Source organism: Pseudocitrobacter vendiensis (assembly GCF_943590815.1).
Lineage (GTDB): Bacteria > Pseudomonadota > Gammaproteobacteria > Enterobacterales > Enterobacteriaceae > Pseudocitrobacter > Pseudocitrobacter vendiensis.
Window position 1 is genome coordinate 1 of record NZ_CALSBS010000030.1, and the last position, 49,830, is coordinate 49,830.

General features: G+C 54.8%; 46 protein-coding genes. 31 read left to right on the top strand and 15 right to left on the bottom strand.

Annotated features, from left to right (window positions below; genetic code table 11):
- Positions 1 to 346 precede the first annotated feature (346 nt).
- The 4 genes from hemY to hemC are packed head-to-tail and all read right to left on the bottom strand — an operon-like array spanning position 347 to position 4,435.
- Complete coding sequence (hemY, locus tag NMC31_RS21765) at positions 347 to 1,543, bottom strand: protoheme IX biogenesis protein HemY (RefSeq protein WP_149464876.1); 1,197 nt, start codon at positions 1,541 to 1,543, stop codon at positions 347 to 349.
- 2 nt (positions 1,544 to 1,545) lie between these two features.
- The gene (hemX, locus tag NMC31_RS21770; RefSeq protein WP_253899061.1) at positions 1,546 to 2,736 is read right to left on the bottom strand and encodes a uroporphyrinogen-III C-methyltransferase; all 1,191 of its coding nucleotides are present in this window, start codon (positions 2,734 to 2,736) and stop codon (positions 1,546 to 1,548) included.
- A 20-nt stretch (positions 2,737 to 2,756) separates the two neighbouring features.
- A complete protein-coding gene (hemD, locus tag NMC31_RS21775; protein ID WP_253899062.1) occupies positions 2,757 to 3,497 on the bottom strand; it encodes a uroporphyrinogen-III synthase in 741 nt (246 codons plus the stop codon).
- Entirely contained in the window at positions 3,494 to 4,435 is a 942-nt protein-coding gene (gene hemC, locus NMC31_RS21780) for a hydroxymethylbilane synthase (RefSeq protein ID WP_149464879.1), read from the bottom strand. The genes hemD and hemC overlap by 4 nt, the downstream gene beginning before the upstream one ends.
- Positions 4,436 to 4,795: 360 nt before the next feature.
- On the opposite strand from hemC, the gene cyaA reads away from it, so the two are divergent.
- The gene (gene cyaA / locus NMC31_RS21785) at positions 4,796 to 7,342 is read left to right on the top strand and encodes a class I adenylate cyclase (RefSeq protein WP_149464880.1); all 2,547 of its coding nucleotides are present in this window, start codon (positions 4,796 to 4,798) and stop codon (positions 7,340 to 7,342) included.
- 61 nt (positions 7,343 to 7,403) lie between these two features.
- Here the strand turns inward: cyaA and cyaY are convergent, their stop codons facing one another.
- Positions 7,404 to 7,724: an iron donor protein CyaY gene (gene cyaY, locus NMC31_RS21790; protein ID WP_253899063.1), complete on the bottom strand. Its 321-nt coding sequence runs from the start codon at positions 7,722 to 7,724 to the stop codon at positions 7,404 to 7,406.
- Between the two features lie 47 nt (positions 7,725 to 7,771).
- The gene (locus NMC31_RS21795) at positions 7,772 to 9,799 is read right to left on the bottom strand and encodes a hypothetical protein (RefSeq protein ID WP_253899082.1); all 2,028 of its coding nucleotides are present in this window, start codon (positions 9,797 to 9,799) and stop codon (positions 7,772 to 7,774) included.
- Positions 9,800 to 9,985: 186 nt separating this feature from the next.
- Between NMC31_RS21795 and lptM the strand changes: the two genes are divergently transcribed.
- From lptM to corA, 8 genes are all read left to right on the top strand, one after another.
- The gene (gene lptM, locus NMC31_RS21800; RefSeq protein WP_149464882.1) at positions 9,986 to 10,189 is read left to right on the top strand and encodes an LPS translocon maturation chaperone LptM; all 204 of its coding nucleotides are present in this window, start codon (positions 9,986 to 9,988) and stop codon (positions 10,187 to 10,189) included.
- A 35-nt stretch (positions 10,190 to 10,224) separates the two neighbouring features.
- On the top strand, positions 10,225 to 11,049 hold the full coding sequence (gene dapF / locus NMC31_RS21805; RefSeq protein ID WP_015966432.1) for a diaminopimelate epimerase: 825 nt from the start codon (positions 10,225 to 10,227) through the stop codon (positions 11,047 to 11,049).
- Positions 11,046 to 11,753 carry a DUF484 domain-containing protein gene (locus NMC31_RS21810; protein ID WP_149464883.1) on the top strand — a complete coding sequence of 236 codons (708 nt, stop codon included), beginning with the start codon at positions 11,046 to 11,048 and terminating at the stop codon, positions 11,751 to 11,753. Before dapF ends, NMC31_RS21810 begins: the two co-directional genes overlap by 4 nt.
- Entirely contained in the window at positions 11,750 to 12,652 is a 903-nt protein-coding gene (gene xerC, locus NMC31_RS21815; protein ID WP_253899064.1) for a tyrosine recombinase XerC, read from the top strand. Before NMC31_RS21810 ends, xerC begins: the two co-directional genes overlap by 4 nt.
- Positions 12,652 to 13,368, top strand: coding sequence for a 5-amino-6-(5-phospho-D-ribitylamino)uracil phosphatase YigB (gene yigB, locus NMC31_RS21820; RefSeq protein ID WP_253899065.1), 717 nt, complete (start codon positions 12,652 to 12,654; stop codon positions 13,366 to 13,368). Before xerC ends, yigB begins: the two co-directional genes overlap by 1 nt.
- Positions 13,369 to 13,509: 141 nt before the next feature.
- Entirely contained in the window at positions 13,510 to 15,672 is a 2,163-nt protein-coding gene (uvrD, locus tag NMC31_RS21825) for a DNA helicase II (RefSeq protein WP_015966428.1), read from the top strand.
- Between the two features lie 148 nt (positions 15,673 to 15,820).
- Entirely contained in the window at positions 15,821 to 15,877 is a 57-nt protein-coding gene (ysgD, locus tag NMC31_RS26200) for a YsgD/CorL family protein (protein WP_350435819.1), read from the top strand.
- 153 nt (positions 15,878 to 16,030) lie between these two features.
- On the top strand, positions 16,031 to 16,981 hold the full coding sequence (gene corA, locus NMC31_RS21830; protein ID WP_015966427.1) for a magnesium/cobalt transporter CorA: 951 nt from the start codon (positions 16,031 to 16,033) through the stop codon (positions 16,979 to 16,981).
- Positions 16,982 to 17,083: 102 nt separating this feature from the next.
- Here the strand turns inward: corA and rarD are convergent, their stop codons facing one another.
- Both rarD and yigI read right to left on the bottom strand, forming a co-directional pair.
- A complete protein-coding gene (gene rarD, locus NMC31_RS21835; protein ID WP_149464886.1) occupies positions 17,084 to 17,977 on the bottom strand; it encodes an EamA family transporter RarD in 894 nt (297 codons plus the stop codon).
- Positions 17,978 to 18,027: 50 nt separating this feature from the next.
- Entirely contained in the window at positions 18,028 to 18,495 is a 468-nt protein-coding gene (gene yigI, locus NMC31_RS21840; RefSeq protein ID WP_149464887.1) for an acyl-CoA thioesterase YigI, read from the bottom strand.
- A gap of 160 nt (positions 18,496 to 18,655) precedes the next feature.
- Here yigI and pldA point away from each other — a divergent pair, with 160 nt between their 5' ends.
- The 3 genes from pldA to rhtC all read left to right on the top strand — a co-directional run bounded on the left by pldA (position 18,656) and on the right by rhtC (position 22,151).
- Entirely contained in the window at positions 18,656 to 19,522 is an 867-nt protein-coding gene (gene pldA, locus NMC31_RS21845; RefSeq protein ID WP_015966424.1) for a phospholipase A, read from the top strand.
- A 118-nt stretch (positions 19,523 to 19,640) separates the two neighbouring features.
- Positions 19,641 to 21,470, top strand: a complete 1,830-nt coding sequence (gene recQ, locus NMC31_RS21850) for an ATP-dependent DNA helicase RecQ (RefSeq protein ID WP_253899066.1) — start codon at positions 19,641 to 19,643, stop codon at positions 21,468 to 21,470.
- A gap of 60 nt (positions 21,471 to 21,530) precedes the next feature.
- Positions 21,531 to 22,151 carry a threonine export protein RhtC gene (rhtC, locus tag NMC31_RS21855; RefSeq protein WP_253899067.1) on the top strand — a complete coding sequence of 207 codons (621 nt, stop codon included), beginning with the start codon at positions 21,531 to 21,533 and terminating at the stop codon, positions 22,149 to 22,151.
- A gap of 41 nt (positions 22,152 to 22,192) precedes the next feature.
- Here the strand turns inward: rhtC and NMC31_RS21860 are convergent, their stop codons facing one another.
- Both NMC31_RS21860 and rhtB read right to left on the bottom strand, forming a co-directional pair.
- Positions 22,193 to 23,089 carry an Rpn family recombination-promoting nuclease/putative transposase gene (locus NMC31_RS21860; RefSeq protein ID WP_253899068.1) on the bottom strand — a complete coding sequence of 299 codons (897 nt, stop codon included), beginning with the start codon at positions 23,087 to 23,089 and terminating at the stop codon, positions 22,193 to 22,195.
- Between the two features lie 157 nt (positions 23,090 to 23,246).
- Positions 23,247 to 23,867 carry a homoserine/homoserine lactone efflux protein gene (gene rhtB, locus NMC31_RS21865; RefSeq protein ID WP_108476899.1) on the bottom strand — a complete coding sequence of 207 codons (621 nt, stop codon included), beginning with the start codon at positions 23,865 to 23,867 and terminating at the stop codon, positions 23,247 to 23,249.
- A gap of 110 nt (positions 23,868 to 23,977) precedes the next feature.
- Here rhtB and pldB point away from each other — a divergent pair, with 110 nt between their 5' ends.
- From pldB to bioP, 3 genes are all read left to right on the top strand, one after another.
- The gene (gene pldB / locus NMC31_RS21870; protein ID WP_253899069.1) at positions 23,978 to 24,970 is read left to right on the top strand and encodes a lysophospholipase L2; all 993 of its coding nucleotides are present in this window, start codon (positions 23,978 to 23,980) and stop codon (positions 24,968 to 24,970) included.
- Between the two features lie 41 nt (positions 24,971 to 25,011).
- A complete protein-coding gene (yigL, locus tag NMC31_RS21875; protein ID WP_253899070.1) occupies positions 25,012 to 25,812 on the top strand; it encodes a sugar/pyridoxal phosphate phosphatase YigL in 801 nt (266 codons plus the stop codon).
- Positions 25,813 to 25,897: 85 nt separating this feature from the next.
- Positions 25,898 to 26,797, top strand: a complete 900-nt coding sequence (gene bioP, locus NMC31_RS21880; protein WP_149464894.1) for a biotin transporter — start codon at positions 25,898 to 25,900, stop codon at positions 26,795 to 26,797.
- Here bioP and metR read toward each other — a convergent pair.
- Entirely contained in the window at positions 26,685 to 27,638 is a 954-nt protein-coding gene (gene metR, locus NMC31_RS21885) for an HTH-type transcriptional regulator MetR (protein ID WP_253899071.1), read from the bottom strand. The genes bioP and metR overlap by 113 nt on opposite strands.
- Before the next feature lie 117 nt (positions 27,639 to 27,755).
- On the opposite strand from metR, the gene metE reads away from it, so the two are divergent.
- Positions 27,756 to 30,017: a 5-methyltetrahydropteroyltriglutamate--homocysteine S-methyltransferase gene (metE, locus tag NMC31_RS21890; protein ID WP_253899072.1), complete on the top strand. Its 2,262-nt coding sequence runs from the start codon at positions 27,756 to 27,758 to the stop codon at positions 30,015 to 30,017.
- A 43-nt stretch (positions 30,018 to 30,060) separates the two neighbouring features.
- Here the strand turns inward: metE and NMC31_RS21895 are convergent, their stop codons facing one another.
- Entirely contained in the window at positions 30,061 to 30,867 is an 807-nt protein-coding gene (locus NMC31_RS21895) for a dienelactone hydrolase family protein (protein WP_253899073.1), read from the bottom strand.
- Positions 30,868 to 31,118: 251 nt separating this feature from the next.
- Here NMC31_RS21895 and udp point away from each other — a divergent pair, with 251 nt between their 5' ends.
- The 9 genes from udp to tatD all read left to right on the top strand — a co-directional run bounded on the left by udp (position 31,119) and on the right by tatD (position 39,007).
- Entirely contained in the window at positions 31,119 to 31,880 is a 762-nt protein-coding gene (gene udp, locus NMC31_RS21900; protein WP_015966413.1) for a uridine phosphorylase, read from the top strand.
- 137 nt (positions 31,881 to 32,017) lie between these two features.
- Positions 32,018 to 33,427: a DNA recombination protein RmuC gene (rmuC, locus tag NMC31_RS21905; RefSeq protein ID WP_253899074.1), complete on the top strand. Its 1,410-nt coding sequence runs from the start codon at positions 32,018 to 32,020 to the stop codon at positions 33,425 to 33,427.
- Between the two features lie 95 nt (positions 33,428 to 33,522).
- Complete coding sequence (ubiE, locus tag NMC31_RS21910; protein WP_015966411.1) at positions 33,523 to 34,278, top strand: bifunctional demethylmenaquinone methyltransferase/2-methoxy-6-polyprenyl-1,4-benzoquinol methylase UbiE; 756 nt, start codon at positions 33,523 to 33,525, stop codon at positions 34,276 to 34,278.
- 12 nt (positions 34,279 to 34,290) lie between these two features.
- The gene (gene ubiJ, locus NMC31_RS21915; RefSeq protein ID WP_253899075.1) at positions 34,291 to 34,896 is read left to right on the top strand and encodes a ubiquinone biosynthesis protein UbiJ; all 606 of its coding nucleotides are present in this window, start codon (positions 34,291 to 34,293) and stop codon (positions 34,894 to 34,896) included.
- Complete coding sequence (gene ubiB / locus NMC31_RS21920) at positions 34,893 to 36,533, top strand: ubiquinone biosynthesis regulatory protein kinase UbiB (RefSeq protein WP_149464900.1); 1,641 nt, start codon at positions 34,893 to 34,895, stop codon at positions 36,531 to 36,533. The genes ubiJ and ubiB overlap by 4 nt, the downstream gene beginning before the upstream one ends.
- Positions 36,534 to 36,611: 78 nt before the next feature.
- Complete coding sequence (gene tatA, locus NMC31_RS21925; protein ID WP_149464901.1) at positions 36,612 to 36,866, top strand: Sec-independent protein translocase subunit TatA; 255 nt, start codon at positions 36,612 to 36,614, stop codon at positions 36,864 to 36,866.
- A 3-nt stretch (positions 36,867 to 36,869) separates the two neighbouring features.
- On the top strand, positions 36,870 to 37,406 hold the full coding sequence (gene tatB / locus NMC31_RS21930) for a Sec-independent protein translocase protein TatB (RefSeq protein ID WP_253899076.1): 537 nt from the start codon (positions 36,870 to 36,872) through the stop codon (positions 37,404 to 37,406).
- Between the two features lie 2 nt (positions 37,407 to 37,408).
- Positions 37,409 to 38,185 carry a Sec-independent protein translocase subunit TatC gene (gene tatC, locus NMC31_RS21935; RefSeq protein WP_108476886.1) on the top strand — a complete coding sequence of 259 codons (777 nt, stop codon included), beginning with the start codon at positions 37,409 to 37,411 and terminating at the stop codon, positions 38,183 to 38,185.
- Between the two features lie 39 nt (positions 38,186 to 38,224).
- Positions 38,225 to 39,007, top strand: coding sequence for a 3'-5' ssDNA/RNA exonuclease TatD (gene tatD, locus NMC31_RS21940; protein ID WP_253899077.1), 783 nt, complete (start codon positions 38,225 to 38,227; stop codon positions 39,005 to 39,007).
- Here tatD and rfaH read toward each other — a convergent pair.
- Positions 39,004 to 39,501, bottom strand: a complete 498-nt coding sequence (rfaH, locus tag NMC31_RS21945; RefSeq protein WP_149464903.1) for a transcription/translation regulatory transformer protein RfaH — start codon at positions 39,499 to 39,501, stop codon at positions 39,004 to 39,006. The two genes, tatD and rfaH, sit on opposite strands and share 4 nt — an antisense overlap.
- Before the next feature lie 175 nt (positions 39,502 to 39,676).
- Here rfaH and ubiD point away from each other — a divergent pair, with 175 nt between their 5' ends.
- Both ubiD and fre read left to right on the top strand, forming a co-directional pair.
- On the top strand, positions 39,677 to 41,161 hold the full coding sequence (gene ubiD, locus NMC31_RS21950) for a 4-hydroxy-3-polyprenylbenzoate decarboxylase (RefSeq protein WP_015966403.1): 1,485 nt from the start codon (positions 39,677 to 39,679) through the stop codon (positions 41,159 to 41,161).
- A gap of 94 nt (positions 41,162 to 41,255) precedes the next feature.
- Positions 41,256 to 41,957: an NAD(P)H-flavin reductase gene (fre, locus tag NMC31_RS21955; RefSeq protein ID WP_253899078.1), complete on the top strand. Its 702-nt coding sequence runs from the start codon at positions 41,256 to 41,258 to the stop codon at positions 41,955 to 41,957.
- A gap of 83 nt (positions 41,958 to 42,040) precedes the next feature.
- On the opposite strand, the gene fadA is transcribed toward fre, so the two are convergent.
- Together fadA and fadB are read right to left on the bottom strand one after the other, a co-directional pair.
- Positions 42,041 to 43,204, bottom strand: a complete 1,164-nt coding sequence (fadA, locus tag NMC31_RS21960; protein ID WP_231825696.1) for an acetyl-CoA C-acyltransferase FadA — start codon at positions 43,202 to 43,204, stop codon at positions 42,041 to 42,043.
- 9 nt (positions 43,205 to 43,213) lie between these two features.
- The gene (gene fadB, locus NMC31_RS21965; RefSeq protein WP_253899079.1) at positions 43,214 to 45,403 is read right to left on the bottom strand and encodes a fatty acid oxidation complex subunit alpha FadB; all 2,190 of its coding nucleotides are present in this window, start codon (positions 45,401 to 45,403) and stop codon (positions 43,214 to 43,216) included.
- A 190-nt stretch (positions 45,404 to 45,593) separates the two neighbouring features.
- Between fadB and pepQ the strand changes: the two genes are divergently transcribed.
- From pepQ to hemG, 4 genes are read left to right on the top strand one after another with little or no spacing between them, the layout of a single operon-like run.
- The gene (gene pepQ, locus NMC31_RS21970) at positions 45,594 to 46,925 is read left to right on the top strand and encodes a Xaa-Pro dipeptidase (protein WP_253899080.1); all 1,332 of its coding nucleotides are present in this window, start codon (positions 45,594 to 45,596) and stop codon (positions 46,923 to 46,925) included.
- Positions 46,925 to 47,539, top strand: coding sequence for an IMPACT family protein (locus NMC31_RS21975; protein WP_149464907.1), 615 nt, complete (start codon positions 46,925 to 46,927; stop codon positions 47,537 to 47,539). The genes pepQ and NMC31_RS21975 overlap by 1 nt, the downstream gene beginning before the upstream one ends.
- Positions 47,540 to 47,577: 38 nt before the next feature.
- Entirely contained in the window at positions 47,578 to 49,029 is a 1,452-nt protein-coding gene (trkH, locus tag NMC31_RS21980) for a Trk system potassium transporter TrkH (protein ID WP_149464908.1), read from the top strand.
- 12 nt (positions 49,030 to 49,041) lie between these two features.
- Positions 49,042 to 49,575, top strand: a complete 534-nt coding sequence (hemG, locus tag NMC31_RS21985; protein ID WP_253899081.1) for a menaquinone-dependent protoporphyrinogen IX dehydrogenase — start codon at positions 49,042 to 49,044, stop codon at positions 49,573 to 49,575.
- The last annotated feature ends 255 nt before the right edge of the window (positions 49,576 to 49,830 follow it).

The following is a 49,830-nucleotide window of genomic DNA, read 5'->3' on the forward strand; positions in this document are numbered from 1 at the left end:
AAATAGTTGGTCATTCTCGTGGTGGGTGCTTTTTGTACAGAAAAATCCCATTCCTTCATAAAGGGGATGATTTTGTGTCAAAGTGTGTGCAATAATGCGCGCCGTAGATGCTCATTCCATCTCTTATGCTCGCCTTCTGGCCTCATAAACTCAGGAATGACGCAGAGCCGTTTACGGTGCTTATCGTCCGATGACAGATGTCGCTTAGGCCTCATCAGACACCATGGACATAACGTTGAGTGAAGCACCCATTGTTGTCATAAAGACCTGTTTTAACGCCTGCTCCTGTGAGCAGGCGTTTTTTTATGGATAAAAAAAGGGGCCGGATGGCCCCCTGAAGCAGTGATTATTGCGGCGGGTTATTTTGCAACGTAAGCATCAACCCATCGCGGCGCATGGCCGCTGCTTCTTCCGGCTTCTTCAAACGGTCAAGCGTGTCGGCAAGCCAGGCATAGTCGAAGGCATCCGGGCGCTGTTTAAGCGCAGCGCGGAACGCGATGCTGGCTTCCTGCCACTCGCCGTGCTTCATCAGCGATTGACCCAGCGTGCTCCACAGCAGCGGGCGATCGCCAACGCTCTTGATCTGCTGGCGCAGCATTTTTTCCAGCTGTTCCGGGTTATTGGTGCGCAAACGCGGGATCAGCAGTACCAGACGATCGTCATACTGACGTTTCAGCCCGTCAATGATGATCTGCTGCGCGGTGTCATGATCGTCACACTCAATTAAGTGCTCCGCCATGGCCACCTGAAGCGGCACTTCGTGGCGAGTTTTACGGCTCTGATTTTTCCACCAGTTCCGCAACCCATCACTGCCCTCGTCGGCACGCGCTTTATCCATTAAGCCAATCCACGCCTGCTGCTCGAGCAATGTACGATGGGCTTCATCGCCCACGTTCGCTTTCGCCATCGACGGGATGATGTCCAGCAGCGAACTCCATGCGCCGGTGCGGATGTAAGCCTGCTCAGCGAGACGAAGGACTTCCGGATGACGCGGCGTAATTTCCAGTAACTTATCGACACCGTGGCGTGCGGCGTGATCTTCATTACGCGCCAGCTGTAAACGCACGCGAGTGATTTCAACCGGAATCAAGTCATTGCCGGCATTCTCTTCCGCACGTTGCAGATGCTGGTTAGCACGCGCTTCATCACCGCGCTGTTGTGCGGCCTCGGCGGCCAGCAGATAGTTAACCACCGGCTGTTCCGCGTGATCGGCGTTTTTCGCCATCAGCTTCTCAACCTGCTGATAATCGCCCTCCGCCAGTTTGAGCAGCGCCTGTTCCGTTTGTTTACGCGCACGGCGGCGTTTACGGCCCACGAACCAGCCGCGCGTATGCGCACCGGTGCGGAAGATGCGGCGCAGAACCCATTCGAGGGCAAACAGCACCACCATGATAAGGATCATAATGATCACTAACCCGGTGACGCTGGTTTCCACGTTGTAGTTATCCGTTTGGATCAGGACGTAACCCTGGTGCCCGGCGATCATTGGGCCGACGACGATCCCGGCGATCAACAGTGCGAAGAGTAATAAGACTTTCAACATAATTACTCTCCTTGAGGCGCGGCAGGGGCGGGCGCTGTCGTTTCAGCCGGTGCGGCCGGTGCGGCAGCAGCGGGCTGCGCCATCAGATTACGCACGCGCGTCTGCATCAGTTTTTCCAGAATCGGCTGGCTTTGCAGCGTTTCCGGCACGTTCATGGTGATGCTCTGCTGACTGAGTTTGTCTACGTCATCAAGGAAGCTTTTCGTGGTGGCATCGTCGGTATCGTAGTAGGCGCGAACCCACGTCGACACGTTATCCAGCGCCTGTTTGTAAGTCTCTTCCTGATGACGCGGTACAGCCTGCGCCGCGACTAACAGACGAGAGCGAATGTTTTCGCGCAGGTAGACGTCCTGATTCGGCGCTAACAATGGCACAGCGGTTTCATCACGACGGCGAATGGTAATAAAGCTGTCCATAAAGTTCTGCCAGCTTTTTTGCAGATTCACGCGCCATTCGTTAATTGAGCTGGAGAGCTCATCGCTGTCGGCATCCATTGGTGAGTCGTCGGTGTTGTTGTCCGCCAGACGCAGGTTATCCACCTGATTCGCCAACTGATTCACTTTCAGGATGATACCGTCGTAGTCCACCTGAGAAACGGCGCCCAGGCTGGCGATATCTTCGGTGATGGCGCGACGGGCGCTAATCAGGCTCGGGTCGTTCATATCGGCCAGGCTGGCGTCGGCGCTTTTTAGCAGCGCGGCGGCGGTGGTGACATCCTGATCGCTCCACAGCTTGCGGCCTGCCAGCTTCACGAGGAAGTCGGACTGTGCCAGCAGCCAGGTTTTCGCATCGGTCCCGGAGATGGCCGCTACTTTTTGCTGCACTTCATCCAGTTGCTTCGCCAGCGTATCGCGCTGGTTTTGCGCCTCGGCAAGCTGTGCGGCCTGCTGTTTCAGCAGGGTGTCGAATTGCGTTTTTTGGTCGTCCTGCGCTTTTTGCAGCGCGACGAGTTGATTCGCCAGCGTGTCGTTGGCGGTGGTTTGATTTACGGCCTGCTGTTTTCCCCAGCCATACAGCCCCACGCCCGCCGCCAGCGCTATCGCGATCGCCACGGCGCTTAGCAGCAGGCTGGTTTTCGCGCCGCCGGTTTTCTTGTCGGCGTCAGTGGGTTTTTGTGCTTCTGGCTGTGGCGTGGTCACCACGGCCTCCCTGGTCTCTTCAACCACGGCGGAGTTTTCTTTTTGATCCGTCATTATGGCTTCCAGTTTTGAAGTTATTGTAGTGCGCGCAGCAGCGCATCGTTGTCAGCGCTATCGGCAACCTGAATTTCCTGCCAGCCCAGCTCCCGGGCCAGTTGTGCAAGACGCTCACTGACAACCAGCAAACGGCAGCGCAGCAGCCAGTGCTCGCGATACCATTGCGGAATGAGTGCCCAAAGTTGGTGTAGCATTTCCCCGCTGGTGACGACGAGGGTCGACACCTCACGTTTCTGCCAGCGCATGGCTTCTTCCGCGCCATCATAATGAACAGCGCTGCGTTGATAACATTCACAGAATGTGACTTCAGCGCCGCGTGCGGCCAGCGTTTCGCCTAACAGTTCACGCCCGCCATTGCCGCGTAAGATGAGCGCTTTCTTACCCGCAATATTTTGTAATTCAGGTAATTGTAGCAAGACTTCGCTGATTTCCCGATCCAAAGGATACCGCACCTGGCAGCCGCTCACCTGATGCAACGCCACCGCGGTGCTGCGCCCAATGGCGAAACAGGCCGCTTGTTGCGGCCAGTGCTGGCCCTGTTGCTGCAATTGAGACTGAGCAAAAGAGACAGCGTGTGGCGATAACGCGAAGAGCAAATCATCAGAGCGCAGGGTGTTCAGTGCGGGAGAGAGGCGCTCAAGTTCGCGACCGGGGGTGATTTCAATCAGCGGAAAGCTCCAGGCCACTCGCCCCAGTGCGCGCAAACGGCTCACTAATTCTTCTCCTTTTGGAGATGGGCGGGTGACCAGGATACTCATTCGGGCTTCTCTCCGTTGTAAACGGCGGTGAGGATGTCGCGCGCACCGTTGTTCAACAGTTCCTCAGCGAGCTCAACGCCCATGCGTTCAGCGTCTTCAGGCTTCCCGCGTCGTTCGCCGCGCACCATCTGTGAACCATCCGGCGCGCCAACCAGCGCACGTAGCCACAGTTCGCCGTCAGTCAGTTCGGCGTAGCTGCCAATTGGAACCTGACAGCCGCCTTCCAGACGTGTGTTCATGGCGCGTTCTGCCGTTACGCGGGTGGCGGTTGGCGCATCGTTAAGCGGTGCCAGCAGCGTACGCGTAACGTCATCGTCCAGGCGGCATTCGATGCCGACAGCACCCTGGCCGACAGCCGGTAATGATTGCTCAGGCGGCATCGCCTGTCGAATGCGAGCGTCAAGTTTCAGACGTTTCAGACCGGCGACGGCCAGAATAATGGCGTCGTAATCGCCGTTATCCAGTTTTCCAAGACGCGTGCCGACGTTGCCGCGCAGGGAGCGAATCTCTAAATCGGGACGATATTCTGCAATCTGGCACTGGCGACGCAGGCTGGAAGTGCCGACGATGCTGCCTGCCGGTAAATCGTCCAGTGAGGCATAGTGGTTGGAGACGAATGCATCGCGCGGATCTTCACGCTCGCAAATAGTCACCAGACCCAGGCCTTCAGGGAAGTCGACGGGAACATCTTTCATGGAGTGAACGGCGATATCGGCCCGGTTTTCCAGCAATGCCAGCTCAAGCTCCTTTACAAAAAGCCCTTTACCGCCCACTTTTGCCAGCGGGGTATCCAGGATCACATCGCCGCGGGTCACCAGCGGCACGAGTTCAACCGTAAGCCCCGGATGACAGGCCATCAGGCGATCTTTAACATAGTGTGCCTGCCAAAGTGCAAGGGGACTTTGGCGTGTGGCAATTCTCAAAACTTTGTCTAACATGCTTGTTACCGTCATTGTCGTCCACGGCCCATCCTAACATTGTTGCTTTAATGATGTTAGTTTTCACGGTGTTTGGGTAATGTCAGGGTGGCCCGTATTTTCTGGAAGTTTCCAATATAGTCCTAAACGTATTGTGGAATTTACAGATAACAAACGGTGCTACACTTGTATGTAGTGCAACTTTCTTTACGGTCAACCAGCAAGGTGTTAAATTGATCACGTTTTAAACCATTTGTTCGTCCGCACCACCATAATCATAAGGACGGGCGACAAAGGCCACGATTCTTGTTGAAATTCTAAAAACCTCCGTACTTCCCTTTACGGGCGCTACGCCAGGTTTTGAACATCAGGCGATATGTCTTGTACCTCTATATTGAGACACTGAAACAGAGACTGGATGCCATCAATCAACTGCGTGTGGATCGCGCGCTTGCTGCCATGGGACCTGCCTTCCAACAGGTTTACAGTCTGCTGCCGACATTATTACATTATCATCACCCACTGATGCCGGGTTACCTCGACGGTAACGTTCCCAAAGGCATTTGCCTCTACACGCCTGATGAAACTCAACGCCACTACCTCGACGAACTTGAACTGCATCGTGGTATGCCGCCGCAGGCCTCGCCAAAAGGCGAGCTGCCGATAACCGGCGTCTACTCAATGGGCAGCACCTCGTCCGTTGGGCAAAGCTGCTCTTCTGACCTCGATATCTGGGTGTGTCACCAGTCCTGGCTCGATAACGACGAACGTCAACTTCTGCAACGCAAATGCAGCCTGCTGGAAAGCTGGGCCGCGTCGCTTGGCGTGGAAGTCAGCTTCTTCCTGATCGACGAAAACCGCTTCCGTCATAACGAAAGCGGCAGCCTGGGCGGCGAAGACTGCGGCTCAACCCAGCACATCTTGCTGCTGGATGAATTTTATCGCACTGCCGTGCGCCTCGCGGGGAAACGTATTCTGTGGAATATGGTGCCGTGCGAAGAAGAAGAGCATTACGACGACTACGTCATGACGCTCTACGCGCAGGGTGTGCTGACGCCGAACGAGTGGCTCGACCTTGGCGGGTTGAGTTCGCTGTCGGCGGAAGAGTACTTTGGCGCCAGCCTGTGGCAGCTGTATAAGAGTATCGACTCACCGTACAAAGCGGTGCTGAAAACCCTGCTGCTGGAAGCCTACTCCTGGGAATATCCCAATACGCGTCTGTTGGCGAAAGATATCAAACAGCGCCTGCACGATGGAGAGATCGTTTCATTTGGTCTCGACTCCTACTGCATGATGCTGGAACGCGTTACCGACTACCTCAAAGCGATTGACGATGATACGCGTCTTGACCTTGTACGCCGCTGCTTCTATCTGAAAGTGTGCGAAAAGCTGAGCCGCGAACGCGCGTGCGTTGGCTGGCGTCGTGAAGTGGTCAGCCAACTGGTGAAAGAGTGGGGCTGGGACGAAGAACGTCTCGCCATGCTGGATAACCGGGCTAACTGGAAAATCGATCAGGTGCGCGAGGCGCACAACGAATTGCTCGACGCGATGATGCAGAGCTACCGTAACCTGATCCGCTTCGCGCGCCGCAACAACCTGAGCGTCTCCGCCAGCCCGCAGGATATCGGGGTGCTGACCCGTAAACTGTATGCGGCGTTTGAAGCGCTGCCGGGCAAAGTGACGCTGGTTAACCCGCAGATTTCACCGGATCTTTCCGAGCCGAACCTGACCTTCATCCACGTGCCGCCGGGCCGTGCCAACCGTACCGGTTGGTATCTCTACAACCGCGCGCCGAATATGGAAGCGATCGTCAGCCATCAGCCGCTGGAATATAACCGCTATCTTAATAAGCTGGTGGCCTGGGCCTGGTTTAACGGCTTGCTGACTTCACGCACCCGCCTGTTTATTAAGGGCAACGGTATTGTCGACCTGGCAAAATTGCAGGAGATGGTGGCGGATGTTTCCCATCACTTCCCACTGCGCCTGCCAGCGCCGACACCAAAAGCGCTCTACAGCCCGTGCGAAATTCGTCATCTGGCGATTATCGTCAACCTGGAATATGACCCGACGGCGGCTTTCCGCAATCAGGTCGTCCATTTCGACTTCCGTAAGCTCGATGTCTTCAGCTTTGGCGAAGAACAAAACTGCCTCGTCGGCAGCGTTGACCTGCTGTATCGCAACTCGTGGAATGAGGTGCGTACGCTGCACTTCAACGGCGAGCAGGCGATGATTGAAGCGCTGAAAACGATTCTTGGCAAAATGCATCAGGACGCCGCTCCGCCGGATAGCGTGGAAGTGTTCTGCTATAGCCAACATTTACGCGGCCTGATTCGTACCCGTGTCCAGCAGCTGGTTTCGGAATGTATCGACCTGCGCCTTTCCAGCACGCGCCAGGAAACCGGGCGCTTCAAAGCGCTACGCGTCTCCGGCCAAACCTGGGGCCTGTTCTTCGAACGCCTGAACGTCTCGGTGCAGAAGCTGGAAAACGCCATCGAGTTCTATGGCGCTATCTCGCACAACAAACTACATGGTTTGTCGGTGCAGGTGGAAACCAACCACGTCAAACTGCCGCAGGTGGTGGATGGCTTTGCCAGCGAAGGGATCATTCAGTTCTTCTTTGAGGATTCCGGCGAAGAGCAGGGCTTTAACATCTACATTCTGGATGAAACCAACCGCGCGGAAGTGTATCACCACTGTGAAGGCAGCAAAGAGGAGCTGGTGCGCGACGTCAGCCGCTTCTACTCGTCTTCGCACGATCGCTTTACCTACGGCTCAAGCTTTATCAACTTCAACCTGCCGCAGTTCTACCAGATTGTGAAAGTGGATGGCCGCGCGCAAGTTATTCCTTACCGCAGCCAGGCGATTGGCACTATCCCGCCGAGTAACCAGGATAACGACGCGCCGCTGTTGCAGCAGTATTTTTCGTAAGTATTGCGCGCCGTTGGTTACGGCAGGCCGGATAAGGCGTGGCCGCATCCGGCAATAAAACTCAGCGGAAACTCACCGTCTCCCCCGCCTGCTGCGTTGCCGCCTGTTCCAGTAAATCCCAGAAGGTTTCGCCGCTGCGATCGCAAATCCACTCATCGCCTTTCAGGTCAAAATGGTAGCCGCCCTGTTTGGTTGCCAGCCACACCTGGTGCAGCGGTTCCTGACGGTTGATAATGATTTTACTGCCGTTCTCAAAGCTGATGGTCAGCACACCGCCGTTGATTTCGCAGTCGATATCGCTGTCGCCATCCCAATCATCCAGACGCTCTTCAATGGTCATCCACAGGGTGTCGGCAAGGCGATGAAATTCACTGTCGTTCATTGTTGTTTCCCGTTTTTAAGTGATGGCGGCAGTATAGCGGCATGGTGTCAGGGCTTCAAAGTTTGCTCAATGTCTGGTGCCTTGCGGCACTCTTCATCCGTCTTCAGGATGATGATGTCATCATTGGATGAAAACATGTTCTGATTCAGATTACGTGTCTTTGCCGGACAGGGCGACGCGGTTCGATAAAGTTGGCTACCGATCCAGGTATAAACATAGCGATTGTCATAAGCGAAACGCTCTGTGGTCTTCAGTGGTCCATCAATGGCAAAAATTTGAATATCGTCGCGTAATCGGGAAGAGCGCATAAAGTAGCCATGGTCTTTCCCGGCGTTAATGCGTTGTTTCAGGAAAGGTGCAGAAGAGTCGAGCGTTAGGGTTTCCAGGGTGTCTTCACCAAAAGGAGACAATTTCGCAATGTACAGAGTATTTTTGTACTGCGCGATACGATCGGTGATGGGGTGAAATGCTTTTGGGTCAATATCGGGGAGTTTCTCCCATTGACTCCATTGCTGGTCTGTAGAGCGAAGCTTACGCCAGCTAACATCGTTTTCGCCGACGAGGAAAGCGCTCTCCCCATCAGAATATTGAGCAATGTTAACGGATGAGTTATAGGGGATTCCCGTTGGAATAAACGCACCATCCTCAAGAAGTCTGCCGTCTAACTCTCCACTACGGTAGTCTGCCCAATAGCCATATCCTGAATGTCCGGTTTCCCAGTTCACCCGCACGGCCCTGGTATTGGGTGTTGGGTAGCGCCAAAGCTGTGAGCCATCGAATGCGTAAACATAACGATCGTCGTGTGCATACCATTTCTTGTAATGGGGGCTATCGCTAAGGTGAGCCTCACGCTCGTCAGGAACACGATAATCCATCAGGATAAGCGGCCCGGAGGACTCGAATACCTGGAGACCATCTTCTTCTTCACCACGAACTTGTAATTTGGTCAGTAAATAGCCGTGAGTTCTTCCCGCGTTAAAGCGTTTATCTATCACCAAAGCAGGATTATCCAGCGTGATGATATCCAGCCTGTTTTCGCCAAATTCCGTTTTTTTGATGGTGTACAGCTTGTCCTGATACTGCGCGACGGTATTACTAAGAGGATGAAATTGTTCTGGATCGAGGTCGGGTAGGACTTCTTGCTGGCATTCTGGCCCTTTGCGCCATGAAACAGAGTGTTCCTGCAAATTGAACGCCGCGCAGCTATTTGCCCTATCTTTGTCCAGATTTCCCTGATTCAGCACCTTCCGGTGCAGGCCGCTTTTATCTCGCCAGGTTAATAACGAACCGGGCATCCAGCGTACGACAGTAAATGTCTCCGGGTCGGCATCAAGCTGTTCGCCGTTGATCATCATTTCCGTGTGTGTACGGGCTAATGTATCCCAGGGGCCAAATGGTACGGCAACGCAGGGGTTAAACGTGGTGTAAAACTTTCCTCGCTGATCCCAGGACTTTTGCGCCAGCACGCGAAAACTCTCGGGGTCAGCGAGGCGATGTCCATCAACATATAAGAAATTAGCGTCACGTAATATCAGCCCCAGAACGTCAGGTTTCCAGGGGAAACGGAATTTCACCTGATGCAGCGTTTTGATATCTAAACTATTTTCTCCGCCATTGTCATCGGTGCGCTTGCCTTCGAAATAGAGACTGTGTTTATCTGCGGCAAAATCACCCCATGCCTTGAACGAGGCGACATCGACGGGAGGAGTGCCGGGAGGGTTTTGCACAACTTCACCTGCGTAGAGGATATAGCGACCATCGCTATGCCAGGAATAATGAGGATACCAGGCTTGTGCGCCTTTATAGAGATAGTCGGTTGTCAGATCGGTCAGAGGAGGTTCTTTATCCCATTCGTCTAGTGCTGTCGGGTCTATTAATAAATTGGGTAAACGACGCAATCTCTTGTATTTCACGTCAGGTAGAGAAAGATTTGTTTTCTGATAAGGGCGCAGGTACACCACGCCTTTTCCCTGTTTCTGGTAAATATTATGTTCAGGCGCGGAAAGCCGACATCCCCATGCAGGCGCAAAGAACAACAAACAAGACAACAAACAAACCATATTGCGATATCGCATAAAGCCATCCTGGTGAGGTACATCATCCACAAAACCCCAAGTAAACCCTATTCCCCAACCTGAATACGTTACAATCATGACAATCCGCTGCTTTTCGGATTCCATAAAGAGATGCTAAACGCTTGCTTTTACGCCTTCTCCTGCGATGATAGAAAGCAGAAAGTCTTGAACTACAGGTACCCTGGAATGAAGAACATTTTCCGACCGCTGGCCGTGTTGGCTGTGCTGTTTAGCCTTACCGGTTGCGGCCTTAAAGGCCCGCTCTATTTCCCACCGGCTGATAAAACGGCGCCGACGCCGACCAAGCCCGTGGATAGCCAGATCCAAACGGAATCGCCGGATCGTAACGATCGCGGTGATGACGGCGGCCCGACGCAGGTTAACTATTGATATCACCGTTCTGTTCCGCGTAACTGGAGTAGATAATGCAGTTCTCTAAAATGCATGGCCTTGGCAACGATTTTATGGTCGTCGACGCGGTGACGCAGAATGTGTTTTTCTCGCCGGAATTGATTCGTCGTCTGGCGGACAGGCATCTGGGCGTCGGCTTTGACCAACTGCTGGTCGTCGAACCGCCTTACGATCCCGATCTCGATTTCCACTATCGTATCTTCAATGCCGATGGCAGCGAAGTGTCGCAATGTGGCAACGGGGCGCGCTGCTTTGCGCGCTTCGTGCGTCTGAAAGGCCTGACCAATAAACGTGACATTCGCGTCAGCACCGCCAACGGGCGTATGGTATTAAGTGTGACGGACGACGATCTGGTTCGCGTGAATATGGGCGAACCGAATTTCGAGCCTTCGCAGGTGCCGTTCCGCGCCAACAAAGCGGAAAAGACCTATATTATGCGAGCGGCCGAGCAGACAGTATTGTGCGGCGTGGTCTCGATGGGTAACCCGCACTGCGTGATTCAGGTCGATGATGTTGAAACGGCGGCGGTTGAGTCGCTGGGCCCGGTGATGGAAAGCCACGATCGCTTTCCGGAACGCGCCAACATCGGTTTTATGCAGGTGGTTAAACGCGATCACATCCGTTTACGCGTCTATGAGCGCGGCGCGGGTGAGACGCAGGCTTGCGGCAGCGGCGCTTGTGCGGCGGTGGCTGTGGGTATCCAGCAGGGGCTACTGGACGAAGAGGTTCGCGTGGAGTTACCGGGCGGACGTCTGGATATCGCCTGGAGAGGCCCGGGTCAACCGTTGTATATGACTGGCCCGGCGGCACACGTCTATGACGGATTTATTCACTTATGAAACACGTCGGGGAAGAACAGCAGGAAGCATTAAGCGCGCTCGACGATCGCGCTGTCGTGGATTATCTGTTGCAACATCCTGAATTCTTTATACGTAACGCTGCGGTCGTGGAACAGATGCGTGTTCCACACCCGGTGCGCGGTACCGTGTCGCTGGTTGAGTGGCACATGGCGCGCGCGCGTAATCATATTCATACGCTTGAAGAGAACATGTCGCTGCTGATGGAGCAGGCGACGGCTAACGAAGGGCTGTTCTACCGTTTGCTGCATCTGCAAAATCGCCTGGCGAGCGCGGAAAGTCTCGACGATTTGCTGTTGCGCTTTCACCGCTGGGCACGCGATCTGGGCCTTGCGGGTGCGTCGATTCGTCTCTTTGCCGATCGCTGGCGTCTGGGCGCACCGTCGAAATACACCCAACTGGTGCTGTCACGTCAGGCGTTTGAACCGCTGCGTATTCAGCGTCTTGGTCAGGCGCATCACTATCTGGGCACGTTGAACGGCCCTGAACTGCTGGTGGTGCTACCGGAGGCGAAAGCCGTTGGCTCGGTGGCGATGTCGATGATGGGCAGCGACGCCGATCTGGGCGTGATTCTGTTTACCAGCCGCGATGCGCATCACTATGAAGCCGGGCAGGGTACGCAACTGCTACAGGAAGTGGCGCTGATGCTGCCAGGTCTGCTGGAGCGCTGGATTGAGCGCGCATGAATGACGAACTTCTCTCTGCGGCAGTAACGCGTTTTCTGCGTTATCTGGGCGTCGAGCGCCAGCTTAGCCCGATTACGCTTCTTAATTATCAGCGTCAGCTTGATGCCATCATTGAACTGGCCCAGCAGATGGGCCTGAAGCGTTGGCAACAATGTGATGCTGCCATGGTGCGCAGCTTTGCCACCCGCAGTCGCCGAAAAGGGCTGGGGGCCGCCAGCCTGGCGTTACGCCTGTCGGCGTTGCGCAGCTTTTTTGACTGGATGGTGAGCCAGGGCGAGCTGCCCGCGAATCCGGCAAAAGGGATCTCCGCGCCAAAAACCCCGCGTCATCTGCCAAAAAATATCGACGTCGATGACGTCAATCGCCTGCTGGATATCGATATTAACGATCCACTGGCGGTACGCGACCGCGCGATGCTCGAAGTCATGTACGGCGCGGGCCTGCGTCTTTCTGAACTGGTGAACCTGGATATCAAACATCTCGACCTCGACACCGGGGAAGTATGGGTGATGGGCAAAGGCAGCAAAGAGCGCCGCCTGCCCATTGGTCGCAACGCGGTGGCGTGGATTGAGCACTGGCTCGATTTACGTGGGCTGTTTGGTAGCGACGATGACGCGCTGTTTCTTTCCAAACTGGGGAAACGTATCTCAGCGCGTAACGTCCAAAAGCGGTTTGCCGAGTGGGGCATTAAGCAGGGCCTGAACAGTCACGTGCATCCGCACAAGCTGCGCCACTCATTCGCGACCCACATGCTGGAGTCGAGCGGCGATCTGCGCGGTGTGCAGGAGCTGTTGGGGCACGCCAATCTCTCGACTACCCAAATCTATACCCATCTTGATTTTCAACACCTCGCCTCGGTGTACGATGCCGCGCATCCACGCGCTAAACGGGGGAAATAATGCGTTTTTACCGACCACTGGGCCACATCGCCGCACTGACGTTTGACCTGGATGATACCCTTTACGACAACCATCCGGTGATTGATCGCACCCAGCAGGAATCGCTGGCGTTTGTGCGCAGCTATCATCCGGCACTGTGCCATTTCGAAAACCGCGATTTACAGCAACTGCGCGACGCGCTACGTAAAGCGGAGCCGGAAATTTATCACGATGTCACCGAATGGCGTCGCCGCGCACTGGAACTGGGCATGCTCAACGCGGGCTTAACCGCGCAGGAAGCGGCGATTGGCGCTAACGCGGCGATGGCCAATTTCGCGCAATGGCGCAGCCGAATTGATGTGCCGCAGGAAACGCACGATACGCTGGCAAAGCTTGCGGAAAAATGGCCGCTGGTGGCGATCACCAATGGCAATGCCCAGCCGGAGCTGTTTGGCCTGAACGGTTATTTTAAGTTTGTGCTGCGCGCCGGGCCGGATGGCCGCTCGAAGCCATTTGCCGACATGTACCATCTGGCGGCAGAAAAGCTGGATGTGCCGCTTAACGCCATTCTGCATGTGGGCGATGACCTGACGACGGACGTCGCGGGCGCGATTCGCAGCGGGTTACAGGCATGCTGGATCAAACCGCAAGGTGCAGACCTGATGCAGGTGACTGATAGCCGTTTACTGCCGCATATCGAAATTTCCCGGTTGGCATCGCTGACCTCGCTGATATAATCCTCAATAGTTCTGTATAAAATTCCAGGGGTTTTGGCGGATGGCGCTACGCTTATCCGCCCTACGGTAACGTAGGCCCGGTAAGCGAAGCGCCACCGGGCATTTCGCAGTTTATCTATTCTTAACGCGGCGGTGCCATCAATGGACGTTTCTTACCTGCTCGACAGCCTTAATGACAAACAGCGCGAAGCCGTCGCCGCTTCGCGCACCAACATGCTGGTGCTGGCTGGGGCGGGCAGTGGTAAGACGCGCGTACTGGTTCACCGTATCGCCTGGCTGATGACCGTCGAAAACTGCTCGCCGTACTCCATTATGGCGGTAACGTTTACCAACAAAGCGGCGGCGGAGATGCGTCACCGTATCGGGCAACTGATGGGCACCACGCAGGGCGGCATGTGGGTCGGCACCTTCCACGGGCTGGCGCACCGCTTACTGCGCGCGCACCACCTGGATGCCAATCTGCCGCAGGATTTCCAAATCCTTGATAGCGAAGATCAGCTGCGCCTGTTGAAACGCCTGATCAAAGCCATGAACCTCGACGAGAAGCAGTGGCCGCCGCGTCAGGCGATGTGGTACATCAACAGCCAGAAAGACGAAGGGCTACGTCCGCACCACATCCAAAGCTACGGCAACCCGGTTGAACAAACCTGGCAGAAAGTTTATCAGGCCTATCAGGAAGCGTGCGACCGCGCGGGGCTGGTGGATTTCGCCGAGTTGCTGCTGCGCGCGCATGAACTGTGGCTTAACAAGCCGCACATTCTTCAGCACTATCGCGAGCGCTTCACCAATATCCTGGTAGACGAATTCCAGGATACCAACAACATTCAATACGCGTGGATCCGCCTGCTGGCGGGCGACACCGGTAAAGTAATGATTGTGGGCGATGACGACCAGTCAATCTACGGCTGGCGTGGCGCGCAGGTAGAAAACATCCAGCGCTTCCTCAACGATTTCCCCGGTGCAGAAACAATCCGTCTGGAGCAGAACTACCGTTCTACCAGCAATATTCTGAGCGCGGCGAACGCCCTGATCGAAAACAACAACGGGCGCTTGGGTAAAAAACTGTGGACCGACGGTGCGGACGGCGAGCCGATTTCTCTCTACTGCGCTTTCAACGAACTCGACGAAGCGCGTTTCGTGGTTAACCGTATCAAAACCTGGCAGGACAACGGCGGCGCGCTGGACCAGTGCGCCATTCTCTATCGCAGCAACGCCCAGTCGCGCGTGCTGGAAGAGGCGTTACTGCAGGCGAGCATGCCGTACCGTATTTACGGTGGTATGCGCTTCTTCGAACGTCAGGAAATCAAAGATGCGCTCTCGTATCTGCGCCTGATTGCCAACCGTAACGACGACGCGGCATTTGAGCGCGTGGTGAACACGCCGACGCGCGGTATCGGCGACCGCACGCTGGATGTGGTGCGCCAGACCTCGCGCGATCGTCAGCTTACGCTGTGGCAGTCGTGCCGCGAGCTATTACAAGAAAAAGCACTGGCAGGACGCGCGGCGAGCGCGTTGCAGCGTTTTATGGAACTGATTGATGCGCTGGCTCAGGAAACGGCGGATATGCCGCTGCACGTGCAGACAGACCGCGTGGTGAAAGACTCCGGCCTGCGTATGATGTATGAGCAGGAAAAAGGTGAGAAGGGCCAGACGCGAATCGAAAACTTAGACGAACTGGTGACGGCGACGCGCCAGTTTGCGTACAACGAAGAAGACGAAGATTTAATGCCGTTACAGGCGTTTCTGTCTCATGCCGCGCTGGAAGCGGGTGAAGGGCAGGCGGATACCTGGCAGGACGCGGTGCAGTTGATGACGCTGCACTCGGCGAAAGGTCTGGAGTTCCCGCAGGTGTTCATCGTTGGCATGGAAGAGGGCATGTTCCCGAGCCAGATGTCGCTGGAAGAAGGCGGGCGTCTGGAAGAAGAACGCCGTCTTGCCTACGTTGGCGTGACGCGTGCGATGCAGAAACTGACGCTGACCTACGCTGAAACTCGCCGCTTGTACGGTAAAGAGGTCTATCACCGTCCATCGCGCTTTATCGGCGAGCTACCGGAAAACTGCGTGGAAGAGGTACGCCTGCGCGCCACCGTCAGCCGTCCGGTAAGCCATCAACGCATGGGGACGCCGATTTCCGAAAACGACACCGGTTATAAACTCGGCCAGCGCGTGCGCCACGCTAAGTTTGGCGAAGGCACTATTGTCAATCTGGAAGGCAGCGGCGAGCACAGCCGCTTGCAGGTCGCGTTCCAGGGGCAGGGGATCAAATGGCTGGTTGCGGCATACGCGAAGCTGGAAACAGTCTAACTGTCCGAAAAGTATCGTTATTTTCTGAGAGTCTGCTAGCCTTACAGTGAATGAGGTAAATCTTACCATTTAGCATTCCGTTGCGTGTTGACGCGGTTTTTTTGCTGGCGTAACATGCGCGCACGATTACGCTAAGAGGACAAATGCCTTGGACACACCCAGTAGATGCTGGCTCACTCTCCTGTCATTCAGGAACAACTCCTAAGGCTATCCTCTTATGCTGATAGCCTTAGCGGTTGTCGGCGACTCGTGTCATTTCCCCGTCGCAATGAGTCAGGCTGTTTAATGGTCTGAAACCCAATTTGTTTCTGTGTGCCCACCGGCTGTCCGATAATTTTTTGCATTGGGAGTCCCGGTCATGCTGAGCGCATTTCAACTGGAAAAAAATCGTTTAACGCGTCTTGAAGCGGACGAAATCAGCCATCTCGCCAGTTCGGTGTGGGTTGATTTAGTCGAACCCGACGATGAAGAACGAAACCGTGTGCAAAAGGAATTGGGCCAGAACCTGGCCACGCGCCCTGAACTGGAAGACATCGAAGCATCCGCGCGTTTCTTTGAAGACGAAGACGGTTTGCACATCCACTCCTTCTTCTTCTATGAAGATGCGGACGATCACGCAGGTAACTCCACCGTGGCATTCACCATCCGCGAAGGGCGACTCTTCACCCTGCGCGAGCGCGAACTGCCGGCGTTTCGTCTCTATCGCATGCGCGCCCGTAACCAGTCGATGGTGGACGGAAACGCCTATGAGCTGCTGCTCGATCTGTTTGAAACCAAGATTGAACAGCTGGCGGATGAAATTGAAAACATCTACAGCGATCTGGAAAAACTGAGCCGCGTCATCATGGAAGGTCATCAGGGTGATGAATATGATGAGGCGCTTTCCACGCTGGCAGAACTGGAAGATATCGGCTGGAAGGTGCGTTTGTGTCTGATGGATACCCAGCGCGCGCTTAACTTCCTGGTGCGTAAAGCGCGTTTACCGGCGGTGCAACTGGAGCAGGCGCGCGAGATCCTGCGAGATATCGAATCCCTGCTGCCGCACAACGAATCACTGTTCCAGAAGGTCAACTTCCTGATGCAGGCGGCGATGGGCTTTATCAATATCGAACAGAACCGCATCATCAAGATCTTCTCGGTGGTTTCCGTGGTCTTCCTGCCACCGACGCTGGTAGCTTCCAGCTATGGGATGAACTTCGAGTTTATGCCGGAACTGAAGTGGAGCTTCGGCTACCCCGGCGCGATTATCTTTATGATGCTCGCCGGGCTGGCGCCGTATCTGTACTTTAAACGGAAGAACTGGCTGTAAGTTCGTTGCCTGATGGCGCTACGCTTATCAGGCCTACTTCCCCGTTCAAACATAGCGCCAAAACGTAGGCCGGATAAGGCGAAGCCGCCATCCGGCACACGGTTATCCCCGACGTCCCCGTCGCTGCGTATACACCGCATCCATAATAAAGATCGCCAGTGCTACCCAGATAAACGCAAATGTCACCATTTTATCGGCACCCGGCGTTTCGCCGTAGAAGGTCACCGCCAGGATAAACATCAGGGTTGGGCCGATATACTGGAAGAAACCCAGCGTCGATAAGCGTAAACGGGTGGCCGCACCGGTGAAACAGAGCAACGGAATCGTCGTCACCACGCCTGCGGCAATCAGCAGCAGATTCAGCGACCAACTGTTGCTGCCCATATGGCTGGTGGCGCTGTCGGCAATGCCAAACAGATAAATCGCCGCGACCGGCAGCAGCCACAGGGTTTCAAACAGCATGCCGGTTTGCGCATCGACAGCGATTTTTTTGCGCACCAGGCCATAGAAGGCGAAGCTGAACGCCAGACCGAGCGCAATAATCGGCAGCGAGCCAAACGTCCAGAGCTGTACCAGCACGCCGCAGGCAGCGAGGGCCACCGCCAGCCATTGCATTCGGCGGAAGCGCTCACCGAGGAACAGCATCCCCAGTAGAATATTCACCAGCGGGTTAATAAAGTAGCCCAGGCTCGCTTCCAGCATATGGTGGTTGTTCACCGACCAGATAAACAGCAGCCAGTTACCGCCAATCAGCACGGCGGAGAGCGCCAGCATGAAGATTTTCTTCGGCGTTTGCAGCAGCGCTTTCACCGTCGACCACTGACGGCTGATGCTGATCAGCGCCACCATGAAGAAGAAGGACCAGATCACGCGGTGCGTCAGAATCTCATCGGCAGGCACGTAGTAGATAAGCTTGAAGTACGCCGGAGCGATCCCCCAAATAAAATAGGCGGCGAGGGCGAGAAGCACGCCCTGCCGCGTCTGTTTGGCATCCATCGGAGTCATCCGTTACAAAAAAGTAAACTGATTTTACCCGATTTTACTGTTTATCCCACCATATATGTCGCGGTGGCGCTGGCGATGTGGACCTGCTCTTCGTTGTGTAGCTCTACGCGCGCGACGGCGACTTTATTGCCTGCACGCAGCAGGGTGCTGGTCGCGGTGAAGCGGTTACCGCGTCCCGGACGCAAATAATCGACGCGTAAATCGATGGTACCCATCCGTGAGAGACGCTGACGTAGCTCTTCTTCGTTGATGGTGTCGTGGCGCGTCAATGTGCTGCCCACACAGACCAGGCCTGCCGCGACATCCAGCGCAGACGCGATCACACCGCCGTGCAGAATGCTTTGCGCCCAGTTACCCACCATCATCGGCTGGTTATTAAAGTTGAGTTTGGCGAAGTCTTTTTCATAACGTTCCAGCTCCAGGCCAAGCGCCCGGTTGAACGGCATGTGATAAACAAAGATTTCACCGACCAGCTTCAGCGCGGCATCGGCAGTGAGTTCAGAAGACATAACAATCCTATCATTGGTTAATGAAATGTTGATTTTATGCCTATGAAATGTTGTTTTCTACATTAGGAATCGATTACTGAGCATTAAATGCTTAAGTATGTAAAATGAGTGATATTCAAACATTCACTATAAAAATCTTTTGTTCAGGAGAACATGACTGATGCAGCTCACCCGGAGTTGGTTATTGGCGGCAGTGCTGCCTGTTTCAGCGTTCGCGCAGGAAGCGACAATTAAATCGGTTCACGACACGCCTGCCGTAAAAGGCAGTATCATGGCTAACTTGCTGCAGGAACATGATAATCCCTTCACGCTCTATCCTTATGAAAGCAACTATCTGCTTTACACCTGGACCAGCGATCTCAATAAAGAAGCGATCAGTTCCTACGATTGGGCCGAGCATGCGCGTAAAGATGAAGTGAAGTTTCAGCTCAGCCTGGCCTTCCCGTTATGGCGTGGCATTCTGGGCGATAACTCGGTGCTGGGCGCGTCGTATACCCAGCGTTCCTGGTGGCAGTTGTCGAACAGCGGTGAATCGTCGCCGTTCCGCGAAACCAACTATGAACCGCAGTTGTTCCTGGGCTTTGCGACGGATTATTCATGGGAAGGCTGGACGTTGCGCGATGTTGAATTTGGTTTCAACCATGATTCAAATGGTCGCTCAGACCCAACGTCTCGTAGCTGGAACCGCTTGTATACACGCCTGATGGCGCAGAATGGCAACTGGCTGGTTGAGGTGAAACCCTGGTATGTGGTGGGAAATTCCAACGACAACCCGGATATCACCAAATACATGGGCTACTATCGTCTGAAAGTTGGTTATCAACTGGGTGACGCGGTACTGAGTGCGCAGGGGCAATATAACTGGAATACCGGTTACGGCGGTGCGGAAGTGGGCGTGAGCTATCCTATCAGCAAGCACGTTCGTCTTTATACCCAGGTGTACAGCGGCTACGGCGAATCGCTGATTGACTACAACTTCAATCAAACCCGTGTGGGTGTGGGTGTCATGCTTAACGATCTGTTTTAACACGGGCTTTCCCATGATGTTGCGAGCATGCCCGAAGGAATTCGTCTAAAACGTTGCAGTTTAGAACGCAGGCGCTGAAAATAGCGCCTGTTTTTATTTTTCAGTAATCGGAGTCAATGTGGCACAGGCGGAAGTTTTGAATCAGGAATCGCTGGCTAAACAGGTTTTGCAGGAAACCTTTGGCTACCAGCAGTTCCGCCCGGGCCAGGAAAACATCATTGATACCGTGCTGGAAGGACGCGATTGCCTGGTGGTGATGCCGACAGGCGGCGGCAAGTCGCTCTGTTATCAAATTCCGGCGCTGGTGCTGAATGGCCTGACGGTGGTGGTATCGCCGCTGATCTCGTTGATGAAAGACCAGGTCGATCAGTTAATCGCCAACGGCGTGGCGGCGGCCTGCATCAACTCAACGCAGAGTCGTGAGCAGCAGCAGGAAGTCATGGCGGGCTGTCGTACCGGGCAGATTCGCCTGCTCTATATCGCCCCGGAACGCCTGATGCTGGATAATTTCCTGGAGCATCTCGCCCACTGGAACCCGGTGATGCTGGCCGTTGATGAAGCGCACTGTATTTCACAGTGGGGCCACGATTTCCGCCCGGAATACGCCGCATTAGGCCAATTGCGTCAGCGCTTCCCGGCGCTGCCGTTTATGGCGCTCACCGCGACCGCCGACGACACGACGCGTCGCGATATCGTTCGCCTGCTGGGGCTGAATGACCCACTTATTCAAATCAGCAGCTTTGACCGCCCCAATATTCGCTACATGTTGATGGAAAAGTTTAAGCCGCTCGATCAGCTCATGCGTTACGTGCAGGAGCAACGTGGCAAGTCCGGCATTATCTACTGTAATAGCCGGGCGAAAGTAGAAGACACCGCTGCGCGTCTGCAAAGCCGTGGTATCAGTGCCGGGGCATATCACGCCGGGCTGGATAACGCCGTGCGGGCAGAGGTGCAGGAAAAATTCCAGCGTGATGACCTGCAAATCGTGGTCGCCACCGTGGCGTTCGGGATGGGCATCAACAAGCCTAACGTGCGCTTCGTCGTGCACTTCGATATTCCGCGTAATATTGAATCTTATTATCAGGAAACGGGCCGCGCCGGGCGTGATGGCCTGCCCGCGGAGGCAATGCTGTTTTACGATCCGGCAGATATGGCGTGGCTACGCCGTTGTCTGGAAGAGAAACCCGCCGGGCCGCTACAGGATATCGAACGGCATAAGCTCAACGCGATGGGCGCGTTTGCCGAAGCGCAAACCTGCCGCCGTCTGGTATTACTGAATTACTTTGGCGAAGGGCGTCAGGAGCCATGCGGTAACTGCGATATCTGTCTCGATCCGCCAAAGCAGTACGATGGGTTGAATGACGCGCAGATCGCGCTCTCAACAATTTATAGAGTGAATCAACGCTTCGGGATGGGGTACGTGGTTGAGGTGATTCGCGGCGCTAACAATCAGCGTATTCGCGAGTTTGGCCACGACAAACTCAAGGTCTACGGCATGGGGCGCGATAAAAGCCATGAGCATTGGGTGAGTGTGATCCGCCAGTTGATTCATCTGGGCTTTGCGATGCAGAACATCGCCCAGCACTCCGCCTTACAGCTCACGGACGCCGCGCGGCCCATTGTTCGTGGTGAGATGCCGCTGATGCTAGCGGTACCGCGTATTGTCGCCCTGAAACCGCGCGTGATGCAGAAAGCCGCAGTGGGCAATTATGACCGTAAACTGTTTTCCAAACTGCGCAAGCTACGTAAAGCCATCGCCGATGAAGAAAACATCCCACCTTACGTGGTCTTTAACGATGCGACGCTGATTGAAATGGCGGAGCAGATGCCGGTTTCCGCCAGCGAAATGCTCAGCGTCAACGGTGTGGGGATGCGAAAACTGGAGCGCTTTGGTAAAGAGTTTATGGCACTGATCCGCGCACATGTGGATGGCGACGATGATGAGTAGTCAACCGCGCTAAAAAGTGCCAATATGGTTACTCACTGAATTATCTCCCGCGAGTACGTTATGTTAACTCTGTTTCTGACAGTGGCGCTGGTGCACATCATTGCGTTGATGAGCCCGGGCCCGGACTTCTTTTTCGTGTCGCAGACCGCGATCAGTCGCTCCCGCAAAGAAGCGATGATGGGCGTACTCGGCATTACCTGTGGCGTGATGGTCTGGGCGGGCGTGGCGCTGCTTGGTCTGAACCTGATCATCGAAAAAATGGCGTGGCTACACACTATTATTATGGTCGGTGGTGGCTTGTACCTGTGCTGGATGGGTTACCAGATGCTGCGTGGTGCGCTGAAAAAAGAGAATCACGCCGCACCGGAACCGCAAGTCGAACTGGCGCAAAGTGGCCGCAGTTTTATGAAAGGCCTGCTGACCAACCTGGCGAACCCGAAAGCGATTATCTATTTTGGCTCTGTGTTTTCACTGTTCGTTGGCGACAGCGTGGGAGCGGATGCGCGCTGGGGCATTTTCCTGATGATTATCCTTGAAACGCTTGCCTGGTTTACTGTTGTGGCAAGCTTGTTTGCGCTGCCGGCGATGCGTCGTGGATATCAGAAAGCGGCGAAGTGGATCGATGGCTTTGCCGGTACGCTGTTCGCGGGCTTCGGCATTCATTTGATTATTTCGCGCTAACCCATTGACCCACTCCGAACATATCGGGGTGGGTAGCCGTCTTAGTGCTGAAGCTGCTTAAGGTCATCCTGCGAAAGACCGGTCATTTCCATGATGGTCTGAAAATCAAAGCCGCGTTGCAGCATAGTTTTCGCGACGTCGAGAAGGGCGAGCTGCTTACCTTCTTTACGACCTTCCCGTCTTCCATCACTCAATAATTTTTCCGCCAGAGTCATCAGTTCTTCTCCATGTTGCGGCACGCGCTGTGCCAGCCCGTACAGTAATGTTTGAACGTCTTTTTCTTCACCTGCCAGCATCATGTATTTTACCAGGGTGCGGATTTGTTGTCCGCTCATCTGCTCTAACGTCAATAGCTGCGCCAGTTTATCCAGCAACGTCGCCATGTCGCGCTGGCGGATATGCTTCTGAACCAGCGTCAGAGCCGCCATGCTGCGGTGCTGCATGATTTCCTCATCGGGGATCAGGGTGATGTCGACCAGGGGAAATGCGTGAAAATAGAGCTCGCGCGCGGTGTCCGGATCCGGAAAAGCATCGAGCCAGTTCATTGACCAGGGGTAAGGGCTGCGCTTGCCCTGATAAAACAGAATCGGGATCACCAGCGGCAGGGTTTTGTTCCCGGCTTCCAGATGACGCTGCATGGTGGCAATGGCATAGCGAAGCAAACGAAAGGCCATATTTTCATCCGGTGAACTTTGGTGCTCAATCAAAACATACACATACCCGCTTCCCTTACTGGTTTCCAGCGAATAGAGCACGTCGTTGTAATACTGGCGGAGATTCTCTTCTACAAAACTGCTAGCTTCCAGATGGAGCGTGTCGAGGCGACAGAGGTTTACCAGCGCAGGGGGCAGGTGAATTTCCATAAAGTCGCGCGCCGTTTCTGGCCGGGATAAGAATGCTTTAAAGACTGCATCATGAGGAGTGGTTGCATCCGCCATTTTTCATCATCCATGTGTGAAATCTGGCGGCATTCTGGCACTGAGATGAGCGCGGTAACAGCGCGAAAAAAAAGTTTCAGTGCAGGTTCCGAGCTTCCTCGAATGCGGGTGTTAACGTCTTTTCCCGTTCACTAAAATTTGCGGGCATGCTTCCCTTTCACGCATGCCTCGCCGACGCCAGCAGCGCGCCAACCAGCATAAACAACGAACCAAAGACTTTGTTCAGCGCCTTCATCTGGCGTGGGCCTTTGATCCAGCTCGCGATGCGTTGTGCGAGGGTGGCATAGCCAATCATCACAATAATATCGACCACAATGGTGGTGATGCCGAGCACCACATATTGCATCACCTGCGGCTGATGGGGCACGATAAACTGCGGGAACAGCGCCGCCAAAAAGACGATGCTTTTCGGGTTGGTCAGATTCACAAACACCGCACGTCGATAGAGCTTTGAGCGTGACTGCGATTGTGCGAGGGTGTTGAGGTCAATTGCCCCCGCCGCGCGCCATTGCTGGATGCCGAGCCAGATAAGATAGGCTGCGCCCGCCCATTTCAGCACTTCGAAAGCGAGCACAGAACGGGAGAACAGCGTCCCCAGGCCAACGCCAACCAGCACGATATGAATCGCGAGCCCGGTCTGTAACCCGGCGATGGAGGCGACCGCGCCGCGATAGCCGTGGCTAATGGATGTCGTCATGGTATTGATCGCGCCGGAGCCCGGCGAAAGGCTGAGAATTATGGATGTCAGAAGGTAAGCAAACCACCACTCAAAGGTCATGAGAATCTCCCTGGTTATCTGTTTTTTATGCCACAATACGCTATTGTATGAAGGTTGTGTCAGGCCTCACAAAAAAACGATTTTCAGCGGTTAGCAGGGGTGGACGCCCGATGTTTCAGCAGCAAAAGGACTGGGAAACAAGAGAAAACGCGTTTGCCGCGTTTGCGATGGGGCCGCTGACGGATTTCTGGCGTCAGCGTGAAGAAGCGGAATTTCACGGCGTGGATAACGTTGCGGTGCGCTTCGTGCGTTTTTGCTCTGCGCATCACGATCGCGTAGTGGTTATTTGCCCGGGCCGTATCGAAAGTTACGTTAAGTATGCCGAACTGGCCTACGACCTCTTCCACAGTGGGTTTGATGTCTTGATTATCGACCACCGTGGTCAGGGGCGTTCAGGCCGAATGCTGTCGGATACCCATCGCGGTCATGTGGTAAAATTCAGCGACTACGTTGACGATCTGGCGGCATTCTGGGAACAGGAGGTCGCGCCCGGTCATTGGCGTAAGCGGTTTATTCTCGCGCACTCAATGGGCGGCGCGATTGCCACGCTTTTTTTACAGCGTTATCCGCATCAGTGTGACGCACTCGCGCTTTGTGCCCCAATGTTCGGTATTATCATGCGCCTGCCTGAATGGATGGTTCGCCATATTCTCGACTGGGCTGAGGGCCATCAGCGTCTTCGGGAAGGGTATGCCATTGGCACCGGGCGCTGGCGAGCGCTGCCGTTTAGCCTTAACGTTCTGACGCACAGTCGCCAGCGTTATCGGCGTAACCTGCGTTTTTATGCCGATGAACCGCGTCTGCGCGTGGGCGGTCCCACCTATCACTGGGTTCGCGAGGGGATCATTGCCGGTGAGCACATCATTGCCGGTGCGCCCCACGATACGCTGCCGACGCTTATCATTCAGGCGGAAGAAGAGCGTGTGGTGGATAACCGCATGCATGACCGCTATTGTGAACTTCGCTCAACGGCGGGGCATCCCTGTGATGGGGGTAAACCGCTTGTCATACAGGGCGCGTATCATGAGATCCTTTTTGAAAAGGACGCCATGCGCTCGGTCGCACTCAATGCTATCGTCGATTTTTTCTATCGACATACTTAAACCGGCATTTATGCCGCCAGGCTTAAAGGTAGAATTCTCTTATGTACCAGGTTGTTGCATCTGATTTAGATGGCACGCTCCTCGCTCCCGACCACCGCTTAACGCCGTATGCGAAAGAGACACTGAAATTATTGACCCAAAAAGGGCTTCATTTTGTGTTTGCGACCGGCCGCCATCATATCGACGTAGGGCAGATCCGCGATAATCTCGGGATTCAGGCTTATATGATCACCTCTAACGGCGCGCGCGTGCATGACACTGACGGTAATCTGCTGTTTGCTCACAATCTCGATCGTGATATTGCCGCCGATCTCTTTGGTGTGATGCACAGTAGCCCCGATATCATCACCAACGTTTATCGCGACGACGAGTGGTTTATGAATCGCCATCGCCCGGAAGAGATGCGTTTCTTCAAAGAAGCGGTGTTCAACTATCAACTTTTTGAGCCTGGCCTGCTGGAGCCGGAAGGCGTCAGCAAAGTCTTCTTCACCAGTAATAGCCACGAAGTCTTACTGCCGCTGGAGCAGGCGATTAACGCGCGCTGGGGCGATCGCGTGAATGTGAGTTTCTCCACGTTGACCTGTCTGGAAGTGATGGCGGGCGGCGTCTCCAAAGGCCACGCGCTGGAAGCGGTAGCGAAGAAACTGGGCTATAGCCTGCAAGACTGCATTGCTTTTGGCGATGGTATGAACGATGCCGAAATGCTGTCGATGGCGGGTAAGGGCTGCATCATGGCCGGGGCACATCAGCGTCTGAAGGATCTGCATCCGGAACTGGAAGTGATTGGCTCTAATGCCGATGACGCGGTGCCGCACTACCTGCGTAAGCTCTATCTTGCTTAAAAAATGACGACTGAGTGTTTATTGCTCAGTCGTCAACCGTTCTCTTCGCTACAATGCGTGTTCATCTTCCTGAGAGACATTCATTGTGGCGCTACTCATTATCACCACTCTTCTGTGGGCCTTCTCTTTTAGCTTTTACGGTGAGTATCTGGCCGGGCACGTCGACAGCTATTTTGCCGTACTGGTGCGCGTTGGTCTGGCAGCACTCGTATTTCTGCCGTTTCTGCGCACCCGTGGCAACAGCCTGAAAACGGTCAGCTTGTATATGCTGGTGGGTGCGATGCAGCTTGGCGTGATGTATATGCTCAGCTTCCGCGCGTATCTCTACCTGACGGTGTCCGAACTGTTGCTGTTTACCGTGCTGACGCCGCTCTATATCACCCTGATTTATGACCTGATGAGTAAGCGCCGCCTGCGCTGGGGCTATGCGTTCAGCGCATTGCTGGCGGTGATTGGTGCGGGGATTATTCGCTACGATCAGGTGACGGACCATTTCTGGACCGGCCTGCTGCTGGTGCAGCTCTCCAATATCACCTTTGCGATTGGCATGGTGGGATACAAACGTCTGATGGAAATCCGCCCAATGCCGCAGCATAACGCTTTTGCGTGGTTCTATCTTGGCGCGTTTTTGGTGGCGATTGTGGCATGGTCGCTGCTGGGCAACGCTCAGAAGATGCCGGAGACCACGCTGCAATGGAGCATTCTGGTGTTTCTTGGCGTGGTGGCTTCCGGAATTGGCTACTTTATGTGGAACTATGGCGCAACTCAGGTAGATGCCGGAACGCTGGGCATCATGAACAATATGCACGTGCCGGCGGGGCTGCTGGTTAACCTGGCTATCTGGCATCAACAGCCGCACTGGCCGACATTCATTACAGGCGCGCTGGTGATCCTGGCGTCGCTGTGGGTGCATCGAAAGTGGGTCGCTCCGCGCTCTTCACGAACGGAAGATGATCGCACGCGTGGTTCCGCGCTGAACGAATAAACGCCTCCGTGACCGGCTGACGCTGCTCGCCATCGCGCACAGCGGCGTACAGCCGGCTCCATAAACCCTCGCCCAGCGTTTTTGTCACCACCAGACCCTGGCGTTCAAAACTCTCTACCACCCAATGCGGCAGCGCGGCAATCCCCATTCGCGCGGCAACCATCTGAATCAACAATAACGTGTTATCGACGCTTTTCAGCGACGGGCTGATACCCGCCGGTTGCAGAAAGTGACGCCAGATATCCAGGCGCGAACGCTGTACCGGATAAATCAGCAGCGTCTCGCTGGCGAGATCTTCCGGCGTAATGCGCGTTTTTGCCGCCAGTGGATGGTCAGGCGCGATAACCAGACGCACCTCATAATCAAACATCGGCGAATAGTGCAGCCCGCTGCGCGGCAGAATATCGGAGGTCATGACCAGATCCAGCTCGCCCTGCTGCAGCGCAGGTTGCGGGTCAAACGTGACACCCGATTTAAAATCCATCTCCACCTGCGGCCAGTTCTTATGGAAGTTCTCCAGTGCAGGCGTCAGCCACTGAATGCAGCTATGACACTCAATGGCAATGCGCAGACGCGTCTGCTGCGGCTCGTTGCAGGCCTGAAGCGCCTGACTGATTTGCGGCAGCACCTGGTTTGCCAACTGGAGCAGGATCTCACCCTGCGGCGTAAAGCGCAGCGGCTGGCTCTTACGTACAAATAGCCGAAAGCCAAGGCGCTGTTCCAGATCGCTGAACTGGTGGGAAAGGGCGGATTGAGTCTGATGCAGCGTGGCCGCCGCAGCGGCGAGCGACCCGCAGTTCCGCAACGCTTGTAGCGTCTTCAGATGTTTAACTTCGATCATGAAAGTCCTTCACTTCGGCATGAACAATTTGCGCTTGAGGAATATACAGTAACCGCCAATTATGGATGTGTAAACATCTGGACGGCTAAAACATGAAAATTCCATAAGAGGCATACTATGACAATTCTTAATCACACCCTCGGTTTCCCTCGCGTTGGCCTGCGTCGCGAGCTGAAAAAGGCGCAAGAAAGTTACTGGGCGGGCAACTCGACTCAGGAAGAACTGCTGTCAGTGGGGCGTGAACTGCGCACGCGTCACTGGGATCAGCAAAAACAGGCAGGCATTGACCTGCTTCCGGTGGGCGACTTCGCCTGGTACGACCATGTTCTGACGACCAGCCTGATGCTGGGTAACGTTCCGGCTCGTCATCAGAACAGCGATGGATCGGTGGATATCGACACCCTGTTCCGTATTGGCCGTGGGCGCGCCCCCACCGGCGAACCAGCGGCGGCAGCGGAAATGACCAAATGGTTTAACACTAACTATCACTATATGGTTCCTGAATTTGTTAAAGGTCAGCAGTTCAAACTGACCTGGATGCAACTGCTGGATGAGGTCGACGAAGCGCTGGCGCTGGGCCATAAAGTGAAGCCTGTGCTGCTGGGGCCGGTGACCTATCTGTGGCTGGGTAAAGTTAAAGGTGAAGTGTTTGACCGTCTGAGCCTGCTCAAAGACATTCTCCCGGTTTATCAGCAGGTGCTGAGCGAACTGGCAAAACGCGATATTGAGTGGGTACAGATTGATGAACCGGCGCTGGTGCTGGAGCTGCCGCAGGCGTGGCGGGAAGCCTATCAATCCACTTATGATGCTCTTCAGGGGCAGGTGAAATTGCTGTTGACGACTTACTTTGAGGGCGTCACACCTAATCTGGAGACCATTACTGCTCTGCCGATCCAGGGCCTGCATGTTGACCTGGTTCATGGCAAAGATGATGTTGCCGAACTGCATAAGCGCTTGCCTACCGATTGGGTGCTCTCCGCCGGGTTGATTAACGGACGTAACGTCTGGCGCGCCGATCTTACGGAAAAATATGCACAAATCCGCGAGATCGTCGGCAAACGCTCGCTGTGGGTGGCATCGTCTTGCTCATTGCTGCACAGCCCAATCGATCTGAGTGTGGAAACGCGTCTGGATGCGGAGGTGAAAAGCTGGTTTGCCTTCGCTCTGCAAAAATGTGAAGAACTGGCGCTGTTGCGCGATGCGCTCAATAGCGGTGATACGTCTGCGCTGGCAGCGTGGAGCGCCCCGATTCAGGCGCGTCGTCACTCAACCCGCGTTAATAATGCGGCGGTAGCAAAACGTCTGGCGACCATTACCCGGCAGGATAGCCAGCGTGCAAATGCTTATGACGTGCGAGCGCAAGCCCAGCGTGCGCGTTTTAACCTGCCCGCATGGCCGACCACTACGATTGGTTCCTTCCCGCAAACCACGGAAATTCGTACTCTCCGCCTGGATTTCAAAAAGGGGAACCTTGACGCGAATCACTATCGCACAGGGATCGCGGAGCAGATTAAACAGGCCATTGTGGAGCAGGAACGTTTAGGGCTTGATGTCCTGGTTCACGGCGAAGCCGAGCGTAACGACATGGTGGAATACTTTGGCGAACATCTGGACGGCTTCGTCTTTACGCAAAACGGCTGGGTACAGAGCTACGGTTCCCGCTGTGTGAAACCGCCGATTGTTATTGGTGACGTCAGCCGCCCGGCTCCGATCACCGTGGAGTGGGCAAAATATGCGCAGTCGCTGACTGACAAGCCGGTGAAAGGGATGCTGACTGGCCCGGTGACCATTCTCTGTTGGTCGTTCCCGCGTGAAGACGTGAGCCGTGAAACCATCGCCAAACAGATTGCGCTGGCGCTGCGCGATGAAGTGGCGGATCTGGAAGCAGCAGGAATCGGTATTATTCAGATTGACGAACCGGCGTTGCGCGAAGGTTTACCGCTGCGTCGTAGTGACTGGGACGCGTATCTGGAGTGGGGTGTTGAAGCCTTTCGTATCAATGCTGCTGTGGCAAAAGATGATACCCAGATCCACACTCACATGTGTTACTGCGAGTTCAACGACATCATGGATTCCATTGCCGCGCTGGATGCAGACGTGATCACTATCGAAACCTCGCGTTCCGACATGGAGTTGCTGGAGTCGTTTGAAGAGTTTGATTACCCAAACGAAATCGGGCCTGGCGTATATGACATTCATTCACCGAACGTACCGAGCGTGGAATGGATTGAAGCCTTGCTGAAGAAAGCCGAACAGCGCATCCCGGCGGAACGCCTGTGGGTCAACCCGGACTGTGGCCTGAAAACCCGCGGCTGGCCAGAGACGCGCGCGGCGCTGGCGAACATGGTGCAAGCGGCGCAGAATCTGCGTCGAGGGTAAGTTTACCAGGCCCGGTAAGCGAAAGCGCTACCGGGCAAAGCGTTTATTTTTTCGCGCCATACTGCGCAAACCACGCCAGCATTCTCTGCCAGCCATCTTTCGCAGATTCCTCATGATAGCTCGGACGATAATCCGCATTGAACGCATGCCCGGCATCGGGGTAAACAATAATATCCGCTTTGGCATTCGCAGCGCGCAACGCCTGGCGCATGGTGTCCACCGTATCAACCGGAATGCCGGTATCCTGACCACCGTATAAACCCAGTACCGGCGCATTGAGATCGACGGCGATATCGACAGGATGTTTCGGTGAATTCAGTGATTTATCGCCCAGTAATTTCCCATACCAGGCGACGGCGGCTTTTAACTGCGGGTTATGCGCGGCATACAGCCAGGCGATGCGGCCACCCCAACAGAAGCCGGTGATCATCAGGCGGCTGGCATCCCCACCATTGCGTGATGCCCAGTTGGCAACGTGGTCAAGATCGGCCAGCACCTGTGCGTCAGGGACTTTCATGACCAGATTATTAAAGAGGGTCGGGATATCGGCATAATCATTGGGATCACCCTGACGGAAATAGAGCTCCGGCGCGACGGCAAGATAGCCCTCTTTTGCCAGGCGACGGCAGATATCGCGGATATGTTCATGGACGCCAAAAATCTCCTGCACTACGATTACCACCGGAAGCGGGCCATCGCTCTGTTTTGGACGCGCGTGGTAAGCGGGCAGTAAATCGCCCTGAGACGGAATAGAGGTCTCGCCGGCAATAATCGCCTCGTCAGAAGTATGAACGGCAGTAGCGGCGTGAGGGGATGCGGCAGGTGCAAATCCAGGTTGGTTGTTGGTCATGGCATTCTCCGTACCTTTAAATGAGCTTTTAGCGCTTCTTTAATATAGACAAATCACAGTGCCTGAAGACGGGCGATTTTTGTGCAACAACGGAAGATATAACTTGTTAATGTGATGTGAATCACTTTTTGCGTGGAATCTAATGCAATATTTTTGACTCCAGGTGACGGCGGTCACGAAATGTTGCCTTCGTCTTCTGTAAAGTGGCTTTTTGCTTCTTCTGACAAACCCGATCCACAGAGGAGTTTTCTATGTCTAAGTCTGATGTTTTTCATCTCGGCCTCACCAAAAATGATTTACAAGGGGCTACGCTCGCTATCGTCCCTGGCGATCCAGAGCGTGTGGAAAAGATCGCCGCGCTGATGGAAAAGCCGGTCAAACTGGCATCTCACCGCGAATTTACCTCCTGGCGTGCTGAACTTGATGGCAAGCCGGTGATTGTATGCTCCACCGGTATCGGCGGCCCATCCACTTCTATTGCCGTTGAAGAGCTGGCCCAACTGGGTATCCGCACTTTCCTGCGCGTCGGCACTACCGGTGCGATTCAGCCGCATATCAATGTGGGCGACGTACTGGTCACCACCGCATCCGTTCGTCTGGACGGCGCGAGCCTGCACTTTGCACCGATGGAATATCCGGCAGTAGCGGATTTCGACTGCACCACCGCGCTGGTGGCGGCAGCCAAAGAGATTGGCGCGACCACCCACGTTGGCGTAACGGCCTCTTCCGACACCTTCTATCCGGGTCAGGAACGCTACGATACCTTCTCTGGCCGCGTGGTTAGCCGCTTCAAAGGCTCCATGGAAGAGTGGCAGTCGATGGGCGTGATGAACTACGAGATGGAATCCGCGACGCTGCTGACCATGTGCTCCAGCCAGGGGCTGCGCGCAGGGATGGTTGCAGGCGTGATTGTGAACCGTACTCAGCAGGAGATCCCGAACGCTGAGACGATGAAACAAACCGAAAGCCACGCGGTGAAAATCGTTGTGGAAGCGGCCCGCCGCCTGCTGTAAACCTTCTTCTCTTCTTAAAGGCCGACACGTTCGGCCTTTTTCATTTTGCGTACCTCCTCGCAGGAAAACCCTTTCAAACTGGACATTTATACAGCACAATTCTATTTTTGCCGTAAGTCGTTCATGCAGGGGGCATTGTGGATATCGCCATTCTTATTTATTTTCTGGTTGCACTGGCGGGCGTGGCGCTGGGCTGGCTGGCCGCGAGCTATCGTGTGGCGCAGCAGCGGGCGGAACAACTGGTCGAAGAACGTGATATCTACGGCGAACTGAGCGCTGCGAAGCAGCAGCTGGCGCAAAACGCGCACTGGCGCGAGGAGTGTGAGCTGCTGAATAATGAACTGCGCAGCCTGCGTGAAATCAACACCTCGCTGGAGGCCGATCTGCGTGAAGTGACCACCCGACTTGAAGCCACGCAACACCATGCTGAGGACAAAATTCGCCAGATGATCAACAGCGAGCAGCGTCTGAGCGAGCAGTTTGAAAACCTGGCGAATCGTATCTTTGAACACAGCAATCGTCGGGTTGATGAGCAAAACCGTCAAAGCCTCAACAGTTTGCTTACTCCGTTGCGCGAGCAGCTTGATGGTTTTCGTCGCCAGGTGCAGGACAGCTTTGGTCAGGAAGCAAAAGAGCGCCATACGCTTGCCCATGAAATTCGTAATCTGCAACAGCTGAATGAACAGATGACGCGTGAAGCCGTCAACCTGACGCGCGCGTTAAAAGGCGACAATAAAACTCAGGGCAACTGGGGCGAAGTGGTGCTGACGCGCGTACTGGAAGCTTCTGGCCTGCGGGAGGGTTACGAATACGAAACTCAGGTCAGTATCGAAACCGATACCCGCGCCCGCATGCAGCCGGACGTCATTGTTCGCCTGCCACAGGGAAAGGATGTCGTGGTGGATGCCAAAATGACGCTGGTGGCCTATGAGCGCTATTTCAATGCCGAAGACGATTACACCCGTGAACTGGCGCTCCAGGAGCACATCGCGGCGGTGCGTAATCATATTCGCCTGCTGGGTCGAAAAGATTATCAACAGCTTCCGGGGCTACGATCGCTGGACTACGTCCTGATGTTTATCCCTGTCGAACCCGCCTTTTTGCTGGCATTAGACCGACAGCCCGAACTGATCAATGAAGCTTTAAAAAATAACATTATGCTGGTAAGTCCTACTACTTTATTGGTAGCACTGCGTACCATTGCCAATCTCTGGCGCTATGAGCACCAGAGCCGTAATGCGCAGCAGATCGCTGAACGGGCCAGCCGTCTGTACGACAAAATGCGCCTGTTTATTGATGATATGTCCGCCATTGGGCAGAGCCTGGATAAAGCGCAGGACAACTATCGTCAGGCGATGAAGAAACTCTCTTCCGGGCGCGGGAACCTGCTGGCGCAAACGGAAGCGTTCCGTCACCTCGGTGTCGAGGTGAAACGCGAGATTAATCCGGATTTAGTCGAGCAGGCTACGGCGCAGGATGATGAGTTTCGTTTGCGGCAAGGGATTGATTCTGAGGATGACGATCCCCTGGCCGCAGGTAACGGTTAACCCCGTTTGAGGGAGTGTGACGGGGTTGAATCGTAGGGCAATTGCGCCCAATCTGTTACACTCCATGAACATTTTCTTTATAAGCAGGCTTAGAGATGGCTGAGGAATCACAAGACACGACGCACTTTGGCTTTAAGACAATCGCCAAATCCCAGAAAGAAGACATGGTCGCTCACGTTTTCCACTCTGTGGCCGCAAAATACGATGTGATGAACGACTTAATGTCGTTTGGTATTCACCGTTTATGGAAGCGTTTTACCATTGACTGTAGCGGCGTTCGTCGTGGGCAGACCGTCCTCGATTTGGCAGGCGGTACGGGTGATTTAACGGCGAAGTTCTCTCGCATGGTGGGAGAAACCGGTCGCGTCGTGCTGGCTGATATCAACGACTCTATGCTGAAAATGGGGCGCGAAAAGCTGCGCAACCACGGCGTTATTGGCAACGTGGAGTATGTACAGGCGAACGCCGAAGCGCTGCCGTTCCCGGATAACACTTTCGACTGCATCACTATCTCTTTCGGTCTGCGTAACGTTACCGACAAAGAAAAAGCGCTGCGCTCGATGTATCGCGTACTGAAACCCGGTGGTCGCCTGCTGGTGCTTGAGTTCTCAAAACCGATCATCGAACCGCTGAGCAAAGCCTATGATGCTTACTCCTTCCACATCCTGCCGCGCATTGGTGAAATGGTGGCGAATGATGCAGAAAGCTACCGCTATCTGGCGGAATCCATCCGTATGCACCCCGATCAGGAAACCCTGAAAGCGATGATGCAGGATGCCGGGATGGATAGCGTTGAGTACTTCAACCTGACGGCAGGCATTGTGGCGTTGCATCGTGGCTATAAGTTCTGACAGGAGGGCCAGATGCCTTTAAAACCCTTAGTGACTGCCGGCATCGAAACGGCGCTGAACACTTTTCTGTGGCGTGAGCGGGCGCTTAAGCCTGCCCGGCAACGTTTGGTGGGAAAAGTGCTGCGCGTTGAACTCAAAGAGTTCACGACGCCGCTGGTGCTGGTGTTTAGCGAGCGGCAGGTCGATGTGCTGGGGGCGTGGGAAGGCGAGGCCGACTGTACAGTTGCGACGCGTATCGGCGTCCTGCCGCAGCTGCGTAATCGTCAGCAACTGACGGCGCTCATCCGCAACGGTGACCTGGAAGTGCAGGGTGACATCCAGGTCGTACAAAACCTTGTCGCGCTGGCCGACCTGGCCGAGTTTGACCCGGCAGAGTTGCTGGCGCCCTATACCGGTGATATCGCCGCCGAAGGCGTCAGTAAAGTCCTGCGCGGCGGCGCGAAGTTCCTGCAGCAAGGTCTGGCTCGCCAACAGCATTACGTGGCGGAGGCCGTCACCGAAGAGTGGCGACTGGCGCCCGGCGCGCTGGAATTAGCCTGGTTCGCTGAAGAGACAATGGCCGTGGAACGCGCCGTTGAAGCGCTGATGAAGCGGCTGGAAAAACTGGAGGGGAAATGACGCCAGGAGAATTACGGCGCCTGTATTTTATCATCCACACCTTTTTGAGTTACGGGCTCGATGAGCTCATTCCCAAAATGCGCATCACCCTGCCGCTGCGAATCTGGCGTCGGATGTTGTTCTGGATGCCAAATCGCCACAAAGACCGCCCGCTGGGTGAACGCATGCGTCTGGCATTGCAGGAGTTAGGCCCGGTTTGGATCAAACTCGGCCAGATGCTCTCTACCCGCCGCGATCTCTTCCCGCCGCATATTGCCGACCAGCTCAGTATGCTTCAGGACCGCGTTGCGCCGTTTGACGGCTTACAGGCGCAAAAGCTGATGGAAAAAGCGATGGGGGATCTCCCTATCGAAAGCTGGTTTGACGATTTTGATATTAATCCGCTGGCATCCGCGTCGATTGCTCAGGTGCACACTGCGCGTCTGAAAGAGAATGGCAAAGAGGTAGTGATCAAAGTCATTCGCCCGGATATCCTGCCGGTTATCAAAGCGGATATGAAACTTATCTACCGTCTGGCGCGTTGGGTTCCTCGCCTGCTGCCGGATGGTCGTCGCCTGCGCCCGGTTGAAGTGGTGCGCGACTATGAAAAAACGCTGATTGATGAGCTGAATTTGCTGCGCGAAGCGGCGAACGCCATTCAGTTGCGGCGCAATTTCGAAGACAGTCCGATGCTCTATGTGCCGGAAGTGTACTCCGACTATTGCAGCGAAAACATGATGGTGATGGAGCGCATTTACGGTATTCCAGTGTCGGATACCGAAGCGTTACTGAAGCAAAATACCAACATGAAACTTCTGGCCGAGCGTGGCGTGCAGGTCTTCTTCACCCAGGTCTTCCGCGACAGCTTCTTCCATGCAGACATGCACCCGGGCAATATTTTTGTCAGCTATGAGCATCCGGAAGATCCCCAATATATCGGCATTGACTGCGGGATTGTTGGTTCGCTGAATAAAGAAGATAAGCGCTATCTGGCAGAGAACTTCATCGCCTTCTTTAACCGAGACTACCGCAAAGTGGCCGAGTTACACGTTGATTCTGGCTGGGTACCGCCGGATACCAACGTTGAAGATTTCGAGTTCGCGATTCGTACCGTTTGTGAACCTATCTTCGAGAAACCGCTGGCGGAAATCTCCTTCGGGCATGTGTTGCTAAACTTATTTAACACTGCGCGCCGTTTCAACATGGAAGTGCAGCCGCAGCTGGTGCTGCTGCAAAAAACGCTGCTTTACGTGGAAGGCGTGGGGCGACAGCTTTATCCGCAGCTCGATTTATGGCAAACGGCGAAGCCGTTCCTGGAATCCTGGCTGAAAGATCAGATAGGTATTCCGGCGCTGGTTCGCGCGTTGAAAGCAAAAGCGCCGTTCTGGATCGAAAAAATGCCCGAATTACCGGAACTGGTGTACGACAGTTTGCGCCAGAGCAAACATTTACAGAGCAGTTTGGATAAGCTTGCCGGCGACATCACCGTGCATCGTACCCGTCAGGGTCAGTCACGGTATCTCTTTGGTATAGGTGCTGTTTTATTATTGAGCGGTACACTACTGCTAATAAATCGCCCGGAATGGGGCTTCATGCCCGCGTGGCTCATGGGCGCGGGGCTGGTGGTATGGTTCGCTGGCTGGCGTAAAACGCGCTGAATTTTGCATCGCTATCACGAGGGCGCATACGTATAATGCGTCAATGGTTATTTCATCATCTATCACAGAGGAAGATGTATGGGTGGTATTAGTATTTGGCAGTTGCTGATTATCGTCGTTATCGTGGTTCTGCTTTTCGGGACTAAAAAGCTGAGCTCGCTGGGGTCTGATTTGGGCGCGTCCATCAAGGGCTTTAAGAAAGCCATGGGTGATGACGATGACAAGAAAGACAAGTCGACTCAGGATGCGGACTTCACTGCAAAATCAATTACTGATAAGCAGGAAGACGTGAAAAAAGACGAAGCGAAACGCCACGACAACGAGCAGGTGTAATTCGTGTTTGATATTGGTTTCAGTGAACTGCTGCTGGTATTCGTGATTGGCCTTGTCGTGTTGGGGCCAAAACGTCTGCCGGTTGCGGTTAAAACGGTTGTTGGCTGGATTCGCGCGCTGCGCTCTCTGGCGACAACGGTGCAAAACGAGCTGACCCAGGAGCTTAAACTTCAGGAATTTCAGGACAGCCTGAAAAAAGTGGAGAAAGCGAGCCTGGATACCCTATCGCCAGAGCTGAAGGCGTCGATGGATGAGCTGCGTGAAGCGGCGGAATCTATGAAGCGCTCTTACTCCATCCACGATCCTGAAAAGGCGAGTGATGAAGCCAACACTATCCATAACCCGATAGTGAAGGACAGCGAGGAACAGCGCGCCGGGGTTACCCCGTCGACGGCCGAACATCGGGCCAGTACCGACGAGCAGGTACCATCCCCCGCTGAAACCCACACGCCAGAAGCGGCGGCGGTTGGTGACTCTGAAAAAGAGAAAAAAACCGCCTCCGTTCCTGATTCATCCCCTGCATCAAGTGATAAATCGTAAACATGGGCGTAGAAGATACTCAACCGCTGGTGTCGCACCTGATTGAACTGCGTAAGCGTCTGCTTAACAGCATCATGGCGGTGTTCATCATTTTTCTGGCGTTAGTCTATTTCGCCAACGATATCTATCAACTGGTCTCTGCACCGCTCATCCGGCAGATGCCCGTTGGGGCGACGATGATTGCAACGGATGTCGCATCACCGTTCTTCACCCCCATCAAGCTGACCTTCATGGTGTCGATTATCCTGTCGGCCCCGGTGATCCTTTATCAGGTGTGGGCCTTTGTTGCGCCTGCACTGTATAAGCATGAACGCCGTCTGGTGGTGCCGCTGCTGGTTTCCAGTACGGTGCTGTTCTATACCGGTATGGCTTTTGCCTATTTCGTGGTGTTCCCTCTGGCGTTCGGTTTCCTGACGCATGCCGCGCCTGCGGGCGTACTGGTCTCGACCGATATCAAGAGCTACCTCGATTTTGTGATGTCGCTGTTCATCGCGTTCGGGGTTTCCTTCGAAGTGCCGGTAGCGATTGTGCTGCTTTGCTGGGTGGGCGTGACCACGCCGGAAGATCTGCGTAAAAAGCGCCCGTACGTACTGGTTGGTGCGTTCGTTATTGGTATGCTGTTGACGCCGCCGGATGTCTTCTCGCAAACCTTGCTGGCGATACCGATGTACTGTCTGTTTGAGGTCGGCGTGTTCTTCGCCCGCTTCTATACCGGCAAGCGAGCGACGCGTGACGAAGATGCGGAAGCCGAAGCTGAAGCCGATAAAAACGAAGAATAATATCACCGCCCGTCAGGGCGGTTTTCGTATGGAGCCGAGATGTTTGATATTGGCGTAAACCTTACCAGCTCGCAGTTTTCCCACGATCGCGATGACGTTATCGCCCGCGCTCAGGCTGCAGGCGTCAGTGGGATGCTGCTGACCGGTACCAATCGACATGAAAGCGAAGAAGCGCAACGGCTGGCACAGCGGTTTGCCGGGTGCTGGTCCACTGCGGGTGTGCATCCGCACGATAGCAGCAGCTGGAACCCGGAAGTGGAAGCGAGCATCCGTAAACTGGCGCAGCAACCGGAAGTGGTGGCGATTGGTGAATGCGGGCTGGACTTCAACCGCAATTTCTCTACCCCAGCAGAGCAGGAAGCGGCGTTTAGCGCGCAGCTGGCACTGGCGGCGGAACTGTCGATGCCGGTCTTTATGCACTGTCGGGACGCTCATGACCGTTTTCTGGCATTGCTCGACCCGTGGCTGAATAAGCTGCCGGGCGGGGTTTTGCACTGCTTCACCGGCACACGTGAAGAGATGCAGGCCTGTGTCGACCGTGGCCTGTATATCGGCATAACCGGCTGGGTTTGCGACGAGCGTCGCGGGCTGGAACTGCGCGAGCTGCTGCCCTTTATTCCGGCAGAGCGATTGATGATTGAAACGGATGCGCCTTATTTACTGCCGCGCGACCTGTCGCCAAAACCGAAATCACGACGCAACGAACCTGCCTACGTGGCGCACATCCTGACGCAAATTGCCCACTGGCGCGGCGAAGAGGCGCAGTGGCTGGAATCCGCCACTGACAATAACGTCAAGGCACTGTTTAATATTACGTTTTAGTTGCTGTCGGTTTTGCGAAAATCGGTGTTCTTCACGCTTTGCATGACCTGCTTGTTGAGCAGATTGAGCAGCAACATCGAGCGGGCTTCGCCGTCAGGTTCAGAGAAAATTGCCTGCAGACCTTCGAATGCGCCTTCAGTAATTACCACGCTGTCGCCGGGGTACGGCGTGCTGGGATCGGTAACGCCTTCCGGCTTATACACCGAAAGCTGATGAATAACACTGGAAGGAACCGTGGCCGGATGCATACCAAAACGCACAAAATGGCTGACGCCACGCGTCGCATTAATGGTAGTGGTATGAATCACTTCCGGGTCAAATTCAACAAAAAGGTAGTTGGGGAAAAGCGGTTCACTGACTGAAGTACGCTTACCGCGTACGATTTTCTCCAGGGTGATCATGGGCGTCAGGCAACTCACTGCCTGCCGTTCAAGATGTTCCTGAGCGCGCTGAAGTTGACCGCGTTTGCAGTACAGTAAATACCAGGCTTGCATAATGACTCTTTTCCACAATGTAGCGTGCAAGCATAACAAAAGTGTGATGCGATCGCGATGATAACTGATAGCGATAAGTCGAGCGTATTGGTTCACGTGATTTTAACAAAAATACAGCATCACAGCCGCATTCGCCGTATAATGAGGCGCTTACCAGGAGGCCATTAATTTCCCCATGAAATACCACGATCTACGCGACTTTCTGACATTGCTGGAGCAACAGGGCGAACTGAAACGTATTACGTTACCTGTAGATCCTCACCTGGAAATCACCGAAATTGCCGATCGCACCCTGCGTGCTGGCGGCCCGGCGTTACTGTTTGAGAACCCAACGGGTTACGACATGCCGGTGCTGTGTAACCTGTTCGGAACGCCAAAGCGCGTGGCGATGGGGATGGGGCAGGAGGATGTCAGCGCACTGCGCGAAGTGGGGAAACTGCTGGCCTTCCTGAAGGAGCCTGAACCACCGAAAGGGTTCCGTGACCTCTTCGATAAACTCCCTCATTTCAAACAAGTGCTTAACATGCCGACTAAGCGTCTGCGTGGCGCGCCCTGTCAGCAAAAAATTATCTCCGGTGATGACGTTGATTTATCGCGTATTCCGGTGATGACCTGCTGGCCGGAAGATGCGGCACCGTTAATCACCTGGGGGCTGACGGTTACGCGCGGCCCGCACAAAGAGCGGCAGAATCTGGGCATTTATCGCCAACAGGTGATCGGCAAAAACAAACTGATTATGCGCTGGTTGTCGCATCGCGGCGGCGCGCTCGATTTTCAGGAGTGGTGCGCGGCGCATCCGGGCGAGCGATTCCCGGTCTCCGTGGCGCTGGGCGCCGACCCTGCGACGATTCTCGGCGCGGTCACGCCGGTGCCGGATACGCTGTCGGAATACGCGTTCGCCGGTTTGTTGCGTGGGACTAAAACCGAAGTGGTGAAGTGCGTTTCCAACGACCTTGAAGTACCTGCCAGCGCGGAAATCGTGCTGGAAGGGTATATCGAAATCGGTGAGATGGCGCCGGAAGGACCCTATGGTGACCACACGGGTTACTACAACGAAGTGGATAACTTCCCGGTGTTTACCGTCACGCATATTACCCAGCGCGATGATGCGATTTATCACTCGACCTACACCGGACGTCCGCCTGATGAACCGGCGGTGTTGGGTGTGGCGTTAAACGAAGTCTTCGTACCGATTCTGCAAAAGCAGTTCCCGGAAATTGTCGACTTTTACCTGCCGCCTGAAGGCTGTTCTTACCGCCTGGCGGTTGTTACGATGAAAAAACAGTACGCCGGTCACGCGAAACGGGTGATGATGGGCGTATGGTCGTTTTTACGCCAGTTTATGTACACCAAGTTTGTTATCGTCTGCGATGATGATGTGAATGCGCGTGACTGGAATGATGTTATCTGGGCGATTACCACCCGTATGGACCCCGCGCGGGATACAGTACTGGTGGAAAACACGCCGATAGATTATCTGGATTTTGCCTCGCCGGTTTCCGGTCTGGGGTCAAAAATGGGGCTGGATGCCACCAATAAATGGCCAGGAGAAACCCAACGTGAATGGGGGCGTCCGATCAAAAAAGATCCGGCGGTTACGGCGCGTATTGACGCTATCTGGGATGAGCTGGCCATTTTTAGCGACAGCAAACGCGATTAGCGCGGCTGTTCTGCCTGTTCTGCCTGTTCAGGCACTGATGATTGGGGCACTATTCAGACCCTGAAATGACTATAAGATCCGACAGAGGGAGCGCATGACAATTTTAAGCTGTAAAGTGACCTCGGTAGATGCCATCACCGACACTGTATATCGCGTCCGTTTAGTACCCGAAGCCCCATTCTCGTTCCAGGCGGGTCAGTATTTAATGGTCGTGATGGATGAGCGTGATAAGCGTCCGTTCTCCATGGCCTCCACGCCGGATCAACAGGACTATATCGAACTGCATATTGGCGCATCGGAGCTGAATCTGTACGCGATGGCGGTTATGGATCGCATTCTGAAGGATTGCGAAATTGTCGTTGATATTCCTCATGGCGAAGCCTGGCTGCGCGACGATGAAGAACGTCCGCTGATTTTAATCGCGGGCGGTACGGGCTTCTCCTACGTGCGCTCCATTCTGCTGACTGCACTGAAGCGTAACCCTAACCGTGATGTCACCATCTACTGGGGCGGTCGTGAAGAGAAACATCTGTATGACCTGGCCGAGCTGGAAGCGTTAACGGTTAATCATCCGAAGCTGAATGTTATCCCGGTTGTTGAGCAGCCTGATGATGAGTGGCGTGGCCGCTCCGGTACCGTGCTGACGGCAGTATTGCAGGATTACGGTACGCTGGCGGAGCATGATATCTATATTGCAGGCCGTTTCGAGATGACGAAAATCGCCCGTGACCTGTTCTGCAATGAACGTCAGGCGCGTGAAGACCGCCTGTTTGGCGATGCGTTTGCCTTTATTTAAGCAATAAAAAACCCGCCCCTGACAGGCGGGAAGAACGGCAACTAACCTATTTATTCGTAGGCCGGATCCCGGCCTACAAGTACTTATACGCGTTCAAATACGGTCGCAATCCCCTGACCTAACCCGATACACATTGTCGCCAGGCCGAACTGGGCGTCTTTGCGTTCCATCAGGTTCAGCAGCGTGGTACTGATACGCGCACCTGAACATCCCAACGGATGACCCAGCGCGATCGCCCCACCGTTGAGGTTGATCTTCTCGTCTATCTGTTCTGTCAGCCCCAGATCTTTAATACATGGCAGGATCTGCGCGGCAAACGCTTCGTTCATTTCAAACAGGTCGATATCGCTTACCGACAGGCCCGCTTTTTTCAGCGCCAGCTTAGACGCCGGAACCGGGCCATAACCCATGATAGACGGATCGCAGCCGACAACCGCCATTGAGCGAATGCGCGCGCGCGGCGTGAAGCCCAGTTCGCGGGCACGACTTTCGCTCATGACCAGCATGGCGGAAGCGCCATCGGAAAGCGCGGAAGAGGAGCCAGCGGTAACCGTGCCGGTGACCGGGTCGAATGCCGGTTTCAGCGTTGCGAGCGCTTCAACGGTGGTTTCCGGTCGAATCACTTCATCGTAGTTAAACTGTTTCAGAACGCCGTCGGCGTCGTGGCCACCGGTCGGGACGATCTCATTTTTGAACGCGCCGGACTGGGTTGCGGCCCAGGCACGTGCGTGAGAGCGGGCGGCAAAAGCGTCCTGCATCTCACGGCTGATGCCGTGCATCCGTGCCAGCATTTCGGCGGTTAAGCCCATCATGCCCGCCGCTTTAGCGACGTTACGGCTTAAACCTGGGTGGAAGTCGACGCCGTGGCTCATCGGCACGTGGCCCATATGTTCAACACCGCCGATAAGACAGGCGTGCGCATCACCGGTCATGATCATGCGCGCGGCATCGTGCAACGCCTGCATCGATGAACCACACAGTCGGTTAACGGTATTTGCCGGAACTGAGTGCGGTACTTCCGCCAGAAGGGCGGCGTTACGGGCAATGTTAAAACCCTGCTCCAGCGTCTGCTGCACGCAGCCCCAGTAAATATCATCAAGAGACGCCGCTTCCAGCGCCGGGTTGCGCGCCAGCAGGCTACGCATCAGGTGCGCGGAGAGATCTTCCGCACGCACGTGACGAAATGCGCCGCCTTTTGAACGGCCCATCGGGGTACGAATTGCATCGACAATGACAACCTGTTCCATTGTGACTCCTTAAGCCGTTTTCAGCGTGCCAACCGGACGGGCGGGCTCCACTGCGGGATAATACGGTTCGTTATGACGCGCCTTACTGCGCAGACCTTCCGGCACGTCATACAACGGGCCGAGGTGCTGATACTGCTGCGCCATATCGAGATATTTCGCGCTACCCAGCGTATCCAGCCAGCGGAATGCGCCGCCGTGGAAGGGAGGGAAGCCCAGGCCGTAAACCAGCGCCATGTCTGCTTCTGCCGGGCTGGCAATAATGCCTTCCTCCAGGCAACGCACCACTTCGTTGACCATCGGGATCATCATGCGGGCGATAATCTCTTCGTCGCTGAAGTCGCGCTTTGGCTGGCTGACTTCTGCCAGCAGGTCGTCAACGGCGGCATCTTCTTCTTTCTTCGGTTTACCTTTGCTGTCTTCTTTATAACGCCAGAAGCCGAGACCGTTTTTCTGCCCGAAACGATTAGCCTCAAACAGCGCGTCGATAGCATCGCGATATTCTTTCTGCATGCGCTGCGGGAAGCCTGCCGCCATCACCGCCTGGGCGTGGTGTGCGGTATCAATGCCGACCACGTCCAGCAGATAGGCCGGGCCCATCGGCCAGCCGAACTGTTTCTCCATCACTTTGTCGACTTTGCGGAAATCCGCACCGTCGCGCAGCAACTGGCTGAAACCGGCGAAGTAGGGGAACAGCACGCGGTTAACGAAGAAGCCGGGGCAGTCGTTGACCACAATCGGCGTTTTGCCCATCTGGCTGGCCCAGGAGACCACTTTGGCGATGGTTTGCTCGCTGGTTTTTTTACCGCGAATAATCTCAACCAGCGGCATACGGTGCACCGGGTTGAAGAAGTGCATGCCGCAGAAGTTTTCCGGGCGTTCCAGCGCCTCGGCCAGTTCGCTAATCGGAATGGTGGAGGTATTAGAGGCCAGAACAGCATCCGGGCGCACTTTCTGCTCGGTTTCGGCCAGCACCGCTTTTTTCACCTTCGGATTTTCAACAACCGCTTCCACGACCACGTCGACACGATCGAACCCGGCGTAATCCAGCGTGGGCTGAATGGTGGAAATGACGCCTGCCAGTTTCAGACCATCAATTTTGCCGCGCTCAAGCTGCTTATTGAGCAGTTTACTGGCTTCCGTCATACCAAGCGTCAGCGATTTCTCGTTGATATCTTTCATGATCACCGGCACGCCTTTCCAGGCCGACTGATAGGCAATGCCGCCGCCCATAATGCCTGCGCCCAGAACGGCCGCGTGTTTCGGCGCATCGGTGGTTTTGGCGAGTTTTTTCGCCAGGCCTTTTACGTACTGATCGTTCAGGAAGATGCCAACCAGCGCGCGCGCTTCATTGGTGTGCGCCAGCGGAACAAAGCTTTGGTTTTCCAGCTTCAGCGCGTCATCGCGTCCCAGACGGGCAGCGGCTTCAATGGTTTTCACCGCCGTAATCGGCGCCGGGTAGTGTTTACCCGCCGTCTGCATCACCATGCCTTTGGCGATAGTGAAGCTCATGGTGGCTTCCACTTTACTGAGCTTCAGCGGTTCCAGTTTCGGACGACGCTTCGCGCGCCAGTCGAGATCGCCGTTTATCGCCTGGCGCAATACGGCCAGCGCACCGTCAATCAGTTTCTCGTGTTTAACAACGCCATCCACCAGACCGATTTTCAGCGCGTGTTCAGCACCAACATCTTTCCCGGCGGCGATAATTTCCAGCGCGCTGTCTGCGCCCAGCAGGCGTGGCATACGCACGGAGCCGCCAAAACCAGGCATGATCCCCAGTTTGGTTTCCGGCAGGCCGATGCGCAGGTCTGGCGTCGCTAAACGGTAATCGGTCGCCAGTACGCATTCGCAGCCACCGCCCAGCGCGTAGCCGTTCACGGCGGCGATGGTCGGAACCGGTAAATCTTCCAGACGATTAAAGACGCTGTTGGCGAAATGCAGCCATTCGCTGAGTTGCTCTTCCGGCACCAGGAACAGCGAGAGGAATTCGGTAATGTCTGCGCCGACGATAAACGCCGCCATTTCAGAGCGCAGTAGCAGCCCTTTCAGCTCTTTTTGTTTTTCGAGGACATCGAGCGCGTGACCGAGGCTGGCTACGGTCGCCGTATCTAATTTGTTCACCGAGCCGGGGGCATCGAACACCAGTTCGGCAATGCCATCTTCCAGCCAGTTGAGGTACAGGGTATCGCCTTTGTAGAGCATGTCAGTCTCCTGAATCCAGCAGTGTAATCTGGTCGTACCAGATGAGCCTGAGTGTGGTTTTTATGTTAATAAATTGCAAATTACTCTTTAAATATTTGCTGGGGAGATCACGACTGGTGGAGATCACGCAGGTTCGGCGAGGTGTGCTAAGATGCGAAAACTTGAGGGCAAAAATGTACAAGGACTAAAAATGGAATCACTGGCTGCACTCTACAAAAATCATATCGCCACCCTGCAGGAAAGAGCGCGTAACGCGCTGGACCGCTTCAAGCTGGATGCGCTGTTAATTCATTCCGGCGAACTGATGAATGTGTTCCTCGATGATCATGCGTATCCGTTCAAGGTCAACCCGCAGTTCAAGGCCTGGGTGCCCGTAACACAAGTGCCGAACTGCTGGCTACTGGTGGATGGCGTCAACAAACCGAAGCTGTGGTTCTACCTGCCGGTCGATTACTGGCACAACGTTGAGCCGCTGCCGACCTCTTTCTGGACAGAGGAAGTTGAGGTCATTGCGCTGCCGAAAGCAGACGGTATTGCCGGGCAACTGCCGGCGGCGCGTGGAAATATTGCCTATATCGGTCCGGTTCCGGAGCGCGCGATTGGCCTGGGTATTGCTGCCGATAAGATCAACCCGAAAGGGGTGATTGATTACCTGCACTACTATCGTTCTTATAAAACGGATTACGAACTGGCCTGTATGCGCGAAGCGCAGAAAACGGCGGTCAACGGCCATCGCGCAGCGGAAGAAGCTTTCCGCTCCGGGATGAGCGAGTTCGACATCAATCAGGCGTATCTGACGGCGACCGGCCATCGCGATACCGATGTACCGTATGGCAACATCGTGGCGCTGAACGAGCACGCCTCTGTGCTGCATTACACTAAACTGGATCACCGCGTGCCGTCTGAAGTGCGTAGCTTCCTGCTGGATGCTGGCGCGGAATATAACGGTTATGCCGCTGATCTCACCCGTACCTGGTCGGCGCACAGCGACAATGATTTCGCTCATCTGATTAAAGACGTGAACGACGAGCAGCAGGCGCTGATTGCCACCATGAAAGCGGGTGTCAGCTACGTGGATTATCACATCCAGTTTCATCAGCGCATCGCAAAAATCCTGCGTAAACATCAAATCCTCACTGACATGAGCGAAGAAGCGATGGTCGAAAACGACCTGACCGGGCCGTTTATGCCGCACGGTATTGGTCACCCGTTGGGATTACAGGTCCATGATGTCGCAGGCTTTATGCAGGATGATACCGGCACGCACCTGGCTGCGCCGTCGAAATATCCGTACCTGCGCTGCACTCGCGTGCTGCAGCCACGCATGGTGTTAACCATCGAGCCGGGCATTTACTTCATTGAATCTCTGCTGGCGCCGTGGCGTGAAGGGCAGTTCAGCAAACACTTCAACTGGCAGAAAATTGAAGCACTGAAACCGTTCGGCGGGATTCGTATCGAAGATAACGTCGTGATCCACGAAAATAACGTTGAAAACATGACGCGCGATCTGAAACTGGCGTAATGGAAAGTTGGCCGATACCGGCGTCGCCGGTCACGTTTACTGAAGAGATTAAAAAGAGCCGTTTCATCACCCTGCTGGCGCATACCGATGGGGTGGAGGCGGCGAAAGCGTTTGTTGAGTCGGTAAGGGCGGAACATCCTGATGCCCGTCACCACTGCGTCGCCTGGGTTGCCGGGCGGCCAGATGACTCACAGCAGCTTGGCTTTTCAGATGATGGTGAACCGGCGGGAACGGCAGGTAAGCCCATGCTGGCGCAGCTTATGGGAAGCGGCGTCGGTGAAATTACCGCCGTGGTGGTTCGCTACTACGGCGGCGTGCTGTTGGGTACAGGCGGCCTGGTGAAAGCCTATGGCGGCGGCGTTCAGCAGGCGCTAAATCAACTCACAACACAAATCAAAACGCCATTAACCGAATATACTCTGTTGTGTGAATACGGTCAGTTATCGGGGATTGAAACGCTGCTGGGGCAATTCTCTGGCGTCATTGTTGACAGTGATTATCAGGCATCGGTACAGCTACGTGTGGCGCTTCCGCAAGCGAAAGTGGATGCTTTTACAGCAAAACTGGCTGATTTTAGTCGTGGTTCATTGCAATTGTTAGCGATTGAAGAATAATCCCCCTCCTTACTTTTATACCAAAGGAAGCGCCAGAGATGCATTTTCGTGCCATAACCCGAATCGTCGGACTTCTGGTCATCTTGTTTTCGGGAACCATGATCCTTCCCGGCCTGGTGGCATTGATTTACCGCGATGGCGCCGGGCGGGCATTTACCCAAACCTTTTTTGTCGCGCTGGTGATTGGCTCGCTACTGTGGTGGCCGAACCGCCGCGAGAAAGGCGAACTTAAATCGCGCGAAGGGTTTTTGATTGTGGTCCTGTTCTGGACCGTATTGGGCAGCGTGGGTGCGCTTCCCTTTATCTTCTCTGAGCAGCCAAACCTCACGATAACCGATGCTTTTTTTGAATCCTTTTCCGGCCTAACGACGACAGGCGCGACGACGCTGGTGGGTCTTGATTCTCTGCCGCATGCGATTCTCTTTTATCGACAGATGCTGCAATGGTTCGGCGGTATGGGGATCATCGTGTTAGCCGTGGCGATTCTGCCTATCCTCGGCGTCGGGGGAATGCAGCTTTATCGTGCCGAGATGCCGGGGCCGCTGAAGGATAACAAGATGCGACCGCGTATTGCGGAAACGGCAAAAACACTGTGGCTCATCTATGTGTTGCTGACCGTCGCCTGTGCGCTTGCACTGTGGTTTGCGGGCATGCCGGCTTTCGACGCCATCGGTCACAGTTTCGCGACTATCGCGATTGGTGGTTTTTCGACGCATGATGCCAGCGTGGGTTACTTCGACAGCCCAACGATTAACACCATTATTGCTATCTTCTTACTGATCTCCGGGTGTAACTACGGTCTGCACTTCTCGTTACTGAGTGGGCGGAGCCTGAAGGTGTACTGGCGTGATCCGGAATTCCGGATGTTTATTGGCGTTCAGTTGACGCTGGTGTTTATCTGTACGCTGGTGCTCTATTTCCATAACGTTTACAGCTCTGCGCTGACGACAATTAACCAGGCCTTCTTCCAGGTGGTGTCGATGGCGACGACGGCGGGCTTTACGACGGACAGCATCGCTCGCTGGCCGCTCTTCCTGCCGGTGCTGTTACTCTGCTCGGCGTTTATCGGCGGTTGCGCCGGGTCGACGGGCGGGGGGCTGAAGGTGATTCGTATCCTGCTGCTGTTCAAGCAGGGGAACCGCGAACTAAAACGTCTGGTGCATCCGAATGCGGTGTATAGCATCAAGCTGGGCAACCGTGCGCTGCCGGAACGTATTCTGGAAGCAGTATGGGGCTTCTTCTCTGCGTATGCGCTTGTGTTCATTATCAGTATGTTGGCAATTATCGCGACCGGCGTGGATGACTTCTCTGCGTTTGCTTCGGTAGTGGCAACGCTGAATAACCTTGGTCCAGGGCTTGGCGTAGTGGCGGATAACTTTGCCAGTATGAACCCGGTGGCGAAGTGGATCCTGATTGCGAACATGCTGTTTGGTCGTCTGGAAGTCTTTACGCTGCTGGTGTTGTTTACCCCCACCTTCTGGCGCGAATAAGTGGAGCTTACGTTGAAAACATTAATTCTCTTCTCTACCCGTGATGGGCAGACGCGTGAAATTGCCGCGTATCTCTCTTCTGAGCTCAAAGAGCTGGGTATTGATTCCGAGCTGGTGAATCTGAATCGCACTCAGGACGTTGAGTGGGAACAGTATGACCGCGTTGTGGTGGGAGCTTCGATTCGCTATGGGCACTTCCATTCAGCGGTCGATCGTTTTGTGAAAAAGCATGCCGCGCAGATGCAGGCATTACCGAGCGCTTTCTTCTCGGTGAACCTGGTGGCGCGTAAACCCGAGAAGCGATCGCCGCAGACCAATAACTACACGCGTAAGTTTCTGTTGGCCTCACCGTGGCAGCCGGATGCCTGCGCCGTTTTTGCCGGGGCGCTGCGTTACCCGCGTTACCGCTGGTATGACCGCTTTATGATCCGTCTGATTATGAAGATGACGGGCGGCGAAACGGATACCCGTAAAGAAGTGGTTTATACGGACTGGCAGCAGGTAGCCCATTTCGCCCGCGAAATTGCGCATATTCCGCGCAAATAGCGCACGAATGTAGCGCATTGCCTGGAAAATGAGCGAATGAAAGGTTTTTTGTATTTTATGCTTGCGAGATCTCAATTACTCCCTATAATGCGCCTCCACTGACACGGAACAACGGCCTCTAAGCCGCCGGGTTAGCAGGCTTCCTTCGGGAACGCCGCCAGAGAAAAGCGAAAATAAGCGCTTGACTCTGAAGGAGGAAAGCGTAGTATGCGCACCTCGCAACGGTGAGCTTCACGCCGCGTTGCAACTGCTCTT

Coding starts and splice junctions, on each gene's coding strand:
- hemY (WP_149464876.1), bottom strand. CDS start 1,543: ATGTTGAAAGTCTTATTACTCTTCGCACTGTTGATCGCCGGGATCGTC.
- hemX (WP_253899061.1), bottom strand. CDS start 2,736: ATGACGGATCAAAAAGAAAACTCCGCCGTGGTTGAAGAGACCAGGGAG.
- hemD (WP_253899062.1), bottom strand. CDS start 3,497: ATGAGTATCCTGGTCACCCGCCCATCTCCAAAAGGAGAAGAATTAGTG.
- hemC (WP_149464879.1), bottom strand. CDS start 4,435: ATGTTAGACAAAGTTTTGAGAATTGCCACACGCCAAAGTCCCCTTGCA.
- cyaY (WP_253899063.1), bottom strand. CDS start 7,724: ATGAACGACAGTGAATTTCATCGCCTTGCCGACACCCTGTGGATGACC.
- NMC31_RS21795 (WP_253899082.1), bottom strand. CDS start 9,799: ATGCGATATCGCAATATGGTTTGTTTGTTGTCTTGTTTGTTGTTCTTT.
- lptM (WP_149464882.1), top strand. CDS start 9,986: ATGAAGAACATTTTCCGACCGCTGGCCGTGTTGGCTGTGCTGTTTAGC.
- dapF (WP_015966432.1), top strand. CDS start 10,225: ATGCAGTTCTCTAAAATGCATGGCCTTGGCAACGATTTTATGGTCGTC.
- NMC31_RS21810 (WP_149464883.1), top strand. CDS start 11,046: ATGAAACACGTCGGGGAAGAACAGCAGGAAGCATTAAGCGCGCTCGAC.
- xerC (WP_253899064.1), top strand. CDS start 11,750: ATGAATGACGAACTTCTCTCTGCGGCAGTAACGCGTTTTCTGCGTTAT.
- yigB (WP_253899065.1), top strand. CDS start 12,652: ATGCGTTTTTACCGACCACTGGGCCACATCGCCGCACTGACGTTTGAC.
- uvrD (WP_015966428.1), top strand. CDS start 13,510: ATGGACGTTTCTTACCTGCTCGACAGCCTTAATGACAAACAGCGCGAA.
- corA (WP_015966427.1), top strand. CDS start 16,031: ATGCTGAGCGCATTTCAACTGGAAAAAAATCGTTTAACGCGTCTTGAA.
- rarD (WP_149464886.1), bottom strand. CDS start 17,977: ATGGATGCCAAACAGACGCGGCAGGGCGTGCTTCTCGCCCTCGCCGCC.
- yigI (WP_149464887.1), bottom strand. CDS start 18,495: ATGTCTTCTGAACTCACTGCCGATGCCGCGCTGAAGCTGGTCGGTGAA.
- pldA (WP_015966424.1), top strand. CDS start 18,656: ATGCAGCTCACCCGGAGTTGGTTATTGGCGGCAGTGCTGCCTGTTTCA.
- rhtC (WP_253899067.1), top strand. CDS start 21,531: ATGTTAACTCTGTTTCTGACAGTGGCGCTGGTGCACATCATTGCGTTG.
- NMC31_RS21860 (WP_253899068.1), bottom strand. CDS start 23,089: ATGGCGGATGCAACCACTCCTCATGATGCAGTCTTTAAAGCATTCTTA.
- rhtB (WP_108476899.1), bottom strand. CDS start 23,867: ATGACCTTTGAGTGGTGGTTTGCTTACCTTCTGACATCCATAATTCTC.
- pldB (WP_253899069.1), top strand. CDS start 23,978: ATGTTTCAGCAGCAAAAGGACTGGGAAACAAGAGAAAACGCGTTTGCC.
- yigL (WP_253899070.1), top strand. CDS start 25,012: ATGTACCAGGTTGTTGCATCTGATTTAGATGGCACGCTCCTCGCTCCC.
- metR (WP_253899071.1), bottom strand. CDS start 27,638: ATGATCGAAGTTAAACATCTGAAGACGCTACAAGCGTTGCGGAACTGC.
- metE (WP_253899072.1), top strand. CDS start 27,756: ATGACAATTCTTAATCACACCCTCGGTTTCCCTCGCGTTGGCCTGCGT.
- NMC31_RS21895 (WP_253899073.1), bottom strand. CDS start 30,867: ATGACCAACAACCAACCTGGATTTGCACCTGCCGCATCCCCTCACGCC.
- udp (WP_015966413.1), top strand. CDS start 31,119: ATGTCTAAGTCTGATGTTTTTCATCTCGGCCTCACCAAAAATGATTTA.
- ubiE (WP_015966411.1), top strand. CDS start 33,523: ATGGCTGAGGAATCACAAGACACGACGCACTTTGGCTTTAAGACAATC.
- ubiJ (WP_253899075.1), top strand. CDS start 34,291: ATGCCTTTAAAACCCTTAGTGACTGCCGGCATCGAAACGGCGCTGAAC.
- ubiB (WP_149464900.1), top strand. CDS start 34,893: ATGACGCCAGGAGAATTACGGCGCCTGTATTTTATCATCCACACCTTT.
- tatA (WP_149464901.1), top strand. CDS start 36,612: ATGGGTGGTATTAGTATTTGGCAGTTGCTGATTATCGTCGTTATCGTG.
- tatC (WP_108476886.1), top strand. CDS start 37,409: ATGGGCGTAGAAGATACTCAACCGCTGGTGTCGCACCTGATTGAACTG.
- tatD (WP_253899077.1), top strand. CDS start 38,225: ATGTTTGATATTGGCGTAAACCTTACCAGCTCGCAGTTTTCCCACGAT.
- rfaH (WP_149464903.1), bottom strand. CDS start 39,501: ATGCAAGCCTGGTATTTACTGTACTGCAAACGCGGTCAACTTCAGCGC.
- ubiD (WP_015966403.1), top strand. CDS start 39,677: ATGAAATACCACGATCTACGCGACTTTCTGACATTGCTGGAGCAACAG.
- fre (WP_253899078.1), top strand. CDS start 41,256: ATGACAATTTTAAGCTGTAAAGTGACCTCGGTAGATGCCATCACCGAC.
- fadA (WP_231825696.1), bottom strand. CDS start 43,204: ATGGAACAGGTTGTCATTGTCGATGCAATTCGTACCCCGATGGGCCGT.
- fadB (WP_253899079.1), bottom strand. CDS start 45,403: ATGCTCTACAAAGGCGATACCCTGTACCTCAACTGGCTGGAAGATGGC.
- pepQ (WP_253899080.1), top strand. CDS start 45,594: ATGGAATCACTGGCTGCACTCTACAAAAATCATATCGCCACCCTGCAG.
- NMC31_RS21975 (WP_149464907.1), top strand. CDS start 46,925: ATGGAAAGTTGGCCGATACCGGCGTCGCCGGTCACGTTTACTGAAGAG.
- trkH (WP_149464908.1), top strand. CDS start 47,578: ATGCATTTTCGTGCCATAACCCGAATCGTCGGACTTCTGGTCATCTTG.